General features: G+C 71.8%; 47 protein-coding genes and 2 pseudogenes (2 of these 49 running past the window's edge). 31 read left to right on the top strand and 18 right to left on the bottom strand.

Annotated features, from left to right (window positions below; genetic code table 11):
- Both B0I31_RS32245 and B0I31_RS32240 read left to right on the top strand, forming a co-directional pair.
- A protein-coding gene (locus tag B0I31_RS32245) for a hypothetical protein (protein ID WP_219910897.1) crosses the window boundary here: on the top strand, nucleotides 1-1,637 show its 3' portion. The gene continues 268 nt to the left of window position 1, outside the view; the window shows 1,637 of its 1,905 coding nt (coding positions 269-1,905); its start codon lies off the left edge, out of view; its stop codon occupies nucleotides 1,635-1,637.
- On the top strand, nucleotides 1,628-3,106 hold the full coding sequence (locus B0I31_RS32240; RefSeq protein WP_106619170.1) for a type 1 periplasmic-binding domain-containing protein: 1,479 nt from the start codon (nucleotides 1,628-1,630) through the stop codon (nucleotides 3,104-3,106). The genes B0I31_RS32245 and B0I31_RS32240 overlap by 10 nt, the downstream gene beginning before the upstream one ends.
- 99 nt (nucleotides 3,107-3,205) lie before the next feature.
- Here the strand turns inward: B0I31_RS32240 and B0I31_RS32235 are convergent, their stop codons facing one another.
- Nucleotides 3,206-4,057, bottom strand: a complete 852-nt coding sequence (locus tag B0I31_RS32235) for a trypsin-like serine protease (RefSeq protein WP_106619169.1) — start codon at nucleotides 4,055-4,057, stop codon at nucleotides 3,206-3,208.
- Nucleotides 4,058-4,262: 205 nt separating this feature from the next.
- Between B0I31_RS32235 and B0I31_RS32230 the strand changes: the two genes are divergently transcribed.
- Nucleotides 4,263-5,114: an amidohydrolase family protein gene (locus B0I31_RS32230; protein ID WP_245950598.1), complete on the top strand. Its 852-nt coding sequence runs from the start codon at nucleotides 4,263-4,265 to the stop codon at nucleotides 5,112-5,114.
- Between the two features lie 21 nt (nucleotides 5,115-5,135).
- On the opposite strand, the gene B0I31_RS32225 is transcribed toward B0I31_RS32230, so the two are convergent.
- Nucleotides 5,136-5,735 carry a TetR/AcrR family transcriptional regulator gene (locus B0I31_RS32225; RefSeq protein ID WP_106619222.1) on the bottom strand — a complete coding sequence of 200 codons (600 nt, stop codon included), beginning with the start codon at nucleotides 5,733-5,735 and terminating at the stop codon, nucleotides 5,136-5,138.
- 205 nt (nucleotides 5,736-5,940) lie between these two features.
- Between B0I31_RS32225 and B0I31_RS32220 the strand changes: the two genes are divergently transcribed.
- The gene (locus B0I31_RS32220; protein WP_106619167.1) at nucleotides 5,941-6,501 is read left to right on the top strand and encodes a hypothetical protein; all 561 of its coding nucleotides are present in this window, start codon (nucleotides 5,941-5,943) and stop codon (nucleotides 6,499-6,501) included.
- Between the two features lie 117 nt (nucleotides 6,502-6,618).
- Nucleotides 6,619-7,005, top strand: a complete 387-nt coding sequence (locus B0I31_RS32215; protein WP_219910896.1) for an HNH endonuclease — start codon at nucleotides 6,619-6,621, stop codon at nucleotides 7,003-7,005.
- Between the two features lie 84 nt (nucleotides 7,006-7,089).
- Here B0I31_RS32215 and B0I31_RS32210 read toward each other — a convergent pair whose 3' ends face one another.
- Nucleotides 7,090-7,740, bottom strand: a complete 651-nt coding sequence (locus B0I31_RS32210; RefSeq protein ID WP_106619165.1) for a response regulator — start codon at nucleotides 7,738-7,740, stop codon at nucleotides 7,090-7,092.
- Nucleotides 7,737-8,882 (bottom strand): sensor histidine kinase, encoded by a 1,146-nt coding sequence (locus tag B0I31_RS32205; protein WP_106619164.1) that lies wholly within the window; start codon nucleotides 8,880-8,882, stop codon nucleotides 7,737-7,739. The genes B0I31_RS32210 and B0I31_RS32205 overlap by 4 nt, the downstream gene beginning before the upstream one ends.
- Nucleotides 8,883-9,800: 918 nt before the next feature.
- Here B0I31_RS32205 and B0I31_RS32200 point away from each other — a divergent pair.
- The gene (locus B0I31_RS32200; protein WP_106619163.1) at nucleotides 9,801-11,882 is read left to right on the top strand and encodes a hypothetical protein; all 2,082 of its coding nucleotides are present in this window, start codon (nucleotides 9,801-9,803) and stop codon (nucleotides 11,880-11,882) included.
- Between the two features lie 85 nt (nucleotides 11,883-11,967).
- Here the strand turns inward: B0I31_RS32200 and B0I31_RS32195 are convergent, their stop codons facing one another.
- Entirely contained in the window at nucleotides 11,968-12,915 is a 948-nt protein-coding gene (locus tag B0I31_RS32195; protein ID WP_106619162.1) for a helix-turn-helix transcriptional regulator, read from the bottom strand.
- A 91-nt stretch (nucleotides 12,916-13,006) separates the two neighbouring features.
- Between B0I31_RS32195 and B0I31_RS32190 the strand changes: the two genes are divergently transcribed.
- A complete protein-coding gene (locus B0I31_RS32190) occupies nucleotides 13,007-13,429 on the top strand; it encodes a VOC family protein (protein ID WP_106619161.1) in 423 nt (140 codons plus the stop codon).
- A 188-nt stretch (nucleotides 13,430-13,617) separates the two neighbouring features.
- Here the strand turns inward: B0I31_RS32190 and B0I31_RS32185 are convergent, their stop codons facing one another.
- Entirely contained in the window at nucleotides 13,618-14,175 is a 558-nt protein-coding gene (locus B0I31_RS32185; protein ID WP_106619160.1) for a hypothetical protein, read from the bottom strand.
- Here B0I31_RS32185 and B0I31_RS32180 point away from each other — a divergent pair.
- Together B0I31_RS32180 and B0I31_RS32175 are read left to right on the top strand one after the other, a co-directional pair.
- A complete protein-coding gene (locus tag B0I31_RS32180; protein WP_219910895.1) occupies nucleotides 14,092-14,463 on the top strand; it encodes a DUF5753 domain-containing protein in 372 nt (123 codons plus the stop codon). The two genes, B0I31_RS32185 and B0I31_RS32180, sit on opposite strands and share 84 nt — an antisense overlap.
- A gap of 3 nt (nucleotides 14,464-14,466) precedes the next feature.
- Complete coding sequence (locus B0I31_RS32175; protein WP_106619158.1) at nucleotides 14,467-14,661, top strand: DUF397 domain-containing protein; 195 nt, start codon at nucleotides 14,467-14,469, stop codon at nucleotides 14,659-14,661.
- 114 nt (nucleotides 14,662-14,775) lie between these two features.
- Here the strand turns inward: B0I31_RS32175 and B0I31_RS32170 are convergent, their stop codons facing one another.
- A complete protein-coding gene (locus B0I31_RS32170) occupies nucleotides 14,776-16,323 on the bottom strand; it encodes a helix-turn-helix domain-containing protein (RefSeq protein ID WP_106619157.1) in 1,548 nt (515 codons plus the stop codon).
- 203 nt (nucleotides 16,324-16,526) lie between these two features.
- Here B0I31_RS32170 and B0I31_RS32165 point away from each other — a divergent pair, with 203 nt between their 5' ends.
- Entirely contained in the window at nucleotides 16,527-18,056 is a 1,530-nt protein-coding gene (locus B0I31_RS32165) for an MFS transporter (RefSeq protein WP_106619156.1), read from the top strand.
- A 75-nt stretch (nucleotides 18,057-18,131) separates the two neighbouring features.
- Here the strand turns inward: B0I31_RS32165 and B0I31_RS32160 are convergent, their stop codons facing one another.
- The 4 genes from B0I31_RS32160 to B0I31_RS32145 all read right to left on the bottom strand — a co-directional run bounded on the left by B0I31_RS32160 (nucleotide 18,132) and on the right by B0I31_RS32145 (nucleotide 23,173).
- A complete protein-coding gene (locus tag B0I31_RS32160; RefSeq protein WP_106619155.1) occupies nucleotides 18,132-21,257 on the bottom strand; it encodes an ATP-binding protein in 3,126 nt (1,041 codons plus the stop codon).
- Between the two features lie 121 nt (nucleotides 21,258-21,378).
- Nucleotides 21,379-21,930, bottom strand: coding sequence for a carboxymuconolactone decarboxylase family protein (locus B0I31_RS32155; protein ID WP_106619154.1), 552 nt, complete (start codon nucleotides 21,928-21,930; stop codon nucleotides 21,379-21,381).
- A 1-nt stretch (nucleotide 21,931) separates the two neighbouring features.
- Nucleotides 21,932-22,537, bottom strand: a complete 606-nt coding sequence (locus tag B0I31_RS32150) for a TetR/AcrR family transcriptional regulator (protein WP_106619153.1) — start codon at nucleotides 22,535-22,537, stop codon at nucleotides 21,932-21,934.
- Nucleotides 22,538-22,606: 69 nt separating this feature from the next.
- Nucleotides 22,607-23,173 carry a CGNR zinc finger domain-containing protein gene (locus tag B0I31_RS32145; RefSeq protein WP_106619152.1) on the bottom strand — a complete coding sequence of 189 codons (567 nt, stop codon included), beginning with the start codon at nucleotides 23,171-23,173 and terminating at the stop codon, nucleotides 22,607-22,609.
- An 84-nt stretch (nucleotides 23,174-23,257) separates the two neighbouring features.
- Here B0I31_RS32145 and B0I31_RS32140 point away from each other — a divergent pair, with 84 nt between their 5' ends.
- From B0I31_RS32140 to B0I31_RS32125, 4 genes and pseudogenes are all read left to right on the top strand, one after another.
- Nucleotides 23,258-24,109 carry an alpha/beta fold hydrolase gene (locus B0I31_RS32140; RefSeq protein WP_106619151.1) on the top strand — a complete coding sequence of 284 codons (852 nt, stop codon included), beginning with the start codon at nucleotides 23,258-23,260 and terminating at the stop codon, nucleotides 24,107-24,109.
- A 91-nt stretch (nucleotides 24,110-24,200) separates the two neighbouring features.
- Nucleotides 24,201-24,719 carry a pyridoxamine 5'-phosphate oxidase family protein gene (locus tag B0I31_RS32135; RefSeq protein WP_106619221.1) on the top strand — a complete coding sequence of 173 codons (519 nt, stop codon included), beginning with the start codon at nucleotides 24,201-24,203 and terminating at the stop codon, nucleotides 24,717-24,719.
- A 370-nt stretch (nucleotides 24,720-25,089) separates the two neighbouring features.
- Nucleotides 25,090-25,440, top strand: a pseudogene (locus B0I31_RS32130) (DUF6236 family protein); the annotation flags it as partial.
- Nucleotides 25,437-25,628: a hypothetical protein gene (locus B0I31_RS32125; RefSeq protein ID WP_146174030.1), complete on the top strand. Its 192-nt coding sequence runs from the start codon at nucleotides 25,437-25,439 to the stop codon at nucleotides 25,626-25,628. The pseudogene B0I31_RS32130 and the gene B0I31_RS32125, both read left to right, overlap by 4 nt.
- 195 nt (nucleotides 25,629-25,823) lie before the next feature.
- Here B0I31_RS32125 and B0I31_RS32120 read toward each other — a convergent pair whose 3' ends face one another.
- From B0I31_RS32120 to B0I31_RS32110, 3 genes are all read right to left on the bottom strand, one after another.
- Nucleotides 25,824-26,213: a PPOX class F420-dependent oxidoreductase gene (locus B0I31_RS32120; RefSeq protein WP_073891205.1), complete on the bottom strand. Its 390-nt coding sequence runs from the start codon at nucleotides 26,211-26,213 to the stop codon at nucleotides 25,824-25,826.
- Between the two features lie 41 nt (nucleotides 26,214-26,254).
- A complete protein-coding gene (locus B0I31_RS32115) occupies nucleotides 26,255-28,219 on the bottom strand; it encodes a helix-turn-helix domain-containing protein (RefSeq protein ID WP_106619148.1) in 1,965 nt (654 codons plus the stop codon).
- A gap of 126 nt (nucleotides 28,220-28,345) precedes the next feature.
- Nucleotides 28,346-29,776, bottom strand: coding sequence for an MFS transporter (locus B0I31_RS32110; RefSeq protein WP_106619147.1), 1,431 nt, complete (start codon nucleotides 29,774-29,776; stop codon nucleotides 28,346-28,348).
- Between the two features lie 254 nt (nucleotides 29,777-30,030).
- On the opposite strand from B0I31_RS32110, the pseudogene B0I31_RS32105 reads away from it, so the two are divergent.
- Nucleotides 30,031-30,471: pseudogene (locus B0I31_RS32105) on the top strand (MarR family winged helix-turn-helix transcriptional regulator); the annotation flags it as partial.
- A gap of 298 nt (nucleotides 30,472-30,769) precedes the next feature.
- Nucleotides 30,770-31,945 (top strand): acyl-CoA dehydrogenase family protein, encoded by a 1,176-nt coding sequence (locus tag B0I31_RS32100; protein ID WP_106619145.1) that lies wholly within the window; start codon nucleotides 30,770-30,772, stop codon nucleotides 31,943-31,945.
- A gap of 125 nt (nucleotides 31,946-32,070) precedes the next feature.
- Here the strand turns inward: B0I31_RS32100 and B0I31_RS32095 are convergent, their stop codons facing one another.
- Entirely contained in the window at nucleotides 32,071-33,351 is a 1,281-nt protein-coding gene (locus tag B0I31_RS32095) for an IS701 family transposase (RefSeq protein ID WP_245950590.1), read from the bottom strand.
- A gap of 606 nt (nucleotides 33,352-33,957) precedes the next feature.
- Between B0I31_RS32095 and B0I31_RS32090 the strand changes: the two genes are divergently transcribed.
- From B0I31_RS32090 to B0I31_RS32075, 3 genes are all read left to right on the top strand, one after another.
- Complete coding sequence (locus B0I31_RS32090; RefSeq protein WP_106619144.1) at nucleotides 33,958-35,127, top strand: 3-deoxy-7-phosphoheptulonate synthase; 1,170 nt, start codon at nucleotides 33,958-33,960, stop codon at nucleotides 35,125-35,127.
- Between the two features lie 237 nt (nucleotides 35,128-35,364).
- Nucleotides 35,365-36,024 carry an isochorismatase family protein gene (locus B0I31_RS32080; protein WP_106619142.1) on the top strand — a complete coding sequence of 220 codons (660 nt, stop codon included), beginning with the start codon at nucleotides 35,365-35,367 and terminating at the stop codon, nucleotides 36,022-36,024.
- A complete protein-coding gene (locus B0I31_RS32075; RefSeq protein ID WP_106619141.1) occupies nucleotides 36,021-38,207 on the top strand; it encodes an anthranilate synthase family protein in 2,187 nt (728 codons plus the stop codon). The genes B0I31_RS32080 and B0I31_RS32075 overlap by 4 nt, the downstream gene beginning before the upstream one ends.
- Nucleotides 38,208-38,287: 80 nt before the next feature.
- Here B0I31_RS32075 and B0I31_RS32070 read toward each other — a convergent pair whose 3' ends face one another.
- Nucleotides 38,288-40,252 carry a helix-turn-helix domain-containing protein gene (locus B0I31_RS32070; protein ID WP_146174029.1) on the bottom strand — a complete coding sequence of 655 codons (1,965 nt, stop codon included), beginning with the start codon at nucleotides 40,250-40,252 and terminating at the stop codon, nucleotides 38,288-38,290.
- An 834-nt stretch (nucleotides 40,253-41,086) separates the two neighbouring features.
- Between B0I31_RS32070 and B0I31_RS32065 the strand changes: the two genes are divergently transcribed.
- The 11 genes from B0I31_RS32065 to B0I31_RS32015 all read left to right on the top strand — a co-directional run bounded on the left by B0I31_RS32065 (nucleotide 41,087) and on the right by B0I31_RS32015 (nucleotide 53,720).
- Nucleotides 41,087-41,551, top strand: a complete 465-nt coding sequence (locus B0I31_RS32065; protein WP_106619139.1) for a MarR family winged helix-turn-helix transcriptional regulator — start codon at nucleotides 41,087-41,089, stop codon at nucleotides 41,549-41,551.
- 266 nt (nucleotides 41,552-41,817) lie between these two features.
- Nucleotides 41,818-45,207, top strand: coding sequence for a carboxylic acid reductase (gene car / locus B0I31_RS32060; RefSeq protein WP_219910894.1), 3,390 nt, complete (start codon nucleotides 41,818-41,820; stop codon nucleotides 45,205-45,207).
- 21 nt (nucleotides 45,208-45,228) lie between these two features.
- Nucleotides 45,229-45,933 (top strand): methyltransferase domain-containing protein, encoded by a 705-nt coding sequence (locus B0I31_RS32055; RefSeq protein ID WP_106619137.1) that lies wholly within the window; start codon nucleotides 45,229-45,231, stop codon nucleotides 45,931-45,933.
- Between the two features lie 37 nt (nucleotides 45,934-45,970).
- Nucleotides 45,971-47,152 carry a methionine adenosyltransferase gene (gene metK / locus B0I31_RS32050; protein WP_106619136.1) on the top strand — a complete coding sequence of 394 codons (1,182 nt, stop codon included), beginning with the start codon at nucleotides 45,971-45,973 and terminating at the stop codon, nucleotides 47,150-47,152.
- Nucleotides 47,153-47,275: 123 nt separating this feature from the next.
- Complete coding sequence (locus B0I31_RS32045) at nucleotides 47,276-48,253, top strand: carbohydrate kinase family protein (RefSeq protein WP_106619135.1); 978 nt, start codon at nucleotides 47,276-47,278, stop codon at nucleotides 48,251-48,253.
- A 76-nt stretch (nucleotides 48,254-48,329) separates the two neighbouring features.
- Complete coding sequence (locus B0I31_RS32040; protein WP_146174028.1) at nucleotides 48,330-48,851, top strand: flavin reductase family protein; 522 nt, start codon at nucleotides 48,330-48,332, stop codon at nucleotides 48,849-48,851.
- A 196-nt stretch (nucleotides 48,852-49,047) separates the two neighbouring features.
- Nucleotides 49,048-49,443 carry a bacteriophage spanin2 family protein gene (locus tag B0I31_RS32035; RefSeq protein ID WP_106619134.1) on the top strand — a complete coding sequence of 132 codons (396 nt, stop codon included), beginning with the start codon at nucleotides 49,048-49,050 and terminating at the stop codon, nucleotides 49,441-49,443.
- A 43-nt stretch (nucleotides 49,444-49,486) separates the two neighbouring features.
- A complete protein-coding gene (locus B0I31_RS32030) occupies nucleotides 49,487-50,095 on the top strand; it encodes an SGNH/GDSL hydrolase family protein (protein WP_281262335.1) in 609 nt (202 codons plus the stop codon).
- Nucleotides 50,096-50,401: 306 nt separating this feature from the next.
- Nucleotides 50,402-52,699, top strand: coding sequence for a glycoside hydrolase domain-containing protein (locus tag B0I31_RS32025; protein WP_106619132.1), 2,298 nt, complete (start codon nucleotides 50,402-50,404; stop codon nucleotides 52,697-52,699).
- Between the two features lie 35 nt (nucleotides 52,700-52,734).
- Nucleotides 52,735-53,058, top strand: a complete 324-nt coding sequence (locus B0I31_RS32020; protein ID WP_106619131.1) for a hypothetical protein — start codon at nucleotides 52,735-52,737, stop codon at nucleotides 53,056-53,058.
- Nucleotides 53,055-53,720, top strand: coding sequence for a hypothetical protein (locus tag B0I31_RS32015; protein WP_106619130.1), 666 nt, complete (start codon nucleotides 53,055-53,057; stop codon nucleotides 53,718-53,720). The genes B0I31_RS32020 and B0I31_RS32015 overlap by 4 nt, the downstream gene beginning before the upstream one ends.
- A 49-nt stretch (nucleotides 53,721-53,769) precedes the next feature.
- Here the strand turns inward: B0I31_RS32015 and B0I31_RS32010 are convergent, their stop codons facing one another.
- Nucleotides 53,770-55,152 (bottom strand): glycoside hydrolase family 6 protein, encoded by a 1,383-nt coding sequence (locus B0I31_RS32010; RefSeq protein ID WP_106619129.1) that lies wholly within the window; start codon nucleotides 55,150-55,152, stop codon nucleotides 53,770-53,772.
- A gap of 342 nt (nucleotides 55,153-55,494) precedes the next feature.
- The gene (locus tag B0I31_RS32005) at nucleotides 55,495-56,958 is read right to left on the bottom strand and encodes a phosphatase PAP2 family protein (RefSeq protein ID WP_146174027.1); all 1,464 of its coding nucleotides are present in this window, start codon (nucleotides 56,956-56,958) and stop codon (nucleotides 55,495-55,497) included.
- A gap of 125 nt (nucleotides 56,959-57,083) precedes the next feature.
- Here B0I31_RS32005 and B0I31_RS32000 point away from each other — a divergent pair, with 125 nt between their 5' ends.
- Nucleotides 57,084-57,671, top strand: the 5' end (the start) of a protein-coding gene (locus B0I31_RS32000) for an ATP-binding protein (protein WP_106619127.1). The gene runs 1,539 nt beyond the window's last position; the window shows 588 of its 2,127 coding nt (coding positions 1-588); it begins with the start codon at nucleotides 57,084-57,086; its stop codon lies off the right edge, out of view.

Genomic DNA, 57,671 nt, shown 5'->3' with positions numbered 1-57,671 from the left:
ACTGCCCGCAGTTCGGCAGGTTGCCCTTCCCGTTGGTCGACATCTGCACGGCGGTGAGCGTCGCGGCGGACGGGACGAGCAGCCCGGAGAGCCCGCCGCCCGGTCAGGACGCGCGCGTGGTGAGCGAACTGGTCCGACCCGTCCTGGACCTGGCGCTGGGCTCGAGCCAGTGGCTGTCGGCGGTCGACGCCCTGTTGAAGGTGATCGACATCGCGAACCGGCGGCGGGTGTTGCGGCGGTTGGGGACGGTGTCGCGCGGCCAGGGCGACGCCAGGGACGTCATGGTGGCGCTGCGGGAAGCGGTCGGCGATGGCGCGGTCGGCCGGGAAGTGGTCGACCGCGTGGTCGCCAGGGCGTTCCGGGCCGACCTGCGGGCGGCTTTCAGCGGGTGGTTCGACCGCAACCGGCGCACGGCGAACTGCCTGGTGCTGCTCGACAACATCCACCTGCCCGCGGGTCGGGAGTTCCTGAAGGTGCTCGCCGCCACGGCCGACCGGGGACCGGACCCGATGGCCGTCGTCGCGGCCGGCGGCCAGTGGGACTCGGCGTGGGACGTCCAGTGGCAGCGCCCGGGGATCCCCGCCACCAGGTTCGCCGACCTGCCGCTCCCGTCCGGTGCGGCGGGCGTGACGCAGGTGCTGGAGCGAGGCGTGCCCCCTGAGCCACCGTGGTTCCTGGTGCGGGTGGGCGAGCTGTCCGGGAGGGACGCCCGCGGTGCCCGGCCCGAGGTCCACCAGGAGTCGATCCTGGCCAAGGCGCCTACCTTCGTGCACCGGCTGACCGGAGGGCTCCCGTGGGCGGTGCACCAGGTGGTCGAGGTGGCCCGCGGACTGCCGCGAGAGGCACCTGTGGAGATGCTGCGCACGTTGTTCACCATCACCCACGGGGACGGCGACCGGACCACGACGCTCGTGGACCGCGGCGAGCGGTACCTGTTGCTGGACGGCGGGATCAGCCGGGCGGAGGTGGACGACCTGACCGTGGCGAGCGCCGCGCGGGATCTCGGCCTCCCGGTCGGCACACCCACTTCGGGTGCGGGTCCGCTCCGGTCCGCGGAAGCGCTGGGCGCCAAGCTGGTCAACAACTTCCTCCTGGACCGGGCGGACGGCGAGCCGACGCGACTGGTCCTGCAACCCTGGCTGCGCCACGTCCTGCTGCACCGCCTCGCGGAACGGCCGGACGACCACCGCGACAGCTGGGACAAGGTGCACTCCCGCTACCGCCGGTACCACCTGGAGAACCAGCGCCCGGTCGACGCGCTGTACCACGGCTTGGCGCTGGGTGACGTCGACGCGGTGGTGCGGCACCTCGACGGGATGCTGCGCGCACCGCTGGACCGCGCGGCGGCGTGGGCGTGGATCGACGACTTCGAGGCGATCACGACCGCGCCGAACCGGCTGCCGAAGGACCAGGAGCCGCGCGAGCAGGTCGAGGGCCTCATCGCCGACCTGGACGTGGGCGGCGTGCTGCCCAGGCTGGTCGTGGCGCGCTGGTTGCAGCAGGACCCGACGGGTGACCCGGCGGAGCGCCTCAGGCCCACCATCGCCGCGAGCGTGGAACTCATCGCCGGACAGGCCCGTGGCGAGGGCGCGATCGTCCTGCGGGACCGTGTGGAGGAGTACGCGCAGTGGAGGTAGAACGACAGCCGGACATCCCCCCGGTCCCGCGTCCGCCCTGGCGCAAGCCCAAGTGGTGGCTCGCGGCCGGTGTCGTGCTGGCACTCGTCGCGGCGGCGGTCGTGGTGCCGACCGTGCTCCGGTCTGCCGGCCGGTGCGCGGACGGCGTGACGAGGACGGACACGGGGGAGTGCGTCGGTGTCACGGACGGCAGTTACGTCTTCGCGCCGGAACTGGCGGAGATCCAGGGCCTGGTACGCGCCGAGAACGAGGCTGTCGTCGCCTCGGGGGAGCCGTTCGTCAGCATCGCCCTGATGATTCCGATGACGTTGACGGACAACGACACGACGCCCGTCGAGTGGGTCAGGCACCACCTCCAGGGCGCCTACGTCGCGCAGTACCGCGCCAACCACGACGTCGCCACCGGGGACCGACCCCTGATCCGGCTGCTGCTGGCCAACCCGGGCAGCGGGCTGGCGCGGTGGCAGCCGGTCGTCGCCGAGCTGGAACGCAGGCGGACCACGTCGGACCACCTCGTGGCGGTCACCGGTATCGGGCTGAGCCTGGCCACGTCCCGCGACGCGATGGTGCGGCTGTCCGAGGCGAAGATCCCCCTGTTCGCCTCGACGCTCACCTCCGACGACCTGAGGGACATCGACGGCCTGGTGAACATGGCGCCGACGAACGCGGCTCAGGCCCGTGCCGCCGCGACCCACGTCAAAGCGAACACCCGGACCGCGATGCTGATCCAGGACGACACCGAGGACGAGCTCTACGCGAAGACCCTCGCGGAATCGTTCTCGACCACCTTCGTCGACGTCGACCACAGCTTCGCGGGGCAGACCGAGTTCTTCGACTCCCGGCTGGGCGGGGTCGCGAACACCTTCCTCCAGATGGTTCCGAACATCTGCACCGCCAGACCGGGCGTCCTGTACTTCGCGGGCCGCGGCCAACACCTCCTGATGCTGGTGGCGCAGCTGGTCGAGCGGAAGTGCAAGGATCACCCCATCAGGATCCTGACCGGCGACGACCTCTCCGTGGTCGCGTTCCCCGGAGACCTGGCGCGGCGGGCGGCGGACGCGGGAATCGACGTGCGCTTCACGGCGCTCGCGCACCCCGACGCATGGCGGGCCGCCCCCGCCGAGTTCGACGCCCAGTCGACGTACTACCTGCGCGACCAGATCTGCACGGTCTGCTTCCCGCTGCTGTTCCGGAACGACACGCTCGACGACGCCAGCGCCATCATGGCCTACGACGCCGTGCTGACCGCGGTGCGCACGACCCGGTTCGCCGGCAAACCACCCGGCCGCCTGGTGTCCCCGGAAGACCTGCTCCAGGTGCAGAACCGCCTGCACGGCGAGAACGCCGTGCCGGGCGCGAGCGGTTGGCTCTCCTTCGACGGGCACGGTTCACCGATCGCCAAGGTGGTGCCGATCATGCGGGTCCAACCCGATGGCACGGCCGGGTTCGCCGACATCGCCAGGTCCTGAGCCCGCACCACCCCGCGGCGCGGCCTGCGGGTGCACGAGTGTGCGGGTGATCAGCGCTGGTTCCCGAAGTGGGGAACCAGCGCTGTGTGGTTGTCGGTGTTACGGCAGGGCGACGAAGCGTGCGAGGAACGAGCGGGCCGAGGGGGTGTCCAGGCGGTACACGACGTTGGTCGCGTAGCACGGGGCGTCGCCGGTGATGGTGGTCGCCACGAGGGTGTGCTTGCCGTCGATCGTGGCGAAGTTCGGACCGCCCGAGTCGCCGTAGCACGCGCCGCCGTTGCCCTGCGCCTCGATCATCGACAGCCGCAGCCAGGTGTTGTTGAGCGCGTTGAAGCCCAGCGGGGCCTTCATCCGCACGCCGCCGCCGGGGTGGGTGTGGCCGCCGGGGCCGTTCTGGGCTTCTTCCGTGCCGTAGCCGACGACGGTGAAGTCGGTGGCGTCGAGTGCCCTCGGACCCATCGTGTCGAGCTTGCCGGCGGTCGGGAGGGTGGCGGGCTTGAAGGTCCAGCGCGACGCCATCTGCTTGGCGGGCACCTCGACCACCGCGATGTCGTGGGAATCGGCGGCGTTGCCCGGGTAGGCCGGGTCGCCGTGGGCCACGCCCTGCACGCCGACCGACGCCGCCTTCTGCGCCGGGGTTCCCGTCGCGGTGTCGAGCGCGGACTGGACGTCTTGGAGCAGTGATACGTAGAACTTGACGTTCGACGGCCAACCGTCGACGCAGTGCGCCGCGGTGAGGAACGTGTCGGCGTCGACCATCGTGCCGCTGCACACCCAGTCGACGCGGTCCGGCGTGGCGGGGTTGTCGTCGTTGTCCCAGGTCGCGACCAGGGCGCCGACCTCGGTGCGCTCCGGGGCGGGTACGGCGTTGTAGGTGTTGATCGCGGAAGCGGGCAGGGCGGTCACGGTGGCCAGGGCGACCACTGCCGCGGCCACGGTTGCTGTGCGCATGTGCACTCCTTGCTCCGAGCGGCGTAGATCCGGAATTCAACCGCTTCGAGCGCCCGGATGACACCGGACCGCGGTGGTTCACAGATGCCAGGGAACGCGGGGTCCGATGACCGCCCGGTTCCCGGGTCGGCGGTGTCCCGCCAGGCCGCGGTCGCACTACGCTTCCCGCTGCGGCACCCGAGGCAGTGGAGGAGCGAGCGCGGTGATCAGGATCGATGCCCACCACCACCTCTGGTACCTCTCCGCCCGGCCGCAGGAATGGCTCGACGACCCGGCCCTGGAGCCGATCCGACGTGACTTCGGGCCGGCGGACCTGCGCGCGGTGACCGAACGGGCCGGGGTGGACGCCACCGTCCTGGTCCAGGTGCTCCCCGATGTCGACGAGACGGCGGAGTTCCTGGTGCTGGCCGAGGAGTCCGGGCTCGTCGCGGGCGTCGTGGGGTGGGTGGACCTCACCGCTCCGGACGTCGCCGAGCAGCTGGACCGGCTGCGCCGCGGGCCGGGCGGCGACCGGCTCGTGGGCGTGCGGCACCTGGTGCAGTCCGAGACCGACCCGGGGTGGCTGGTGCGTCCCGACGTGCTGGCCGGGTTGCGGGCGGTGCGCGATGCCGGGCTCGTCTACGACCTGCTGACCCGGCCGCACCAGCTGACGGCGGCGCTGGAGGCCGTGCGTGCGGTGCCGGACCTGGTGTTCGTGCTGGACCACCTGTCCAAACCGGACATCGCCGGTCGCGTGCTCCGGCCCTGGGCGGACCGCCTGGCGGTGTTGGCGGCCGAACCGAACGTGGTGGCCAAGGTGTCCGGTCTCGTCACGGAGGCGGACTGGGCGCGGTGGACCGCGGCCGACCTGCGGCCGTACGTCGAGGTCGCGCTGGAGGCGTTCGGTCCCGACCGGCTCATGGTCGGCTCCGACTGGCCGGTCTGCCTGCTGGCCGCCGACTACGAACGGGTGTTCGCCACCGCCGCGGAACTCCTCGACGGGTGTTCCGCGGGGGAACGGGACCGGATCTTCGGCGGCACGGCAGCCCGCGTGTACCGGTTGGGCAACGGCCGATAGCCGTGCCGGCGTCGGCGGGCCTCAGGAAGTGCGGCGGGATGCCTTCGCGCTTCGGGTCGCGCCGGGGGTGTTCCGGTGCGCCAGCAGGTCGTCGACGCCGAGGAGGAACGTCTCGCAGACCGGGTCCGGGTCGGAGAGGCAGCCGGCCGCCATCGCGCCGTCCCGGAGCATCACGAAGTGCCTGGCCGCCGGCTCGGGTTCGGCACACCCGGTCTGCGCCACCAGTTCCGTGACGGTCCGCAGGAACCACTGACGGTGGCCGACGACGGCCTGGTGCGCCGGGTGGTCGGGGTCGGGGTATTCCGCCGCGGCGTTGAGGAACGCGCAGCCGCGGAACCCGGACGACCGGATGCCGTCGGCGATCGAGCGGGCGACCGCGCGGACGGCGTCGTCCGGGGCGAGGTCCGTGGTCCGGGCGGCCTCGACCTGGGTGCGGATCACCCGGTCGGCCTCGCTCAGGTAGGCGACCACGAGTTCGTCCTTGCTCGGGAAGTGCCGGTAGAGCGTGGCGCGGGTCACGGACGCCTCGGAGACGATCCGGTCGATGCCCACGGAGTGCAGCCCTTCCGAGTAGAACAGGCGGCTCGCCGTGGCCAGCAGCCGGGATCGCGCTTCGGACACGCTCGTCACCTCCCGTTTCGTGGGGTCGAGCCTAGCGGGGAGAACGTTCGGTGTCGTCCGGCGGAGGTGTCGGTGATAGATAGAACGTTCGGTCTTGACATGAGGTCGTGCGGCGAGGCAGGCTGCGAGGTGTAACGAACGTTCTACTCACTTGCGGTGTGGTGGCGGAGGAAGCCGCGACCGCCCGCCCTCCGAGAGGATCACCGTGACCACCGTCGCCCCGTCCACCACCGACCGCATCGCGGCCGCGCTGCGCAGGCTGTACTTCGTGCGCTTCGGCTTCGCCGTCGCCTGGGCCGCGCTGCTGTTCGTCACCAAGTCGGACCTCGGGCCGGCGACCATCGCGCTGCTCGTCCTCTACCCGCTGTTCGACGTGGGCGCGGCCGTCGTGGACGCCAGGTCCGCTCGCGCCACCGGACCGGTTCGCGGGTTGTACGTGAACGTCGCGATCAGCCTGCTCGCCGCGGTCGGCATCGCCCTCGCCGGCGCCTCCGGCGTACCCGCCGTCCTGCGCGTGTGGGGTGCCTGGGCGATCGTGTCGGGCCTCGTCCAGCTGATCGTGGGCGTCGGGCGGCGTGAGCTGGGCGGGCAGTGGCCGATGATCCTCAGCGGGGGCATCTCGGTGCTGGCCGGTGCGTCGTTCATCGCGATGGCGTCGGCGGCGAACTCGTCGCTCGCGAGCATCGCGGGCTACGCGACCGTGGGCGGCATCTTCTTCCTCGTCTCGGCCCTGCGCCTCGGCCGTGCCGCCGAGAACCGCGGCTGACCCGGAGACCGGAACGAGCCGCTCGTGGGGCACGGCCGGCGGTTCGAGCGTTACCGCGCCTCGGTCTGAGCGGCGGGTCTGCCCGCTCGGCGGAGGCGACGGGCGTAAGGTCCGCGCATGGCCGTCGGTGGGAGCAGGAGGGTACGTGCGGCGCGCAAGCGGAAGCGCCGGATGGAGCGCGTCGAGCACGACCTCTCCCCGGAGGAGTGGACCGCGCTCAAGGCCGCCTGGGGTGGGTGCGCCTACTGCGGGGCTACCGGCGTGCCCCTCCAGAAGGACTGCGTGCAGGCGCTGTCGCGCGGCGGGCGGTACACGCTGGACAACATCGTGCCGGCGTGCGGATCCTGCAACGCGAGCAAGTGCAACACCGAGGTGACCGGCTGGCTGCGGCGCAAGCGGCTGGACGAGCGGGCGTTCCTGCTCCGGCACGTGGAGGTCAACGCCGAACTGGCGGCGCGGTTCGCGGGCTCGCCGGGCACCACCTCCGACGTGTCCGCGACCTGACCCCGGGAGCCGGTGCGTTCGTGGGATGAGGGCTGATCGACCACAGAGGACTGTCCGATGTGGTCGAGGGGAGCTGGTGGGTGGTCAGCTGACCAGGCCGCGACGGTACGCGTAGACGACGGCTTGGACGCGGTCGCGCAGGCCGAGCTTGGCGAGGATGCGTGACACGAACGTCTTCACGGTCTCCGGGCTGAGCACCAGCCGGGCGGCGATCTCGGCGTTGGACAGGCCGTCCGCGATGAGGTGCAGGACCTCCAGCTCGCGCGGCGTGAGCGGGGTGTCGTGCGGGGTGGGCGTCGCGGGCCGGATGCGGGTGGCGAACCTGCCGACCAGCTCACGCGTCACGTCCGGGTCGAGCAGCGCCGCGCCCGACGCCACCGTCCGGATCCCGTGCAGCAGCCGGTCCGGTGGCGCGTCCTTGAGCAGGAACCCGCTCGCTCCGGCCCGTAGCGCCTCGTACACGTACTCGTCCAGGTTGAACGTGGTCACCACGAGCACCTTCACCGGCCGCGCCACCTCGGCGCCCGCGAGCAGCCGGGTGGCGGCGATGCCGTCGAGCACCGGCATGCGGACGTCCATCACCACGACGTCCGGTTCCAGTCGGCGCCCGAGGTCGACCGCTGCCTGCCCGTCACCGCAGTCCCCGACCACTTCGAGGTCCGGCTGGGCGTCGATGATCGTGACGAGGCCCGTGCGGACGAGCACCTGGTCGTCGCAGACGAGGACCCGGATCACGACCGGTGCTCCGCGGGGATGCGGGCGCGCACGTGGAAGCCGCCGTCGGCGCGCTCGACCGCGCTGAAGTCGCCGCCCAGCACGCCGACCCGTTCGCGCAGACCGGCCAGGCCGCGTCCGCTGCCGCCGGGGGAGTCGGTCGGCACGGTGGCGGGGTCCGTGCTGACCTCCACGGTGGTCTCCCGTTCGCCGTGGTGGACCCGGACGTCGGTGCGGCTGCCGCGGGCGTGCTTGAGGGCGTTGGTCAGGGCCTCCTGCACGACCCGGTACGCCACCGGTCCCGCGCTGCCGCCCGGCTCCGCCGTGCCGTTCTCGGTGAACTCGACCGGTTGGCCGGCGCGGCGGGTCCGCTCCACGAGCGTGCGCAGACCGCCGGCGGACGGCGTGCCGTGGTCGGGGTTGAGCACGTCGAGCAGGTGCCGGAGGTCGGTGAGCGCCTGCCGCCCGGTGTCGGTGACGGCGGTGAGCGACTCGTCGAGCCGCTCCGGTTTCGCGGTCAGGTACCGGGCGGCCTCGGCCTGCACGACCATCGCCGTCACGTGGTGCGTCACGACGTCGTGCAGCTCGCGGGCGATGCGGGTGCGCTCGGCGGTGCGGGTGTCCTCGGCGACCCGGCGCCGCCGCTCGGCCTCCGCGGCCCTGGTGGCGCGCAGCCACGCCCCGAGGGCCCACAGCAGCACCAGCGCCAGGTAGAACGTCACGAACCCGGTCAACGGCTCTCCGCCGCCCAGCAACGGGAACAGCGACGCGAGCACCACGTAAACCATGGAGAACGCGACCGCGACAAGCCGCCGCCCCCGCTCCAACCGTGCCGCCGTGGTGAACAACACGATCGCGAGCGCCGCCCCCGCGAACGTGTGGTAGCCGCGCAGCTGGTCGACCGCGAAACCCAGCGATACCAGGGTGAAGGACGCGACCGGCCACCGGCGGCACGTGGCGAGCGGAACGGATTGCAGGGCGATGGCGACGATGGCCAGTGCGTCGAACGGACGGTCCGGCACACCACCGAACCGCGTGCCCTGCGCGTGGAGCGCGGGCAGGAGCGACCCCGCGAAGAGCGCCAATCCGGTCAGGGGATAGGTCAGGGGGTACCAGAGCGTGTGCCGGCGCCAGAGCTCCGGGACCCGCCGAACTCCGATCACCGGGCCGAGCTTAGCGCCAGCCGTCCGGGGTCCGGTGTGCGATCGACGGCGTAGCTTGAAAAGCTTGAAAAGCTTGAAAGCGTCCTCGCCGGACGGGCAGATCAGCAGGATGACCCCAACTGCCTCCGTCATGCCCTGTTGCGTTGTGGGTCCGGGTTTCGTGTCATCCCACCGACCTCCCTCCGGGCTACCACACGCGTCAAGGGCGGCGCGCGGTCCCAGTGAAGTTGTAGGCAGAGGTGGACGCGCCGCCCTTGACACGTGCGGTAGGGCAAAGCCAGGTCGGCGGGATGACACGAAGCCCTCCTTTGGGAAGAAGGACGTGCCAGTGGCACGGCGCGGGGGTCGCCGGCGGGCGCGGGGTCGAGCGGGTCTGGGGCGTGTGCGGCTGCGATGCACTTCGACTTTCTCAAGGTAGGGGTTCGTGTCATCCCGCCGACCTGGCGTAGCCCTACCGCACGTGTCAAGAGGGCTGGTTCACCTTTGCCTGCGGCGTCAACTGTGGGCGCCCTCTTGACGCGTGTGGTAGCCCGGAGGGAGGTCGGTGGGATGACACGAAGCCCGGGACCACGCTGGGTCGGGAGATCCAGGGGTAGTTGGGGTCATCCTGCTGATCTGCCCGTCCGGCGAGGACGCTTTTAATCTTTTGATCTTTTAAAGCCCCAACCCGAACCCCAACCATGAGGGCGGAGGGCGAGGGTGGGCGTGGGGGGCGGCGGCGCGGTTGGGGTTGGGTGGGTTCGTCGTGAAGTTCGTTGCCCCGCGCCGGCCTGATTCCCTATCCTGCGCGGGACATGGGGTTTTCCTCCTGTCATCACACTTCGACTGGGGGACCCTTTGCGTACTTCCCGTGGCGTTGGAGCCTGCGTCGCCGCGCTGCTCGTGGCGTCGACACTGGTAGCCACTGCGCCTGCCGCAGTGGCCGCGGAGCCGCCCGCGGCGCCGTACACGGCCTTGTCGGTGCACTTCGCGGGCTTCGGGTACATCGACGGGAACTTCTCGTACGAGAGATCCCGGAGCACGGTGAACGTCTACCAGCAGAACGCCAACGGGTACGCGTTGTCGATGATGGCGTCCACCACCGGCCATCACCACAACCTCAACGTGTCCCCGCCCAACGGGACGCGGTTCGAGGCGGGCCGGGCGTACCCGGCGAAGACCGGCTTCTACACGTCGGACTCGGTGACCATCTTCAACATCGGTGGTGACGGCCAGGGATGTGAGGGCGCGGCGGCGACGTCGGGCACGCTCAACGTCCACGAGGCGGTCTACGACGAGAGCAACGGTCAGTTCACCGCGTTCGCGGCCGACTACTCGATGCAGTGCGACGGCACCCGCCAGGTCGCCAAGGGCGAGATCCGGTTCCAGTCCAGCATCGGCTACCAGGCCACCGACAGCCGGGACTACCGCCTGCAGTTCGGGCGGCAGCCGGCGGAGCAGCAGGGCACTCCGATGGAGGTCCCGGTCGAGGTGAACGGCACCCTGCCGACGACCTTCGGCGCGGCGTCGCTGTCGGGCGCGAACCCCGACGCGTTCCGGATCACCGGGAACACCTGTACGGGCAACACCCTGTCCTACGGGCAGAAGTGCGCCCTGACCGTCACGCCCACGGCCACCGCGTTCGGCGAGCAGACGGCGGTGCTGACGCTGCTGGAGGACTCCGTCGCGGGCAGCGTCAGGCGCCTGCTGTCGCTGGAGGGCTACGACGCGCGCACCGACGAGGGCACCTACTACCCGCTCGCGCCCACCCGCGTGCTGGACACCCGCTCCGGTCTCGGCGCGCCCGCGATCCGGGTCGGCCCGGGTCAGGCGCTGCGCCTGCAGCTGAGCGGCCGGGGCGGTGTGCCGGCCGAGGCGTCGACCGTCGTGCTCAACGTGACCGTCACCGAACCGGTCGGCTCGGGCCACATCTCCGTCTACCCCACCGGCGTGCCGCGACCGACCGTCTCCTCGCTGAACTACACGCCCGGCTGGACCGGTGCCAACTCGGTCACGGTGAAGGTGGGCGCGGACGGCGCGGTCAACCTCTACAACCACGGTGCGCCCGTCCACCTCGTCGCCGACGTCAACGGCTACTACTCCAAGGGTCGCCAGGGGTACACGGGCGGGCAGTACCAGGCGCTGGCCAGGCCGGTGCGCCTGGCCGACACCCGTGAGCGGGGCATCGGCCGGATGCCGGCGGGCTACTACATCAACGTGACCGCGAACTGGGACGCCACGATCAACCCGAAGATCCGGGCGTTCGCGGTCAACATCACCGCCACCGAGCCGAAGGCCGCGGGCTTCCTCACCGCGTGGAACGGCTCCGAGTACAGCCGGCCCGACACGTCCGCGCTGAACTACGCGGCCAACACCACCGTGACGAACTTCGCGGTGGTGCCCAGCATGGGCTGCTGGGACTGCGGCAGCGGGTCGGGCCTGCCGTCCATCGGCGTCTACACCAGTCAGGACACCCACGTCATCGTGGACATCGTCGGGTTCTACGACGACGCCTCGCTGCCGGGTGGGCTGCGCTTCGAACCCGTCGTGCCCAACCGGATCGCCGACACCCGCGCGGGTCAGGGCTGGCCGTCCGCGCTCGGCCCGGCCACCACCGCGACGATCATCGCGCCCGACTCCCTCGTCCACGACCAGACCTGGGCGCTGGCGACCAACGTCACCGCCGTCGAGCCGACCGCGTCCACCTACCTGACCGTGTGGCCCGCGGGCTACACCGGGGTGACCCGCCCCAACACGTCCAACCTCAACCCGGCCGCCGGGACGGTCGTGCCCAACGCCGTGCAGACCATGATCGGCCCCGATTACGGTTTCCACGTCTACAACAACGCGGGCCGCAGCCACGTCCTGGTGGACGTGGTAGGCACCTTCTACGACGCCTCGCCGTCGTCGGGCTCGGCCGAGCCCTCTTCCCGCTCCTCGGTGGACACGTCCGACCGGGCCCGGGTGGCACCTCTGCCGACCCCGGAGGCGCAACCGCTGAGCCGTCCCCGCCCCGCGTAGTTCTCCGGCTGACGGGGCCGGTCACCCCCGGCCCCGTCAGCCGTCCGCGATCTGGCGCACCGGCCGAGGGGGCATCGGCCGGGGGTCACCGGCGATCGGCCGCCGCGTCGGCGTAGCGGCGGGCCAGGTGTGCGAAGGCGTCCTTGAGCTCGGTCGGCCCGACCACCTCGATGTCGGCGTCGAACCGGCCGATGGCGGCGGCCAGTCCCGGCCAGGACCACGAGCCCAGGACGAGCCGGCAGCGGTCCGGGCCGAGTTCCTCGACCACCCCCTCGTGGAGGAACGGTGACACCTCGGCGGCCGGGAGGTCGAGGATCACCTCGCCGCGGCAGGGCAGGCCGCCGGAGAACCTCGTGGCGATGAAGGTGGCCACGTCCCCACCGGGCAGGTCACGCGGCGTGAAGCGGGGACCGGTGGGCGTGCGCGGCGTGATCCGGTCGGCGCGGAACGTGCGCCAGTCGTCGCGGTCGAGGTCCCAGGCGACGAGGTACCAGCGACCGCCCCGGGTGACGAGGTGGTGGGGCTCCGCCCGGCGCGGTGCGGCCGTGCCGTCGTCGGTCGCGGTGGCGTAGTCGAAGCGCAGCACCTCGCGGGCGTGGACGGCGCCGCTGATCGCCACCAGCACGGCACCGTCGAGCGGCGCGGCGCGTTCGACGGCGGTGACCTGGACCGTGTCGATGCGGTGGCGCAGCCGTGCGGGCATGACCTGCCGGACGGTGTGCAGCGCTCGCGCCGCGGCCTCCTCGATGCCCGCGCCGCTGGTGGTCGCGATCCGGAGCGCCACGGCCAGGGCGACGGCCTGCTCGTCGTCGAACAGCAGCGGCGGCAGCTCCGTGCCCGCGCCGAGCCGGTAGCCGCCGTCCGGCCCCTTCGTGGTCACGATGGGGTAGCCCAGCTCGCGCAGGCGGTCGACGTCGCGGCGGACCGTGCGCGGGCTGACCTCCAGTCGGTCGGCGAGCAGCGTCCCCGGCCAGTCCCGGCGTGCCTGCAGCAGCGACAGCAGTGCGAGCAGTCGGGCTGAGGTCTTCGGCATGGCAGGCAGTCTGCCCGAAGAAGAGGACACAACCTGGCCGCTTCCCCTGCGACGGTGGGTCTCACATCAGAACCACGTCCGAGGAGCGACCTTGTCCGTCACGACCACAACCCACCTGAACTTCCGCGGCGACGCACGTGCGGCGCTGGAGTTCTACCAGTCCGTGTTCGGCGGCGACCTCGCCGTCGTCACGTACTCCGACGCCGGCAGCGTCGGGGAGGAGTCCGAGGCCGACCTGGTGATGTGGGGCCAGGTGCGCGCCGGGAACGGCTTCCACGTCATGGCCTACGACGTGCCGTCGCGCCTGGGCTACGACCAGGGCGAGAACTCGTTCTTCGTCTCCGTGCGCGGCGACACCGTCGAGGAGGTCACCGGCTACTGGGCGAAGCTCTCCGCCGACTCGACCGTCGTGGTCCCCCTGGGCCCGGCAGGCTGGGCTCCCGCCTACGGCATGCTGCGGGACCGCTTCGGCGTCGTCTGGGTCGTCGACGTCGTCGGCGACTACAACGGCTGATCGCCTCCCGGGACGAACACCGGGGCGAACCGCCCGTCCGGCCGAGTCCCGGACAGCACAGCGCCCCGCTCGGCCCGCCACGGCGGAGCGGGGCTCTGGATCTCCGGGCGAGAAGATCGTCGTGCCGGCTGTCGGCCACTCCTCGACCACGTCCTCACACCAGGTGCAGTCGATGTCCGGCGATGTTGTCAGGAGGGTGGCCGGCCTACCCACTCGGCGAGGTGGACCGCTGTCGCCCTGGCCGTTTCCGCCGCTTCGTCGGCCGCGTCCATCGCCTCGGACGCCGCCGTCACGGCGGCCTGTGCCCGCTCGGCGGCGTCGCCGGCGCGCTGCGCCGCGGCGTAGGCGACCTCAGCCGGGTCATCGGCCCCGGCTTGCTGTGCCGCGTCGGCTGTCTCCCGCGCGAGCGCTGCGGCGGTCCGTGCTTGGGCTCCCGCGTGGAAGGCGTTCTCCAGCACGGCTTCCGCGGCCTCGACGTGCGCCATGTCGTCCAGTGCCGCCGTTGCCTGTTCTCGGAGCGTCCGCACGTGCGATTCACGCACCACGATCTCGATGCCGTCACCGATCCTCAGGAACGCCACCTTGTCCAGGCTGCCGCGAAGGTCGATCGACACGTTGTCGTCCAGTTCCAAGCCCAGGCTCCGCACGACTGCCGAAGGGATGTGCTGACGAATCCGCAGGTCCACCTCCACGCCATCTGCGGCGAAGAGGCCGTCCGATACCGGCCAGGCGGCGGGGACGTTCATGTCGCACAACTACGGCACTTGCTGGAGATGAGCGCCGCCGACAACATCACCTTCCAGATCGTGCCGTTCACCGCCGGGCTGCACCTGGGACACTCATCGCCGTACTCCCTGCTGGAGTTCGGAGTCGAGGACCCGCCGATGTTCCACCAGGAGCACGCGGCGGACGCGACGCTGAGCGACAACCCTGCCAACGTGCGCAGGTGGAAGTACATCTTCGGTGAGCTGGTGAAGATGGCGCTGCCCGTCGACGGCAGTCGGCGGCTCGTCGAGACGATCTTGAAGGAGTAGGGGATGGAAGCTGTGCTGGCGACGTCGACCTGGCGGAAGTCGTCGCGATCGACGCCGGACAACAACTGCGTCGAAGTGGCCCGACCCGCCGCCGCACGTAACATCGTCGGGCTGCGGGACTCCAAGAACCCGGAGGCGGGACACATCACCGTGTCGGCCACCGCGTTCGCCGCGTTCCTGGGTGACGTCGTGCGCTGACCCGCGCCGCCGACGCACGACACCCCGGTGTTCGGGTATCGACTTCGAGAACTCTGTCGGTGAATCCGCTCCGTCGCCGTTGGACGGCGGGGCGGAGCGCTGTGAGCCGGCGGCTCAGATGTCGCGGAACGTGCCGATCTCCGCGCCGAGCTGGTTGAGCCGGTCGGCGAGCTGTTCGTAGCCGCGGTTGATGACGTAGACGTTGCGCAGCACCGAGGTTCCCTTCGCGGCGAGCATCGCCAGCAGCACGACGACCGCCGGGCGCAGTGCGGGCGGGCAGATCACCTCCGCGCCGGACCAGTGGGTAGGACCCTCGACGTAGACGCGGTGCGGGTCGAGGAGGGTGACCTTGGCGCCCAGCTTGGTCAGCTCGGTCAGGTACAGCGCCCGGTTCTCGTACACCCAGTCGTGGATCAGCGTCGAACCCTGCGCGGTGGCCGCGATGAGGGCGAAGAACGGCAGGTTGTCGATGTTCAGGCCGGGGAACGGCATCGGGTGGATCTTGTCGATCGGCGCGCGCAGCGTCGACGGCCGCACGGTGAGGTCGACCAGCCTGGTCCGCTCGTTGGCGGCGGCGTACTCGGCGGTGCGGTCGTAGTCCAGGCCCATCTCCTCCAGCAGCGCGAGCTCGATCTCCAGGAACTCGATGGGCACCCGCCGGACGGTGATCTCCGAGGACGTGACGATCGCGGCCGAGATCAGGCTCATGGCCTCGATCGGGTCCTCGGAGGGGGAGTAGTCGATGTCCCGGTCGATCCGGTCGACGCCGTGCACGGTGAGGGTCGTGGTGCCGACACCCTCGATGCGCACGCCCAGCTCGCCGAGGAAGAAGCACAGGTCCTGCACCATGTAGTTGGGGCTGGCGTTGCGGATGACGGTGACGCCGTCCCGGCGGGCCGCGGCCATCAGCGCGTTCTCCGTGACGGTGTCGCCGCGTTCGGTCAGCACGATCGGGCGCTGTGGCCGCACCGCGCGATCCACCTCGGCCCGGTACCTGCCGGCCGCGGCCTTGACCTCCAGGCCGAACGGCCGCAGCGCCGCCATGTGCGGCTCCACCGTGCGCGTGCCCAACGCGCACCCGCCCGCGTAGGGCAGCTCGAAGCTGTCCTGGTGGTGGATCAGCGGCCCCAGCATCATGATGATGCTCCGCGTGCGCCGGGCGGCCTCGACGTCGATGGCGGCCAGGTCCAGCTTCTTCGGCGGCACCACCTCCAGGTCGTTGTCGTCGTTGAGCCACCGCGTGCGCACGCCGATGCTGTCGAGCACTTCGAGGATGCGGTTGACCTCTTCGATGCGGGCGACCTTGCGCAGGGTGGTGCGCCCCGCGTTGAGCAGCGAGGCGCACAGCAGCGCCACCCCGGCGTTCTTGCTCGTCTTGACGCTGATGGAGCCGGACAGCGTCCGGCCGCCCGTGACGCGCAGGTGCGTCGGCGCCGCCTGCCCGAGCGAGACGATGCCGGAGTCCAGGGCTTCGCTGATCCGCGACAGCATCTCCATGCTGAGGTTCTGGTTGCCGTGCTCGATCCGGTTGATCGCGCTCTGGCTGGTCGACACGGCGGTCGCCAGCTGCGCCTGGGTCCAGCCCCGGTGCCTGCGCGAGTCGCGGATGAGGTTGCCGATCTGGGTCAGGTAGGGCTTGGCGCCGTCGCGATCGTGGGTCACGGCGGACAGGTTATCTCATATGTGAGATATGGCTGCCTCTGGCGGATCGGGCAGGCGGCGCTTGGGCGGTAGCTGAACTCACCAGGCGGGAGAAGTGGTGGCGCCGGAGATTTCTTCGAAGTTCTTCGGCCCGCGATGTCGATCCGGGCCCGCGCCGTTCGACTGAAAGGTGAGACGACACGATCGAGACCCTGGAGACGACGATGAGGGCAGGACGACGCGAGTGGTTGGGGCTGGCGGTGCTGGCGCTGCCGACACTGCTGTTGGCGCTGGACATGAGCGTGCTGCACCTGGCAGTCCCGCACCTGGCCGCCGACCTGCGGCCGAGCAGCACCCAACTGCTGTGGATCATCGACATCTACGGGTTCATGATCGCCGGTTTCCTGGTCACGATGGGCACGCTGGGTGACCGGATCGGTCGGCGGAAGCTGTTGATGGTCGGCGGTGCGGCGTTCGGCGTGGCGTCGATCGTGGCGGCGTTCAGCAGCAGCCCGGAGATGCTGATCGCGGCACGGGCGCTGCTCGGGGTGGCCGGTGCGACGCTGATGCCGTCCACGCTGGCGCTGATCAGCAACATGTTCACCGACGCCAGGCAGCGCGGTACCGCGATCGCGGTGTGGATGAGCTGCTTCATGGGCGGCATGGTGATCGGGCCGGTGGTGGGTGGCGTGCTGCTGGAGCACTTCCGGTGGGGCTCGGTGTTCCTGATGGCCGTGCCGGTCATGGTCCTGCTGCTGGTCACCGCGCCGAAGCTGCTCCCGGAGTACCGCGACACCGCCGCCGGCCGGCTCGACCTGGCCAGCGTGGCGCTGTCGCTCGGCGCGATCCTGCCGATCGTCTACGCCCTGAAGGAGACCGCCAAGGACGGCGTGTCGACGGTCAACGTGGTGACGCTCGCCGCGGGCCTGGCGGTCGGCGTGGTGTTCGTCCGCCGTCAGCGCGGCCTGGCCGACCCGATGCTGGACCTGAAGCTGTTCCGGGTGCGGGCGTTCAGCGCGGCGGTGGCCATCATGCTCGTCGGCGCGCTCACCATGGGCGGGGTGTTCCTGCTGGTCAGCCAGTACCTGCAGCTGGTCGCCGGGCTGACCGCCGTGCAGGCCGGGCTCTGGCTGGTGCCGCAGGCCGGTGCCGTGGTGGTCGGGTCGCTGATCGCGCCGAGGCTGGCGCGGCGCTACCGGCCGGAGTTCGTGCTCGGTTTCGGGATGCTGGTCGCGGCGGCCGGGATCCTGCTGTTCACGCAGGCCACGGGCGCCGGCGGGGTGGCGTTCGTGGTGGCGGGCATGTCGATCGCCGGTTTCGGGATGGGGCCGCAGGGCGTGCTGTGCACCGAGATGGTGGTGAGCTCCGTGCCGCCGCAGAAGGCCGGTGCCGCGTCGGCCATGTCGGAGACCAGCGCCGAGTTCGGCATCGCCATGGGGATCGCGGTGTTCGGCAGCGTCGGCACGGCCGTCTACCGCGACGAGGTCGTCGTTCCCGCGGGGGTTCCCGCCGAGGCTGCCGCTCAGGCGACGGACAGCATGGTGGGTGCCCTGCAGGCGGCGGGCACCCTGCCCGCTCCGCTGGCGGACGGTCTGGTGGCCACCGCGCGGGACGCCTTCACGTCCGGGCTGCACACCGTCGCCGGTGTCGGTGCCGCGATCGTCGTGGTGTTCGCGGTGGTCGGCATGTTCGCGCTGCGCCGATCCCAGCCGGTGGCCGCCGACGAATCGGCTCCCGTGCTGCAGGACAGCTGAACGCGGGTGGACGGCCACGTCGAGGTCCGAGCTGTGTCGTCCGCATCGCCCTGGTCGGGGACCCGCGGTCGACGGTCACGGAGCGAGCGTGACCGCGACCAGCTCCGCCCAGTCCGCGGTCGCGCCCTCCCGCGCCGCCTGGGCGAACCGCGCGTCGCCGAGGTGGCGGCGCACTGCCTGCTCGATCCGGGCACTGTCCGGTTGCGAGCAGTCCGGCAGACCACGCGCGGAGGTGCTCGCCGCGAGCAGCCGTGCGGCCTGTTCGTACTGGTCACGGCGCAGCGCCAGGTCCGCGATGCCGACGAGCACCTGCGCCGTCATGGAGGGGACGCCTCCCTCGGTCGCCGCCTGGAAAGCCGCGACGCGGTGTTCACGGGCTTCGTCGAGGTCCTCGGCGAGGTAACCGCGCAGGTCTTCGATCACCCCGCGCATGTTCGCCCGCTCGGCTTCGTCGCGCAGCATCGCCGTCGCGACGTCGAGCTGTCGACGTGCCTGCTCCGCGTCACCGCTCCAGCGGGCGAGCTCCGCCTTCGCCAGGGCCAGCTCGGCGAGCGCGTTCGGCCAGGCGACCTGTTCGGCGTACCGCTGTGCCTCGGCCATCGCCGCCGCGCTCGACTCCTCGTCGCCCGCCAGCCAGTGCAGCTGGGCCTGCCGCGACCGCATCGGCACCACGTCGTCGATGGCGCCGACCTCGGTGACCACCGAGATCGCCTGCTCGTAGTACTCGCAGGCGGCGGCGAACCCGCCGCGCGTGGCAAACCGGTTGGCCAGCTCGGTCAGGGCGAACGACGTGCCCCACCGCTCACCGATCGCGCGGAACTCGGCGAGCGCCTGTTCGAGCTGCGCGTCCGCCTCCCGGACGTCGTCGCCGAGCAGGATCGCCATCTTGCCGAGCTGCAGCCTGGCCAGCGCGCGGACCCACGGATCGCCGTCCGCGAGCAGCGGCCCGAACGCGAGCACGTACGCGTCCGGCTCCTGCAACATGCGCTCCAGCGCGACGACGAGCCCGACCGTCGGGTGCAGGCCCGGGACGCGCGAGTGGATCTCGGACACCTTGCGGATCCACTCCGCCGCCCGGTGCTGGTCGCTGCCCCGCCCGGCGGTCACGAACCCGGTGACGAACGCGTACACGGTCGCCCGGACCGCGTCGCTCACCTCGCCGGTCAGGGCGGTGGCGGCCAGGATCAGCTCGCTGCCCTCGGCCTTGTGCCCGGCGAGCCACCAGTACCAGCCCGCCGCCGCCGCGAGCCGCATCGCGCCCTGCGCCTCGCCCGCCGCGAGCGCACCGCGCATGGCGGCGGCGATGTTGTCGTGCTCGGCTTCGAGCCCGGCGAGCCAGTCCAGCTGCTCGGCGCGGCGCAGGTGCGGGTCCGCGGTCTCGGCGAGTCCGGTGAAGTGCGCGAGGTGCGCGTGGCGTGCCGCGTCCGACTCACCGGCCTCCGCCAGCCGTTGGGCGGCGTACTCCTTGATGGTGCCGAGCATCCGGTAGCGCGCGTCGCCCTGGGTGACCACCAGCGACTTCTCGGTCAACGAGGTCAGCAGCTCCAGCACCTCCCGGGCCTCGACCCCGGCACCCGAGCAGACCCGTTCCGCCGCTTCCAGGCTCGCGCCGCCGGAGAACACCGAGAGCCTGCGCAGGACCACCCGTTCCGCGTCGGTGAGCAGTTCCCAACTCCAGTCGATCACCGCGCGCAGCGTCCGGTGCCGGGGGAGCGCGGTGCGGCTGCCGCCGGTCAGCAGGCGGAACCGGTCGTCGAGTCGGGTGGCGAGCTGGTCGAGGGACATGGTGCGCAACCGGGCCGCGGCGAGCTCGATCGCCAGCGGCATCCCGTCCAGCGCCCGGCAGATGCGCGCCATGGTCGACAACGCGTCGGCGTCGACCGCGAAGTCCTCGCGCACCGCACCCGCCCGGTCCAGCAGCAGCCGCACGGCAGGCGAGGACTCGATCCCGGCCGGGTCGGCGTCCTCCGCGGGCAGGACCAGCGGCGCGGCCCGCCACAGCGCCTCACCGGTGATGCCGAGCGGTTCCCGGCTCGTCGCGAGGATCCGCAGGTGACGGCACTCGCCGAGGACCCGGTGGGCGAACGCCGCCGCGGACTCGATCACGTGCTCGCAGTTGTCCAGGACCAGCACCATCGACCGCTCGCGGAGCGCGGCGACGACCCGGTCGGTCGGCTCCACGTCCGGCGCGTCGGCCAGCAGCCCGTCCCGCAGGCCGAGCCCGGTGAGCGTCGCCTGCGCCACGTCGCCGTCCGCGCCGATGGCCGCCAGTTCCACCAGCCAGGCACCGTCCGGCAGGTCGCGGAGCAGCGCGTGCGCGGTTTCGGTGGCCAGCCGGGTCTTGCCCGAGCCGCCCGGCCCGATCACGGTGGTGAGCCGGTGTTCGGCGACGAGCGCGCGGACCGCGGCGACGTCGGCGGCCTTGCCGACGAAGCTGGTCAGCTCGGCGCGCAGGTTGGTCGTCCGCTTCTCCTCGCGCCGTCCCAGCTCGCCCCGCAGCAGCGCGACGTGCAGCGCGGACAGTTCGGCCGAGGGGTCGACGCCCAGCTCGTCGGCCAGCGCTTCCCGCGTGCGCTGGTAGACGAGCACCGCCTCGGTGTCGCGACCGGTCGCCACGAGGGCCCGCATCAGCGCGGCGACCAGGCGTTCCCGCAGGGGGTGCGCCGCCACCAGGTCGGTCAGCTCCGTGACCAGCTCCGCACCGCGTCCGCGACCGATCTCCGCGTCGAACCGGTCCTCCATGGCGGTCAGCCGCAGGCCCTGGAGCCGGGTGACCGCCGCGTCGAACGCACCGCTGTCCGGCAGCCCGACGTCCTGCATGGCCGTGCCGCGCCACAACGCGAGGGCCTCGCCCAGCAGCCTCGGGTCCTCGTCGTCACGTGCCCGGGCGACGAGCCGCTCGAACCGCACGGCGTCCACCGCGTCGGGCTCGACCTTCAACCGGTAGCCGTCCGTCTGCCCTTCGACCACCCCGTCCGGCAGTGCCTTGCGCAGCCGGGAAACCAGGCGCTGCAACGCGTTCGTCGCGTCGGAGGGCGGCCGTTCACCCCAGATCCAGTCGACCAGCGTCGCCTTGGGCACGACCCGGCCCGGTTCGAGGGCGAGTGCGATCAGGAGCGCGCGCAACCGGGCACCCGGCACGTCGGCGTGGCCACCGTCGTCCGTGCGAACCTCGAACGGCCCCAGCACCCCGATCTGCACGCGGCCGATTCTGTCACGGGTGATCGGCGAGGTAGCTCCGGGTGAGGGCGCGTCCGCGTGGCCTTCCGGTCACGTTGCGGCGCGAGGGGTGGGGCCGGGTGGCTCCGGCCCCACCCGCGCATCAGGCGCGCTGCCACTCCTGGCCTTGCCAAGCCGGGTCGAGAGGGGTGTGCGCGATGTGGTTGGTGTAGTTGGACAACGTCTTCATCCCCACGCCGAGGATCACGTCCAGCACGTCGCGGCGGGTGTGGCCGGCGGCCAGGAAGGCCTCGACCTCCTGCTCGTCCACCCAACCCCGGTCGGCGACGACCCGCTCGGTGAGCTTGCGGACGGCTTCCAGCGCCTCGTCGGCTACCGGCTTGCCCGCGCGCAGCGCCCGCACGACCTCCTCGTCGACGCCCGCCTTGAGCGCGACCGTGGAGTGCGCGGCCACGCAGTACTCGCAGCCGTTGAGGACGCTCGTGGTGATCAGCACGACCTGCTTCGCCTTGGCGGGCAGCGAAGACTTGGTGAACTGCTCGGCCAGGGCGTTGTAACCGGCCAGCAGCTGCGGCGACTCGGCCATCACGCCGTTGAGGCTGGTGACGAAACCCATCCGGGCACGGCCGGCCTCCAGGTGGGGGCGTGCCTCCTCGGGCGCGGTGTTCTCGTCGTGAACGGTGAACTGCACCATGTCAGCGGATCTCCTCGGGTCGGGTCGCCAGCGATGCGAGCACGGCCGTGACGGTCTCGTCGAGCGCTTCGGGGCTCGCCCCCGCGCGGGAGCGCAGGTTCACCCCGTAGGCGAGCAGGGCGAGCACGTCGGCCGAGGTCGCGGGGACGATGTCGGGCCGCAGCCCGCCGGTGGCACGGGCGCGTTCCAGCGCCGCGCACATCGCCGCCCGCAACCGGTCGTGGTGGTCTTGCAGGACCGAACGGATGTCCGGGTCGTCCTGCTCGGGGCCCGCGTGGGCGTTGGTGACCAGGCAGCCCCACCGGGCGTGCTCCCCGGAACAGCGGGCCCGGATCAGCGCGCGGAAGAAGTCCGCGATCGCGGGCAGGCCGCGGTCGTCCTCGGCGAGCCGGCGGAACACCGGACCCGAGCGGCGGTCGGCGTAACGGCGCAACGCCGCGACGTACAGCTCCCGCTTGCCGCCGAACGTCGCGTACAGGCTGGACCGGTTCACGCCCGTCGCCGACACGATGTCCCGCACGCCGGTCGACGTCACGCCCCGCCGCCAGAACAGCTCCTCCGCCGAGTCGAGCACCGCCTCGGGGTCGAAGTGCTTGACGTCCGGCATGTCCGCCTCGCCATCTTGGAATGGTCGTTCCAAGTTAGCCCGTGATCGGGTCCGGCCGCAACCGGCACGTCAGGCGTCCGGCTTGTGGCGGTGGTAGTAGCGGGCGACCCGGGCGCGGTTGCCGCAGCGCGTCGGCGAGCACCAGCGCCGGCGCGGGTGTGCCGGCAGGAAGACCAGCACGCAGTCGTCGGCCTCGCACTGCCGGAGGGTGCCGATCGACGGGTCGGTGAGCAGGTCGGCGGCGGCTTCGGCCAGGTGGGCGGCCAGGCGGGTGCCGAGGCGGCCGGTGCGCCGGGGTGTCGCGGTGACGGTGCTGCCGTCCCAGTCCAGTACGCGCACGGCCGGTGCCGCGCGTTGCGCCTCGGTCAGGCCGCGCAGGGCGGTGCGGGGCGGTCGGGACCCGTGCAGCACCGCGTGGACGGCCGCGTCGACGTGCTCCCGCACCGCGTGCACGGGGGCGAGGTCGGCCGCCGTGGGGGTGGCGCCCGCGGCTTCCGCCTGGAGGTCGGGCTCCAGGGCCAGCCAGGCGGCCAGTCGACGCGGGGTGGCGAGCAGGTCGGCGCGGCCGTCCCCGGTCGACGGGCGGGTGTTGACCAGGTCGAGGGCGAGGTGCTCGCCGGTGAGCGGGTCGGTCATGCGGCTAATGCTATCTCACCGGGTTGACCCATTAGTCGAATCCGGCTATACCTAATGCGTCATCAAGCGCAGGAGGCATGTGACATGGTCGCTCGGATCGCGCACCGGCACGTCGACGTCGACGGGGTGGAGGTCTTCTACCGGGAGTCGCTGCCGGACCGGCCCGACGCGCCGGTCTTGCTGCTGCTGCACGGTTTCCCGTCCGCCTCGCACCAGTTCCGCCGGCTCATCGACGCCCTCGGCACGCGTTACCGGCTCGTCGCGCCCGACTACCCCGGCTTCGGGCACACCCGTGCACCCGACGGGTTCACCTACTCGTTCGACCGCCTCGCCGACGTCGTCGAGGGCTTCGTGGCACGCCTGGGGCTGGACCGCTACGCGCTGTACCTGTTCGACTTCGGCGCGCCGGTCGGCTTCCGGCTGGCGCTGCGCCACCCCGACCGGGTCACGGGGTTGGTCGTGCAGAACGGCAACGCCTACGCCGAAGGGCTGTCGGACGCGGCACGGGAGTTCATCGCGCTCACGCCCGATACCCCCGGCGGTGAGCGGACGATCCTGGACCTGTTCACGCTCGACGCGACCCGTGGCCAGTACGAGGGTGGCACCGCCGATCCGGCGCTGGTCGCGCCCGAGGGGTGGCTGCTCGACCAGTTCTTCCTCGACCAGCCGGGTCGTCGGCAGGCGCAGCTGGCGTTGGCCTACGACTACCACCGCAACGTCGCGGCCTACCCGCGGTGGCAGGCGTGGTTGCGCGAGCACCGGCCGCCGACGTTGATCGCCTGGGGCGTCAACGACCCGTTCTTCACCGAGGCGGGCGCCCGCGCGTACCTGCGCGACGTGCCGGACGCCGCGCTCCACCTGTTCGACACGGGCCACTTCGCGCTGGAGGACCGGCTGCCCGAGATCGCGCCGCTGATCGCCGACTTCCTCGGCTGACGGCGCCTGTCACCCGACCCGGCGGAAGTTCCCCGGCCCGGTGTGTCGATCCGAGGGCCCTCCCATTCGTCGTACGAGTATGACGAACGCCATGAGCAAGCCGATCTCGACGCAGAACCTCGACCGGTACGGGTCCGCGGCGCTGCCGTGGAGCCGTCCCCGTGACGTCCTCGTCGCCGACACACCAGGGGTCGACCTGACGTTCTTCGTCGCGACCGCGCGGCCGGACGGGCGGCCGCACTCGGCGGGCGTCGGTGCCATCTGGGTGGACGACGTGCTGTACTTCGTCAGTGGGCCGGGCACCCGGAAGTCGCGCAACCTGGCCGTCAACCCCGCGTGCAGCATCTCGGTGCGGCTGCGCGGCATCGATCTGGTGCTGGAGGGCGAGGCCCGCCGCACCACCGAACCCGCCGTGCTGGAGCGGGTGGCGTCGATCTACCGGCAGGGCGGCTGGCCCGCCACCGTGCAGAACGACGCGCTGACGGCGCCCTACAGCGCACCCAGTGCCGGCCCGGCACCCTGGCACGTGTACCGCCTCACCCTGCACAGCGCCGTCGGTGTGGCCACCGCCGAACCGCACGGCGCCACTCGGTGGACGTTCGCGCGCTGAAGGTTCCGGTGGGTAGTCCGTTCGGGTGTACACCTGCGGGACGCGCGCCGAGCAGGGGGAGGGAGAGTCCACACTGCCGGTGTGAGCGGCAACGAGCTGTCCGGGAACGTGCACGGACCGGTCGTCCAGGCGCGTGACGTGCAGGGCGGCGTGCACGTCCACGGGAACGCCGCCCCGCGACTCGAGCCGATTGCGCTGTACTACCCGTACATCAACGTCCGCAGCGACACCTGGCTCAAGTACGCGGCGCTGTACTGGTGGAAGATGGCCAGGCTGAGGCCGACCGGGTACCCGACGCGCCGCCCGCGGGAGGCGGCGCCACTGCTCGACGAGTGGCTGATCGACGCGTCGCCGGTCGGTCGACCGGCTCGCCGAGGTGTTGCTGCGGGAGCACCGCGCCGCTCCCGCGCCGCCCGGCGACCCGGTCGGCCGGTTCGTGGTCGCGGCGTTCGAGACCGTGGTGCCGGCGAACCTGGACGCGGTGTCGTTCGAGAAGATCATCGAGGTGCGCGAGCGGTACCGGCGAGAGCTCGGCGCGTTCCGCGACTACGTCACCGGCCAGGTCCAGGAACTCGCGCGGCTGAACGACGTCCGTGACGTCAACGTCTTCCAGGCCCACCTTCGATCACGACGTGGAGCGGACGGTGGAGGACAAGTTGGACGACCTGCGGGACCGGCTGCGGGAGCTGGGGTTGGAGGCCGACCGGGCTGGCGGTGGTGAAGGCGCAGGCCGGTGTCGAGGGCCCCGTGGCCGGTTCGGATCCGACCGGCGCGCTCGCCGCTCGGGTGGTCGACGTGGGCGAGCGGCGCAGGGTGATCCGTGAGTCGCCGGTCGGCTACCTGTTCCACGTCGGTGAGCAGTTGTCCGCCGCGGCGCTGGCCGACCGGGTGTCCCAGGCGATGACCTGAGCGTTCACCGCCGCACGGTGGCGGTGGCGTGGCCGTCCGGGTGCCAAGACCAGAAGTCCTTGTACCGCAAGGTGAAGGACTCAAGTCCCGCGTGGTTGTCCCTCCCCTTGTCCATCCCGGACGGTCGAGGCGGAGCACGGCGAGAGCCCCCGACGACCTCGCCGCGCACGACGAGGCCGCCGGGGGCGGCACGCGCTACTGCTTGCTCACCGACGTCGGCTTCACCACGTAGACGACGCGGTACCGGGCGTCCCACGGCGGGCTGTCCATCCGCACCCCGTAGCGCGCCGCCATCTCGATGAAGAACCGGCCCTGCGAGTCGTCCTCGACCCGCTCGACCACGCCGCGCACCTCGAGGTACCTGGTCGGCCGCTCCGGGTCGTTGATGGACAGCGCGACCTCCGGGTGCACGGCCACGTTCTTGTGCTTCTGGCGGAACGTCGTGCTGGTGAACAGCACGTGCTCGCCGTCCCAGGCGAACCACATCGGGTTGACCTGGGGTTTGCCGTCCGGCCGGATGGTGGCCAGGTGGGTGTACAGCGGCCGTTCCAGGAGGTCGCGGTGGCTGTCCGGGATGACGCTCATGTCTTCACCTTTTGGTCGGGCGGTTCTTCGGTGGTGGGTGATCACGGTCCGGTGGGGACCCTGGTGGTCCTCGTCGTGACCGGTCGGGTTTCGAGGAGGTCGCGGACCCGCAGCAGGCGCAGCGCGAGCTGGATCTCCAGTGCCTGGTCCGGTTTCTGCCAGCCCGGGCCGAGGAGCTCCTTGACCCGGTCGAGCCTGCGCGTGACGGTGTTGGTGTGCACGTGCAGGCGTGCCGCCGCGTAGGTCGGGCTGCCGCCCTCCTCGAAGTACGCCTGCAGGGTCGGCAGCAGGTCGGCCGAGCGCTCCCGGTCGTAGTCGATCACCGGGCCGATGACCTGCTCGATGAACCCCGCCGCGTCGCGGTTGCGGGACATCAGCGCGCCCACGAAGCCCAGGTCGCGCGCCGACGCGGCACCGCCCGCGACGCCGAGCGCGATCACGGTGTCGACGCACCGGACCGCGTCGCGGTAACCGTCGTGGACCGACGCGGCGCCGGTGAGCGGCCCGGCGGCGCCGACCGGCACGGGCGCGCCCACCGCGGACTCCAACGCCGCCGACACCTCGCGCGCGGCGGCGGTCGCGTCACCGCCGGGGAGCAGCAGGACGAGGTGGCCGTCGCGGGAACCGCGCAACCCGCCTACCCGCTGCACGTACGTCCCGGCCCACGCCGTCGCGCGGCACAGCAGCTCGCCCTTCGGCTTCGCGACCAGGATCAGGTAGGGCTTGTCCAGGTTCAAGCCGATGCGGCGCGCGCGCTCGGCGAGCCGGTCCGGTGCGCGCCGCTCGTCGCCGAGGGCCTCGTCGAGCCACCGGTCGCGCGCGTCGCCCGCCGACCCGGCCACCAGCGCGTCCCGCCGCGTGATCAGCACGACCGTGCGGGCCAGCAGGCGGAGCCGACCGCGTTCCCGGTCGGTCAGCTCGGCCGGCCCGCGCAGCACCAACGTGCCGAGGTGCTCGTGCCCCCGGCACAGGGGGACGACCCACGTGCCGCGGTCCACCATGACCGGTTCGGCGGTCCTCAGGCCCGGCACGGCGGCGAGCGCGGTCGTGTCGTCCACGTCGGCGGGTTCACCGGCGGCGCTGCGCAGGTCGCCGTCCGCGTTGTAGACGGCGACGTTCCCGCCCAGCCACCGCGCGCCGGTCGCGGTCGCGGCGTGCAGGTCGTCCTCGGCGAACAGGAGGTCCAGCAGCGCGGTCTGCAGGTCGTGGTGCCGGTGCAGGTCCTCGGTGGTGGCGTCGACCTGGGCCACGCGCGCTTCGAGTTCCGCCGCCCGCGCCTCGGCGGCGAGGCGCAGCCTCGTGGTCTCCATGTAGAGGCCGGCGAGGATGCCCAGCGAGCTGATCAGGGACCGTTCGTCGGCGGTGAAGTGGCGTACCTTGCGGCTGGCCACGTAGAGCTCGCCGCGGTGGTGCCGCGAGCTGTCGCCCAGCGGCACCGCGATCATCGCGCGGAGGTCTTCGGCCCTGGCCATCTCCTCGAACGCCGGGCTCAGCGTGACCCGGTCGTCGGCGAGCAGGTTGTGGGTGGCGAACGGGGCGCCGCTGGCCTCGTCCGCGGCGGCGATGCCGTCCGCGGGCAGCCGGAGGCCGACGCTCAGGCTGGACGTGTGGCCATCGGTGGCGTGCACCCGGCTGTCGCGCCGCTCCTCGTCCAGCAGGGCGATGTAGGCCATGTCCACGCGCAGCAGCTGCCGTGCCCGCCTGGTGATGGCGTGCAGCAGCGCGGCCATCGAGTCGTGCGGCGCCGCCAGTTCCCGGGCCGCGTCGACCAGGGCGGACAGCCCGGCTTCACGGCTGCGCCCGCGTTGGATGTGGACGTGCACGCGCATGGCGCGCCACACCACGGACTTCACGTCGGGCAGCAGGCCCGCGGCCGCGCCGAGCCTGCTGTCGTCGTCCAGCAACGCCTCGAACGCGTCCGTGGGCGCACCGCCGGCCAGCATGTCCAGGAGTTCGGTGACGAGGTCTCCGGCAGCCACTTCCCGGGACGTGAACAAACTTGTCATCAAGACACCGCCCGCATCTGACCGTGAGTCGGGTACCACCTTGCGCACAAGCCGTTCCGGTCGATCAGCCGGCGAGTGGGCGGAGGGCGCGCTCCGCCCACTCGCCGGCCGCTCCGGCACGGCCGATCAGGCCGCCGTCTTCTTGCGCATCGCGTGGGCGAGCAGCGCCAGCACGGAGAAGACGAGCATCGTCGCCACGCCGGGGTAGAGCTCCCCGAGCTGCGTGGCGGGCACGATCACCGCGGTGACGACCGCGAGGCCGAACGCGCCGCCGATCTGCAGCGAGCTGTTGAGCAGGCCCGCCGCCAGGCCCTGGTCCTCGTCACGGATGCCCGCGGTGCCCGCGACCATCAGCGAGGCGAGGGCGAGCGCGAAGCCGAGGCCCCAGATCAGCGCCACCGGCACCAGCACGCCCCACAGGTCCGGCTCCGGGCCGATGCGCAGGAACAGCAGGTAGCACGGGATGAACGAGATCAGGCCGACGAGCGCGACCCGGCTCACCCCGAACTTGTCGATGAGCCAGCCGAGCTTCGGCCCGATGAGCAGGGTGAGCGCGGTGCCGGGCAGGATGACGAACGACATCTGCCACGGCTCCCAGCCGTTCATGTTCTGCAGGTACAGGGCGAGCACGAACTGGAAGCCGAGCGCGCCGCCGTAGAGCAGGAACATGCTGACGTTGGCCAGCACCAGGTTGCGGTTGCGCAGGATGCCCAGCCGGATCAACGGCTCGCGCACCTTGCGCTCGATCACCACGAACGCGGCCAGCAGCAGCGCGGACAGGACGAACCCGCCGATCGTGCGCGCCGAGCCCCACCCGACCTCGGGTGCCTCGACCACGGTGAAGACCAGCAGCAACATGCCCAGCAGCAGGGTCAGCGCGCCGCCGACGTCCAGGCGCACCTTCTCGCTGCGCGCGGGGTCCCGCGGCACGAAGCGCATCGCGCCGAGCATCAGCAGCAGGGCGACCACGGCGGGCAGGACGAACGTGGACCGCCAGTTCAGCGCGGCGAGGAAGCCGCCGATCAACAGGCCCGAGGAGTAGCCGGACGCCTCGAACACGTTGAAGATGCCGAACGCCTTGTTGCGCTGCGGGCCTTCCGGGAACGTCGTGGTCAGCAGCGACATCGCGGCGGGCGCGGTGAAGCCCGCGGCCACGCCCTTGACGAAGCGCGTCAGGATGATCAGCAGCGGGTCGTCGGCGAACGCGCCGATCATCGAGACGACGGCGAACACGGCCATGCCGATCACGAACACCCGCCTGCGGCCGAACAGGTCGGCGCACCGACCGCCCAGCAGCAGGAACGCGCCGAACGCCAGGATGTACGCGCCGGGCACCCACTGCGCGGTCGCCGCGGTCACCCCGAACGCGCGCTGGATCTCCGGGATCGCGACGGCGATCATCGAGTTCTCCAGGCCGTCGAGCGTGATCGCCCCGCTGAAGATGACCAGCAGAATCCATTGTCGCGCGTTCCAGCGCACCCGTTCGTTCCCGGTGTCGGGAGCCGGCGCGGTGTCGTTGCCCCTTTGCTCCTCGTTGGGGGTCAAACTGGTCGACATGTGTTGCCATCCTTCGGCGCAGTGGCCGGAACACGGCAGACATCGCGTCCCGGCGTGATTTTGACCCGATATGACTGATCGAGACGATCTGTTGACCAATGCGGCCGGGTGCGCGGCGGCGGACACGGGCGTGCGTCATGCCGTACTCTCGTCCCACGCACACTACCAGCGTCCGCGATAGTCGTACACGCGGCTTGTTGCACGCGACTTATGATGGCGTATGCAAGTACTCGACCGCAAGGAGGGTCGGTGCCGTGAGGACTGGTGATGACGCCGAGTCGCGCGCCCGGGGTTGGCGCACCCTGGCCGCGCTGCACGCCTGCATCGTGGACGAGCTCGAACGTGCCCTGCAACGGGGGCACAACCTGTCGGTGAGCGAGTACGGCGTGCTCGAAGTGCTCGCACGGCACGACGTCGGCGCAGGTCAGCGGCTTCGGATGAGCGAACTGTCGGAGGCGGTCGTGCTCAGCGGTTCGGCGACCACGCGGCTGGTGAACCGGCTCGAACAGCGCAAGCTGCTGCGCCGGCACCTGAGCGCCGACGACCGGCGCGGCATCTACACCGCCGTCACCGAGGAGGGCAGGCAAGCCCTCGAACGCGCCCGTTCGACGTACGACGAGTCGTTGGCCCGAGCCCTGCGGGACGCCGCCGAGTTGCCGGAACTGGCCCCGCTGGTGGACGCGCTCGCCGCCCTGCAACCCGACCTGAAGCCCGTCTTGGAACCTGCCGCCGAGCGCGCCGCGGAGCTCGTCGAGCCCGCCGGGCGGGGCGTCCCGAGCCCGCCCGAAGCGACATGACAGATCATCGGCCGACTTTTTGAGGACCCCGTTCGACCGTGGGTAACGTCGGTTGCGGCGAGGGGGTCGGCGAACTGCGGCCGGGCTCGGCACAAAAGCCGTCGGTTCCCGAAACCGTGCAATTGGGGCGCGATTCCGGCGTCGTTCATCGGCGAGTAACGCAGCTGTCCACGCCATCCCGAAGGAAGGTAAAGCCATGTCGACCGACGTGTCACCCGAGGCAATGCTGGAAGCCGTGCGGGACATGATCCCCACACTCCGCCAGAACGGTGCCGAGGCCGACCGGAACCGGTGGATCCCGGACGAGAACATCGCCCTGCAGGACAAGGCGGGCGTGTTCCGGATGGGCGTGCCCGCGCGGTTCGGCGGTCTGGCCTACTCCGCGGCCGACATGGTGAAGGTCATCTCCGAGATCAGCCGGGGCTGCGGCGCCACCGGCTGGGTCACGATGGTGTGGGTGCACACCGCGTGGACGGTGCGACTCTTCCCGGACAAGGCCCAGGAGGACGTCTTCGCCGGCGGTTCGGTCCGCGTGTCCGGCACGATCCCGCCCACCGGCAAGATCACCAAGACCGACGGCGGTTACGTGATCAGCGGCAAGTGGAACTTCAACACCGGCGTCCGGGGCGCGGACTGGAACCTGGTCAACGCCCTGCTCGAAGAGCCGGACGGCACCACGAGCACGATGATGACCCTCATCCCGGTCAGCGAGCTGACCATCCTGGACGACTGGGACGTGACCGGCGCGGCGGCGACCGGCAGCACGACCTCCGTCGCGGAGAACGTGTTCGTGCCCGAGCACCGCGTGGTCAAGTACGAAGACGTGCTCGCGGGCACCGTCGAGGGCCGCAGCGACGACGGTTCGGACGGCCGCGCCTACGGCCTGATGAGCCTGGTGATGGCCATCATCTCCGGCATCTTCACCGGCATGGCGCGCGGCGCGTACGAGGAGTTCCTGAACCGCCTGCCCGGGCGCGGCATCACGTACACGCCGTGGTCGGACCAGAGCGAGCACCCGCTGACCCAGATGCAGGTGGCCATCGCCAAGAACAAGATCGACGCGGCGGAGGCGTTCTCGGCGGCCTGGCTCAAGGTGATCCAGGACCGCGCCGACGCCCGCGAGGAGCTCACCACCGACGAGAAGTCGATCGTGCGCGGTCAGACGACGTTCGCCGCGCAGCTGGCCAAGGAGGCGGTGGAGCTGCTGTTCAGCGCCGGTGGCGGCTCGGTGATCCGCAACGACGTGGCGCTCGGCCGCTTCCGCCGCGACATCGAGGCGCTGTCCCTGCACGCGCTGATCCAGTTCAACGCGAACATGGAGCTGCAGGGCCGGGTGCTGCTGGGCAAGGAGCCCGGCACCGCCTACATCTGATCGCGAGCGCGACCACGGAACCGGCGCCCCTGGTGGGGTGCCGGTTTCCGGCGCGTCGCCGGTGCGGTCGGTGCGGACGCAGGAGCACGGGCCGACGCGTCACGTCGGCCCGTGCTGGTCCGCGGCTACTGGGCGGGCGGGAGTTCGCCCGCGGTGAGGGGGAAGCGGAAGTCGCGTGCGGGGTCCACGGCGGCCAGGTCGTCCGTCCAGCCGGACCAGCCGCCGCGGTACGCGGTCTCGGCGAGGGCGAGCACGGCGTGCGCCGCCGACGCCAGGGTGGTGTGCCGGTGCCAGCCGGCGAACGAGCGGCCGGTGAAGTCGCGCAGGCCGACCCGGTCGCCGAACCTGGTGAAGTCGTGGTCGACCCGGTCGATGAACCGGCTGGTGTGCAACAAGGTGGCGATGTCGGCGTTGGGCTGGTTGGACAGCCACAGCTCGGCGGGCCACGACTGGCCGGCCGATCCGACGCCGAGCAGCACGAGGTCTCCCGCGCGCCCCGGCTGGCCGGGCACGCCGACGCGCGTGAGGTCGCCCGCACGGGCGCCGCCCTGGCCTGGTACGCCGACCCGCACGGTGGCCGCCAGCAGGGGCCAGCGGCCGGTCACCGGTTTGCGGGTCTCCCGCGCCATGCCGATGATCTGGCGCGCGGGCAACGGGTCCGTGCCGCGCCGGGACGCGGCCGGGTCGAGCACGGTGAACACCTGGGTGCCGCTGATCCGCAGCAGGAATGGGTTTCCGGGGTGTAATCGCGCGACGACGGCGTGCACGTCCATCCCGCGCGCGTCCATGACCAGCGGCCGGTCCGGGAAGTCCAGCCGCGCGTCCGCGCCCAGGAACGCCTCGACCGCGCACTCGCCCTCGGTCTCCGCGCGCGCCCAGTCCGGGATCGCCGCGCGCCGGCGCCTGCCCGGGTCCTGCACCCACGCCTGCGACAGGTGCAGCCGCCAGTCGACCGGGACGGTGATCTCGTCGGACGCCGCCCACACACCCATCGCCTGCTGCGCGTTGACCGTCTGGCCGAGGTCGGAGCAGAACCGCCGCGCCACGCCGACGGAGTGCTTGCCCGCCTTGGGGATCAGCATCGGCCGCACCACCCAGGCGTCCGGCTCGGCGACCCCGCGGACGTGCTCGGCCAACGCCCTGCGCACCGGCCTCCAGCACCACGTCGAGTCGCTGATGAAGTGGTGCAGGTACTGCTCGGTCGCCTGGCCGCCGACCGCCTGCGCGATGTTGCGGATCGACTTGCGGCCGCTGGCCCGGAGCAAGCCGTCCAGGTACTCGACGCCCTTGCGCCGCTGGTCCTCGCGCACGAACGAGGCGAACAGCGCGGAACCGAGTTCGGCGACGACCAGATCGCGCGAGAAGTCCGGGGTGGTGCGCGCTGCTGAGTTCCTTCCGCCGGGCATGGAGCCTCTCTTCACGTTGGGTCGACTGGGCCTCACCCAACGTGCTCGCCGGACGCGGACCTGCCTAGATCCGGGGACCACCGTCCTGCGCGGCCCGGGGGTGGGCCGACTCCACTCGACCGCGCATAGCCGACGATCCCGCCGGACGGGCCGAAATCGGGCGGTGTTCGGGCCACACGACCGTCCGGCCCGGGCGGTTGCTCCAGCTGGCCGCCATTGGTGCGGAAACCGCAGGTCAGGTGCCCCGAACGGGCAAGCGGGCGGGTCGGTCGGAGTCGGGCGGTTGAGCGGGTCGGGTTCGTCGGCGCCGGGGCGGATGATGAGGGCCGGTTCGTCGGTGCCCAGGCGGGGGAGTGGGCCGGAACGCCGGGTGGCGGGAGGGTGAGCGGCTCGGGTCCGCCGGTGCCGGGCGGGCCTTCTGGTGGTGGACATGACGGAGAATCCGGGGACTTGACGAACTGCCTCCCGCGTCGTTGCCCGTTGTCCGGCTCCGCCTCCACGATCGGCGTATCGACGAAGTGGTGTTCATCCGCGAACTGAGCCGCACGACCGCGCTCACCGCACACCCTCCCGGTCGTGCCCGGTCCCTTCGTGATTGGAGTGTCAGTGGACAACGCCGTGCGCGAGAGCCCACCGAGGATCGCGCTGCAGCAACCGGATTGGGACGATCACGAACTCGTGCGCCGGGTGCGGGCCACCTTGACCTCCCGGCCCGGCCTGGTCACCTCCGACGAGGTCGGACAGCTGCGCACCACGCTCGCGATGGTGGCCGCGGGCGGTGCGCACGTCGTGCAGGCAGGTGACTGCGCCGAGGACTTCGCCGAGTGCGAGGCGGGTTACGTCGCCCGCAAGGCCGGTCTGCTCGACCTGTTGGCGGGTGTCATGAAGATGGCCACCCACCTGCCGGTGGTGCGGATCGGCCGGATCGCGGGCCAGTTCGCCAAACCCAGGTCCAGCCCCACCGAGGTGGTCGGCAACGTGGAGCTGCGCTCGTTCCTGGGGCACATGGTGAACAGCCCCGAACCCGACGCCGAGGGCCGCAGGCCCGACCCGAACCGGATGCTCGCCGGGTACGACGCGGCCCGCACCGTCACCTCGCTGCTCGGCTGGGGCGGCGGCGGCTTCCGGCTCATCGACCCTCCCATGTGGACCAGCCACGAAGCGCTGCTGCTGGACTACGAGATCCCGATGCTGCGCCGCGACCGCACCGGACGGATGTTCCTGTCCTCGACCCACCTGCCGTGGATCGGCGACCGCACCCGTCAACTGGACGGCGCGCACGTCGACCTGCTGGCCGGGGTGGCGAACCCGATCGCCTGCAAGGTCGGCCCGACGATGACCGCGGCCGAGCTGCTGGCGCTGGCCGAACGGCTCGACCCGCACCGCGAGCCCGGCAGGCTGACCCTGATCTCCCGGATGGGGTCGGACCTCGTCGCCGAACGCCTGCCCTCCCTGGTCGCCGCGGTGCGCGCAGCCGGGCACCCGGTGATCTGGCTGTGCGACCCGATGCACGGCAACACCGTGCGCACCCCGGACGGCCTCAAGACCCGGTACGTGGAGACCGTCGTCGCCGAGATCGAGCGCTTCCAGCACGCGCTGCGGGCCGAGGGCGGCGTCGCGGGCGGGCTGCACCTGGAGACCACACCGGACGACGTCACGGAGTGCGCGTACGACGAGTCCGGCGCCGCCCGCGTCGGCGACAAGTACACGACCTACTGCGATCCCCGGCTCAACCCCGACCAGGCGGTCGCCGCCGTGGCGGCCTGGGCGGGCTGACCGGGCACGCACCAAGCCCGGCACCGCGCACCGCGGTCAGCTGACCGCGGCCGCATTCACCACGGCCGGCTGACCGGCACCGCGCGCCGGCCGCGGCTGACCGACCCCGGCCGCGGCCGGCTGATCCGAGCGCGGCGCACCGGCTGCGACCGGTTGACCGGGCGCCGCCCGCCCGCCGTCCACGACCCGACGCGGGCGACGCCGCGCTCGTCATCCCATTCCCGACGGAGGACCACGATGACAGGCATCCCCCCGATCGACCCCTACCCGCTGCCGACGTCGGACGACCTGCCCGCGAACACCGCGACGTGGACCGCGGACCCGCGCCGGGCGGTCGTGCTGATCCACGACATGCAGCGGTACTTCGTCCGGCCGTTCCCCGACTCCCTGCGGGACCGCATCATCGGCAACATCGCGGCGTTGCGGGAGGCGTGCGCGGCGCGGGGTGCGCGGATCGCCTACACCGCGCAGCCGGGCGGCATGACCGAGCAGGACCGCGGTCTGCTGCGCGACTTCTGGGGCCCGGGGATGCGGGTCGACCCGGGCGACCGCGAGGTGGTCGACGAGCTCGCGCCCGCCGAGGGCGACTGGGTGTTCACCAAGTGGCGCTACAGCGCGTTCTTCCGCTCCGACCTGTTGGCGCGGATGCGTGCCGACGACCGCGACCAGCTGATCGTGTGCGGCGTGTACGCGCACGTCGGCGTGCTGGTGACGGCGTTGGAGGCCTACACCAACGACATCCGCACGTTCGTGGTCGCCGACGCGATCGGCGACTTCACCGCCGACTACCACCGGCTGGCCGTGGAGTACGCGGCCCAGCGGTGCGCCGTGGTCGCCACGACGGACACCATCCTGGCCCAGGTGGGCGCGGGCGACCGGCAGCGGGTGGCGCTGTGACCGGGGACCTGCTGGACCGGGTGCTGGCCGGGCCGGACCGGCCGTTCGCGCTGCTGCACCGGACCGAATCCGGTCGGGCCGTGGTGGACGTGCTGGTCGGCGACGTGACGACGCCGGACGTGCTGGCGGACATCGCGCTGCCGACCGGGCCGGTGGCCGAGGCGAGGCACGACGTGCTGGCGGTGGTGCCGTTCCGGCAGATCCGCGAGCGCGGCTACGTGCACCGCGACGACGGCGAGCCGCTGCTCGCGCTCACCGTCGCCGACCAGGCCGTGCTGCCGCTGGACGACGTGCTGAGCCGGCTGCCGGACGTGCCGCTGGAACTGGCCCGCGGCCGGTTCGACACCGACGACGACAGCTACGCCGAGATCGTGCGCCGGGTGCTGGCGGACGAGATCGGCGAGGGCGAGGGTGCGAACTTCGTCATCCGCCGCGCGTACGTCGCCGACATCGTGGACTACTCGCCGCGGTCGGCGCTGTCGTTGTTCCGCAGGCTGCTCCTGGACGAGACCGGTGCCTACTGGACGTTCGTGGTGCACACCGGCGACCGGACGTTCGTCGGCGCGACCCCGGAACGGCACATCAGCGTCACGGGCGGCACGGCGGTGATGAACCCGATCAGCGGCACGTACCGCTACCCGCCGACCGGGCCCGCGCTGCGGGGCGTGCTGGACTTCCTGGCCGACAACAAGGAGTCCGACGAGCTCTACATGGTGCTGGACGAGGAACTGAAGATGATGGGCCGCATCTGCCCGGACGGCGGCCGCGTCCACGGGCCGTACCTGCGGGAGATGGCCAGGCTCGCGCACACCGAGTACTTCATCGCGGGCCGCACCGACCGGGACCCGCGCGACATCCTGCGCGAGACGATGTTCGCGCCGACCGTCACCGGCAGCCCGTTGGAGAGCGCCTGCAAGGTGATCAGCCGGCACGAGCCGGACGGCCGGGCGTACTACAGCGGTGTGGTCGCGCTGATCGGCCGCGAGCCGGACGGCAGCCACTCCCTGGACTCGTCCATCCTGATCCGCACGGCCGCGATCGACGGTGGCGGCACGGTCCGCGTCGACGTGGGCGCGACGCTGGTCCGGCACTCCGACCCGCTGGCGGAGGTCGCCGAGACCAGGGCCAAGGCGGCGGGCCTGCTGGCCGCGCTGGGGTCGGACCCGAGCCCGCGTTCGGACGGACGGGTCGGGTTCGCCGAGCACCCGGAGGTCCGGGATGCGTTGCGTGCGCGCAACGTCGACATCGCGGGGTTCTGGTTGTCGGAGAACGGGTCGCGTGCTGCGGCGGACCCGGCGTTGGCGGGTCTGCGGGTGCTGATCGTGGACGCCGAGGACACGTTCACCTCGATGCTGGCGCACCAGCTGCGGTCGTTGGGGCTGGAGGTGGTGATCCGCCGGTTCGACGAGCCGTACGACGTGGGTGATGCCGACCTCGTGCTGATGGGTCCGGGGCCGGGTGACCCGCGCGAGAGCGGTCACCCGAAGATCGCGCACCTGCAGTCCACCGTGGACCGGCTGTTGGCGGAACGCGTGCCGTTCCTGGCGGTGTGCCTGAGCCACCAGGTGCTCAGCTCGCGGCTGGGGCTGCCGCTGGTCCGCCGGGACGTGCCGAACCAGGGTGTGCAGCTCGGGATCGACCTGTTCGGCACGCCGCGGCGGGTGGGTTTCTACAACACGTTCGCGGCGAGCAGCGAGTCGGACGTCCTGCACCACCCGCGGGTCGGTGCGGTGGAGATCAGCCGTGACCCGGCGACCGGCCAGGTGCACGCCTTGCGGGGCTCGCACTTCGCGTCCATCCAGTTCCACGCGGAGTCGGTGCTGACGCAGGACGGCCCGGCCATCATCGGCTCGCTGCTGACCGGGCTGACCGGGGTGCTGCCCCGGCCGCGGGGCTGGGTCGGCCAGGTCGGGGTGGAGGCGCTGACGGCCGGTGGCACACGCCTCGGAACGCGACCCACCGGCCCGCTGGCCACGGGTCCTCGGCCGACCGGCCCGTTGGCGGGCGGCACCCAGGTACCCAGGGCCCAGGCGGGACCGCAGGCAGCAGGGCCTACGCCCAGGGCGCAGACGCCCGGGCCTCAACCGTCCGGGACGTGGGCGATGGGTGGGTCGGGGCTGTCCTCGAATGTCGAGGCGAGTCCGTGGCAGGGGCTTCGGCGTTGGCCGCAGCCGCCGGTGTGACCGTCGGTGGTCCGCGGGTGCGGCGGGTGGCGGTGTGCACCGGCCACCCGCTCCACCGCGGCGCCGCGCGTCGAGCCCGGTCAGCTGTTGACGGCCCGCGACTCCGGTTGGGTGCTCAGCGCCGCGCGGACGCGCAGCAGGCGCAGCGCGAGCTGGATCTCCAGCGCCTGCGCGGGTTTCTGCCAGTCCGGGCCGAGCAGGTCCTTGATCCGGTCGAGCCGGCGGGTGACGGTGTTGGTGTGCACGTGCAGCCGTTCGGCGGCGTAGGTGGGGCTGCCGCCCGCGTCGAAGTACGCCTGGAGCGTGGGCACCAGGTCGGTGAACCGCTCCCGGTCGTACTCGAGCACCGGCCCGATGGCCGACTCGATGAAACCAGCCACGTCGTGGTCGGCCGACACCAGCGCGCCGACGAACCCGAGTTCCCGCGCGGACCCCGCGCCGCCCTCCACGCCGAGCGCCGTCACCGCGTCGAGGCAGCGCATCGCCTCGCGGTAGCCCAGTTGCACGGACTCCGCGCCGGTCAGCGGACCCGCCGCACCGGTCGAGACCGGTTTGCCCAGGTCGGACGCCATGGCGGCGGCCACGTCCCTGGCCACGGCACCCGCGTCGCCACCGGGCAGGAGCATGATCAGGTGGCCGTTGCGGCAACTGCGCAGCCCGCCCATCCGCCGCGCGTACGCCGACCCCCACGCGTTGGTCCGGCTCTGGATGCTGCTCTCCGGCCGGGCGACCACCATCAGGTACGGCCGCGACAGGTCGAGCCCGATCCGGCGGGCGCGTTCGGCGAGCAGGCGCGGCACCCGGCGCTCGTCGCTGAGCGCGTCGTCGAGCAGCCGGTCGCGCACCTCGCCGTCGTGGCCGGAGGTGAGCTTGTCCCGCCGGACGAGCAAAGCGGCCGTCTGCGCATACAGCCGCAGATGCTTGCGCGCGCTCGCGGACAGGTCGCCGGGCGCGCACAGGACCAGCGCGCCGATGTAGTCCTTCGCGGCGCACAGCGGCGCCACCCACCGCCCACCTCCCGCCGACGCGGGGTCCGCGGTGAGCATCTCCACGGCGATGGCCAGCGCGGCGGTGTCGTCACCGTCGTCCTGGCCGTCCCCCGCGGTGACCAGCACGTCGCCGCCCGCGGTGTAGACGCTCACCCGGCCGCCGAACGACGCCGCGGCGCGGTCGGCCAGGGTGCGCAGGTCGCCGCCGGAGACCAGCAGGTCGACCAGCGAGGTCTGCAGGTCGCACTGCTCGCGGAACCGGTCGGCGGTCCGCGACACCTGGGCCAGGCGCGCTTCCAGCTCGGCGGCACGCGCCTCGGCGGCGAGGCGGAGGTGGGTGGTCTCCAGGTAGATGGCGGCGAGGATGCCGAGCGAGCCGACCAGGGACCGCTCGTCGGCGGTGAAGTGGTGCACCTTGCGGCTCGCCACGTACAGCCTGCCGCGGGGCGCGCGACCGTTCGAGTGGTCGCCGTGGCCCAGCGGCACGGCGATCATCGCGTGCAGCCCTTCGACCCGGACCATCTCCTCGAACGCCGGGTGCAGCCCGACCTGGTCGTCGGCCAGCAGGTCGTGCGTGGCGAACGGGGCGGTGGTGGCCGGGCCCGCGGTGGTGATGCCGTCGTCGGCGGGCAGCCGCAGGCCGATGCTCAGCCCGGACGTGTGGCCGTCCGCCGCACGCACCTGGACGTGGTCGTGCTCCTCGTCGGCGATGGTGATGTAGGCCATGTCCATGCTCAGCAGGTGCCGCGCGCGCCGGGCGATGGCGTGCAGCAGGCCGCCCACCGAGTCGTAGGGCAGCGCCAGGTCGCGCGCGGCGTCGATGAGCGCGGTGAGCCCCGCCTCCCGGACGCGGCCGCGTTGGATCTGCGTGTGCACGCGCATGGCCCGCCACACGGCGGCCTTCACGTCGGTGGTCGCCACCCCGGTGACGCCGAACCTCCGGGCGTCGTCCAGGAAGTCCTCGAACGCGTCCGCCGGCGCCCCGCTGGCCAGCAATTCGAGTAACTCGTCCAGGCCGCCGCTCACGGTCAGCTGCGGAGGCACAAAAGTCTCCACGGTCAGGACACCCCCAAGTCAAGTACACTGCCGTCACCCGATCGAACCACTACATTCGTCGGTTAATCACGTTGGGTAGACGGTCGAGCCGGTCACTGTTCAGCGTATCGACATCGACCGCCGAAGGGGCTTCGGACGTTGGGCGGGCGAAGTGCGGGAATGAGGAACTCCGACTACTCGCCATTAAATTTTCGGGGTGGACACCGAATAGACCGATCGGGTGGTCGGCGCTCGTTCCCGAGGGGTGCGGCCGTGGCGTGAGCAGCATCAGGACCGCCGGATCGGACGTATCGGCGGCCCGGCTCACGAGCACCGCCGCGGCTCCGGCAGCGCAGGTCCAGGCTGCCACCGACGCGGCGGAGTCCGTGCGTGAAACCGAAGTTGCCCCGATCGGGCAAGCCGAGGTGGTCGACGGCATAACCGTCGCGGAACCGCCGATCGTGTGCAATGAGCCGGCCACGAGTTGTCGCCCGGTGATTTGCCGACCGCGACCACGGGTCGCTTTCCACGCCGTCGGGAATGACTCCGGTGAAGGAGGGTGGCGGCATGGATTGTCGTGCTTTCCGGCACCACCCGCGGCGGCGGGCGGAAATGCGGTTCCGTGCGCGTCGGATTCACGAGTGGCGGGTGGGAGCACGCCCGGGGAGGCGGCAGCCGGGAGGCGTCACGCGGGCCGGTCGCCGGGTGGGCGTCGCACCGGCCACGGCTCGCCGTTTCCCGCTACTATGGCCACAAGCACTCTACCAGCACGTGCAATAGTTGCACACGGCGTATAAAGGGTACGGTGCCGAGGTTGCCGTGCGGAAGCAGCGGGCCGCAGGGAGGGATGTCACCGTGACGAACGCCGACGACGCCGTCGAGACCCGGGCGCAGGGCTGGCGGACCCTGGCCGCGCTGCACGCGCGCATCGAGGACGTGCTGGAGCGCGCGCTCCAGCAGGGTCATGACCTGTCCGTGAGCGAGTACAGCCTGCTGGACGTGCTGTCCCGGCAGCCGTCACCGCGCCAGCTGCTGCGGATGAACCAGGTGGCCAAGGCCGTGGTGCTGAGCCAGTCGGCGACCACCCGGCTGGTGACCCGGCTGGAGCGGCGCGGCCTGCTCCAGCGGTCCCTGTGCGAGGACGACCGCCGCGGCATCTACACCGAGGTCACGGAGGCCGGCCGCGCGGCGCTGGAACGCGCCCGCTCGACCCACGACGAGACGCTCGCCCAGGCGTTGCGGGAAGCGGCGGAGCTGCCCGAGTTGGCGCCGCTGGTCGACGCGCTCGCCGCCCTGCCCTACGCCGGGGCGTCCCGCTAGCGATCCCTCTCCCGAAGCCGCCGACGCGCACCTGACGCGAGTCGGCGGCTTCGTGCCGCCTTCGGTCTTCCTGCTGGCACAACGAAGTTCACGCCACCGCCGACATGACAGATTGTCCCGCGGCGTGTGGGAAGTCCACTCCGCGCACGGCTAGCGTCGGTGACGAACTGGAGAACAGCGCGACCCGCCGACGAACGCTCCGATGAGCACCAGGCCCTCGGTTTTCGAGCCTCGCAGTCGGCCAGTGATGCGATGTGGAGACCAGCATGCGGCTTACGCAAACGGTGGCAGAAGTGATGCGGCGCTACGCGGACCGGCCCGCCCTGGGTGAACGCGCGAAGGAGATCACTCAGGACCCCGACACCGGCCGCGCCTCGCTTCGGCTGCTGCCGTCGTACGAGACGACCACCTTCGACCAGTTGTGGCGGCGCGTCCGCGCGGTGGCGAACGAGTGGCACCGCAACACCGCCCACGCCACCGCACCGGGTGACCGCGTCGCCCTGCTCGGGTTCGCCGGCCGCGACTACACGACGGTCGACCTGGCGTGCGTCTGCCTCGGCGCGATCACCATCCCGCTGCAGACCAGCGCACCGATCACGCAGCTCAAGGAGATCCTGGCGGAGACCGAGCCCACCGTCGTGGCCGCCTCCGTCGAACGGGCGGACGCCGCGGCCGAGCTCGTCCTGGCCACCCCGTCCGTCCGCCGCCTGGTGGTCTTCGACTACCACGCCGAAGTGGACGACCAGCGGGACAGGTTCACCGCCGTGCACAAGCGCCTGGCCGACCGCGGTGTCTCCGTCGAGTCCTTGTCGGACGTCCTCGACCGGGGCGCGGGGTTGCCGGAGGCGCCGCTGTTCACGCCCGAGGACGGCGACGACCCGATGACCATGCTCGTCTACACGTCGGGCAGCACCGGCACCCCGAAGGGCGCGATCTACACCGAACGCCTGGTGGGCGCGATGTTCGGCGGCGGTGGCTGGGCGGACCTGTTCTCCGAGCAGCAGGCGATCACGTTCCACTACATGCCGATGAGCCACGTGGCCGGGCACTCCTCGGTGAAGAACACGTTGGCGCGCGGCGGGATCAGCTACTTCACCGCGAGCAGCGACCTGTCCACGTTCTTCGAGGACATCGCGCTCGCCCGGCCCACCGAGCTGTCGCTGGTGCCCAGGGTGTGCGAGATGTTGTTCCAGTACCACCGCAGCGAGGTCGACCGGCGTGCCGTCGGCGACGTCGACCGCGCGGCGCTGGAGGAAGAGGTCAAGAAGCACATCCGCGAGAACGTCCTCGGTGGCCGCATCGGCTGGGCCAGCTGCGGTTCCGCGCCGCTCTCGGCCGAGCTGCGCGCGTTCGTGGAGTCGTTGCTGGACCTGGAACTGCACATCCTCTACGGCACCACGGAGGTCGCGGGCGTCTCGGTGGACGGCTCCATGCTGCGCCCGCCGGTGATCGACTACAAGATCGTGGACGTGCCCGAGCTGGGCTACTACCGGACCGACGTGCCGCACCCCAGGGGCGAGCTGCTGCTCAAGACCGACTCCGCGATCCCGGGCTACTACAAGCAGCCCGAGCTGTCGGCGACGATCTTCGACGAGGACGGCTACTACAAGACCGGTGACATCGTCGCCGAGGTCGCGCCGGACCGGCTGGAGATCCTGGACCGCCGCAACAGCGTGCTGAAGCTGTCCCAGGGCGAGTTCGTGGCCACGCCGAGCCTGGAGGCCACGTTCGGCACCAGCCCGTTGGTGCGGCAGATCTTCCTGTACGGCAACAGCGAGCGGTCGTACCTGCTGGCCGTGGTCGTGCCCACGCCCGCCGTGCTGGACAAGTTCGCCGGGCAGCCGGGCGAGATCAAGCAGCGGCTGACCGAGTCGTTCCAGGAGATCGCCCGGGAAGCGGGGCTGAACTCCTACGAGATCCCGCGCGACTTCCTGATCGAGGGCGAGCCGTTCAGCCAGGCGAACGGCCTGCTGTCCGACCACCGCAAGCTGCTGCGGCCGCAACTGCTGGCCCGGTACCGCGACGAGTTGGAGGCGCTGTACGCCGACATCGCGCAGCGGGAGTCCGAAGAGCTGCTCGAAGTCCGCCGCACGGGCGCGGACCGGCCCGTGCTGGAGACCGTGCAGCGGGCCGTGCGGGCGCTGCTGGCGGGCTCCATGGCCGACGTCAGCCCGGGCGCGCGGTTCCGCGACCTGGGCGGCGACTCGCTGTCCGCGGTGTCGTACTCGAACCTGCTGCACGACATCTTCGGCGTGCGCGTGCCGGTGGACGTGCTCATCAGCCCGGCGAACGACCTGCGGCAGGTCGCGGCTTACATCGAGGGCAAGCGGGCCGCCGGGTCGGACCGGCCGACGTTCGAGTCGGTGCACGGCGACGCGCGCACCGAGGTCCGTGCCGCCGACCTCACCCTGGACAAGTTCCTCGACGCACGCACCATCGCCGATGCCAAGGCGCTCCCGCGCGCGACCGGGGCGCCGCGGACCGTCCTGCTCACCGGCGCGAGCGGCTACCTGGGCCGATTCGTGGCCCTGGAGTGGCTGGAACGGCTGGCGCCGTCCGGCGGGAAGCTGATCTGCGTGGTCCGCGGCAAGGACGACGAAGCCGCCGCGAAACGGCTCGACGAGGCGTTCGCGGGCGGTGACTCGGACCTGGTCGCCCGGGTGGCGGAGCTGACCGGGAGCCTGGAGGTGCTGGCGGGCGACATCGCCGAACCCCGGCTCGGCCTGTCCGAGCCGACGTGGGCGCGACTGTCCACAGAGGTCGACCAGATCGTGCACGTCGGCGCGCTGGTCAACCACGTGCTGCCGTACAACCACCTGTTCGAGGCCAACGTGGTGGGCACCGCCGAGCTGATCCGCCTCGGGCTCACCGGCCGGGTCAAGCCGTTCACCTACCTGTCCAGCGTCGCCGTCTCGACCTCGCGCCACCCCGCGCTGGACGAGGACTCCGACGTGCGCCAGGCCTTGGCCGCGCAACCGATCCACGAGGGCTACGCGGGCGGGTACGCCACCAGCAAGTGGGCGGGCGAGGTGCTGCTGCGGGAGGCGCACGACCTGTGCGGCCTGCCGGTCACCGTGTTCCGCTCGAACATGATCCTCGCGCACAGCCGGTACGGCGGGCAGCTGAACATCCCGGACGTGTTCACCCGCCTGCTGTTCAGCGTCATCGCGACCGGCATCGCGCCGCGCTCGTTCTACACCGGCGACGCGTCGGCGGCGCACTACGACGGCCTGCCGGTCGACTTCACCGCCGCCGCCGTGGCGGAACTGGGCGGGGGTGCCGCCGGGTTCCGCACGTTCAGCCTGGTGAACCCGCACGACGACGGCGTCTCGCTGGACACGTTCGTCGACTGGCTCAGCGCGGCCGGCCACCGGATCGAGCGGGTGGACGACTACGCGGACTGGCTGGCCCGGTTCGAAACGGCGATGCGCGCGCTGCCCGAGGCGCAGCGGCAGTACTCGGCGCTGCCGCTGCTGCACCGGTTCGAACACCCCGAGCCGGTCGTGCGCGGCTCGGAGATCCCGTCCGAGCGGTTCCGCGAAGCGATCCGCGCCGCCGGTGCCACCGGTTCCGCCATGACCGGCGACATACCGCAGCTGTCCGAGTCCTTCATCCGCAAGTACGCCGCCGACCTCAAGCCCCTGTTGTCCGTCTAGGGCCAGCACCCGAGGAGAGTCATGAGCCAGCAGTCTTCGAAGTTCGACGAGCGCTACCGGATCGGGCGCAAGCTCGTGGCCGAGCTCGGCCCCGCCGACCAGGCCAACACCACGTTCGAACTCCTCGGCAAGGAATGGGACCTGGTGCCCGGTGCCTACGCGCCCGCGCCGGGCACCGGCACCGAGTACTACACCACCGCCATCCCGTACCCGGTCGGCGGGCGCTTCCTGGAGATCGGCTGCGGCGCGGGCGTCACCGCGGTGTGGGCGGCGCTGCAGGGTTGCGCGCACGTGACCGCGACCGACATCACCGAGACCGCCGTGGCGAGCACCGCGCTCAACGTCAAGCGGCACGGCGTGGAGGAGCAGGTGCGCGTGCAGCGCAGCGACGTGTTCGCCGACCTCGACCCCGGTGAGAAGTTCGACACGATCTTCTGGAACTGCAGCGTGATCGAGGCGCCGCGGGACTTCGAGTTCACCCAGGACTTCGAGTGGGCGATCTTCGACCGCGGCTACACCGCGCTGAGCCGCTACCTGGCCGAGGTGCACGGGTGGCTGCGGCCCGGCGGGCGTGCCCTGGTCACGTTCAACAGCCTCGGCGACCTCGACCGGATCAACCAGCTCGCCGCCGCCGCGGGCACGGTGCTGACCAGGCTCGACAGCACCACCAGGCGACTGGCCGGCGAGGACGTCACCTACAACGTGTTCGAGATCGCCCGCGCCTGATCCCGCAGTTGCCACGGAGGAGATCGTGACTACACGCTTGTTCAGTTCCGAGTCGGTGACCGAGGGCCACCCGGACAAGATCTGCGACGCGATCAGCGACGCGGTCCTGGACGCCTACCTCGGGGCCGACCCGCGGGCGCGGGTGGCGGTGGAGACGCTGGTGACCACCGGCCAGGTGCACGTGGCCGGCGAGGTGACGGCGGACGCTTACGTCGACATCGCCGGCATCGCGCGGCAGGTGGTCCTGGACGTCGGCTACGACTCGTCCGCCAAGGGGTTCGACGGCCGGTCGTGCGGGGTGAACGTGGCCCTCGGGTCGCAGTCGCCGGACATCGCGCAGGGCGTGGACACCGCCTACGAGTCGCGGCTGGAGGAGGCGCTCGACGACCTGGACCGGCAGGGCGCGGGTGACCAGGGCCTGATGTTCGGCTACGCCTGCACCGACACCCCGGAGCTGATGCCGCTGCCGATCGCGCTGGCGCACCGGCTGTCGAAGCGGCTGACCGCCGTGCGCAAGAGCGGCGCGGTGCCCTACCTGCGGCCGGACGGCAAGACCCAGGTGACCATCGAGTACGCGGGCGACGAGCCGGTGCGGCTGGACACGGTGGTGGTGTCCAGCCAGCACGCGGACGGCGTCGACCCGCAGGCGCTGCTGGGCGTGGACGTCCGGGAGCAGGTGATCGGGCCCGAGCTGGCCGGGCTGGAGCTGGACACGTCCGGGGTGCGCGTGCTGGTGAACCCGACCGGGCGGTTCGTGATCGGCGGGCCGATGGGTGACGCCGGGCTGACCGGGCGGAAGATCATCGTGGACACCTACGGCGGGATGGCGCGGCACGGCGGCGGCGCGTTCTCCGGCAAGGACCCGTCCAAAGTGGACCGATCGGCCGCGTACGCGATGCGGTGGGTGGCCAAGAACGCGGTCGCCGCCGGGCTCGCGTCCCGGGTCGAGGTGCAGGTGGCGTACGCGATCGGCCGGGCGGCGCCGGTCGGGTTGTTCGTGGAGACGTTCGGCACCGAGACCGTCGACCCGGCGCGGATCAGGCAGGCCATCGCGGACGTGTTCGACCTGCGCCCGGCGGCCATCATCCGCGACCTGGACCTGCTGCGACCGATCTACGCGCAGACCGCGGCGTACGGGCACTTCGGCCGCCCGGAGCTGGACCTGCCGTGGGAGCGCACCGACCGCGCCGACGCCCTCAAGCAGGCTGCGACCAGCTGACCACGACCGGTTGACCGTCGACTGGTTGACTGCGACCGGCATCACCCCCACCCGGTCGGTCGACCCGGTCACCCGGACCCGGTCGACCCGACCGCCGACCCACCGCCCCGGAGGCACCACCCCATGCGCATCGCCGTGACCGGCTCCATCGCCACCGACCACCTGATGGTCTACCCCGGCAGGTTCACCGAGCACTTCATCTCCGACCACCTCGACACCGTGTCGCTGTCGTTCCTCGTGGACGACCTCGAAGTGCGCCGCGGCGGCGTCGCGGCGAACATCTCGTTCGGCCTGGCCCAGCTCGGCGTGTCGCCCGTCCTGGTCGGCGCGGTGGGCAAGGACTTCGACGACTACCGCGCCTGGCTGGTCGGGCACGGGGTGGACACCAGGTTCGTGCGGGTCTCGCCGACCAGGCACACCTCGCGGTTCCTGTGCACGACCGACCTGGACCAGAACCAGATCGCGTCGTTCTACGCGGGCGCGATGCAGGAGGCCCGGGAGATCGCGCTGGCGCCGGTCGCGGACGGCCTGGGCGGGCTCGACCTGGTGGTGGTCGCGCCGAACGACCCGGAGGCGATGGTGCGGCACACCGCCGAGGCCCGCGCGCTGGGCCTGCCGTTCGCCGCCGACCCGTCGCAGCAGCTGGCCAGGATGGACGGCGAGTCGGTCCGGTCGCTCGTGGACGGTGCGAAGTACCTGTTCACCAACGAGTACGAGAACGTGCTGTTACGCCAGTCGACGGGGTGGTCGGCGGACGAGGTGGTCGGCCGGGTCGGCGCGTGGATCACCACGTTGGGTGCGGAGGGCGTGCGGGTGGAGCGCAGCGGCCACCCGCCGGTGACGGTGGCCGCCGTGCCGGTCGAGGAGGAGGTCGACCCGACCGGCGTCGGCGACGCGTTCCGCGCCGGTTTCCTGTGGGCCACGTGGGCGCGGCTCGGCCTCGAACGGGCGTGCCAGGTGGGCTGCACGATCGCCGCCGCCGCGCTGGAGAGCATCGGCACGCAGGAGTACAAGCTCAGCCGGGCGGGCGTGGCCGACCGCGTCGCCCGCACGTACGGCGGTGAGGCCGCCGCCGAGATCGAGAGCAAGCTGCGGATCTGATCACGCCGCGCGGGCGCCGGCCATCCGGCGTCCGCGCCCGCTCAGCGGTGCCCGCACCGCGGAAGGACGTGAACGCGTGTCCGATCAGCCGAGTCCGGAGAACCACCGCACGGTGCCCGAGGTCTCGCCGACCCGCTTCAGGTCGGCCATGCGGCACCTGCCGACCGGTGTCGTCATCGCCGCAGGCATGGCGGGCGACCAGCCGATCGGCATGCTCATCGGCTCGTTCACCAGCGTGTCGCTGTCACCGCTGCTGGTCGGGTTCCTGGGCGACCACGGCTCGAAGACCCTGGCCCGCCTGCTGGAACTGGACCTGTGGACGTTCAGCGTCCTGGCCGACGACGACACGATCACCCCGGGCGCGTTCTGCGGCCCGCTGCACGAACGCTTCGACCAGGTGAAGTGGTCCACCTCGCCGCTGGGCACGCCGGTGATCGACAACGCCGTGCTGTCCCTGCACTGCCGCAAGCACTCCACCGTCGAGGCGGGCGACCACGACCTCGTGCTCGCCGAAGTCCTCGACATCACCGACCCGGACCCCCTCCGCCGCCCGCTGGTGTTCGCGGAGGGCCGGATGACCGGACTCGCACCGCGCTGACAGGTTGCCTGCCGGGTGCCGTCAGGTACGTCACTTTGACCGGCACCCGGTCCGCCCGGCATCCTGGTGGCAGAGGGGAGTACCCACTCCGCCCGTGATCGTCACTACGGCCGCTCCGCAGCGGTCCGGTCACGGCGCCACCGCGTCCGGTGGTCGGGGAGACCTCTGGTTCGGATCTGAGCCGGAGGAGCACGCCATGCGCGCCACTGCCCGCCTTGCCGCCGCGGTCACCACGATCGCCGCCGTCACCGCGTTGACCGCCTGCGGCACGCTCCAGGAAGCGTCCGACGCGGCCAACGCCGTCGCCGACACCGCGTCCGCGGTGCAGGTGTGCACCGAGGCGTTGGCGCAGGCCACCACCGTGTTCGACACCACCAGCCCGGAGCGGACCGTCGAGCAGGCGCACTCCGCCGCCGACAACCTCACCGCGCTGGCCGCGAACGCCGCCGACACGACGGTCAACGAGGCCATCACCTCGCTGGCCACGACGCTGCGGGCGGTGACCCTGGACGACCTCGTCCTCCAGCCCGCCGCGTGGCTCGAGGACAAGGCCACCCGGGTCGCGAACCTCACCACCGCCTGCACGCCGTGACCGCCCGGGAGCACCGGGGCGCCTTCCGACGTTGGCACTGGTGATGACTGGACAACTTCGGTTTCGCGTCCTGGGTGACTCGCTGGCCGCCGGTGTGGGGTGCGGTCGGCCCGAGGAGACGTTGGGTGAGCGATTGACGGCGGTGCTCCGCTCGGCGGGGCACCGCGTCGACCTCGGTGTGCACGCGGTGTCCGGCGCGCGGTCCGCCGGGCTGGACGCGCAGGTGCGCGCGGCGGTGCGGACGGGGGTCGACGTCGCGCTGGTGGTGATCGGGGCGAACGACCTGACGTCGTTCACGCCGCCCGCGGTGGGCGCGGGGCTGCTGCACGACGCCGTGCTCGGCCTGCGCCGCGCGGGTGGGCAGGTCGTGGTGGCGACGGCGCCGGACCTCGGTGTCGTCTCGCACGTGCCGCCCGCGTACCGGGCGTTCGTGTCGCAGGCCAGCGGTCTCTACGCACGCCTTCAGGCCGACGCGGTGGTCCGCGCGGGCGGTGTGGTGGCGGCGGTCGGGTCCGACCTGTTCGACCGGTTCGCCACCGACCCCGGCCTGTTCGCCGCGGACCGGTTCCACCCCTCACCCGCCGGTTACGCGCTCATCGCCGACGCGCTCGCGCCGTCCGTGCTGGCGGCGGCGGGTCGGTGGGCGGCCTGACGCACCGGTGAGCGGCGGTTGTGAAGGATTCGTGGTGTTCCCGTGGAGGACCTCCGCCGCCGGCTCACCGGTTCGTTGACACGAATTTCCGGGGTGGGTTAGCGTCATTTCGCTGCCAGGGGGGCGGTGCGAGGTGACCGACACCGCGATTCGGGTCCGCTGATTCTCATCATTCCTGTCTTGTCCGGTGAGCTTCCGCGCGCCCAGGTCGCGTTCTCGCCCGTGATTTTTCGCGAGCACCTCCCGCCGGCGGGAGTGGCGACAAGGCCGGACGACAGGTGCCGGCCCTGCGAACCCGGGGGGACCATGGTCGACCAGAAGGTGCTCGAAGCGCAGCGTTGGGTGAACTCGACCTACGGTGCGGTGCCGGGTTACCAGAGGTGCGCGGAGAACGGGGTGACCGGCTGGGCCGTCATGTTCTCCCTGACCCGCGCGCTCCAGCACGAACTGGGCATCACGACCCTGTCCGACACGTTCGGCCCGACCACGTTGAGCAGGCTCGCCGAGCGGGGCACCATCGGGCCCGGTTATCCCTACGCGAACATCGTGCGGATCGCGAAGTACGGCCTGTTCTGCAAGGGTTATTCGGCGGGCGACACGTCGAACGGCACCTTCGACAACGACCTCTACAACGCGGTGCGCGATCTCAAGAGCAACATCGGGTTCGCCTCAGACGGCCACCTGCCGCCGAAGATCTTCAAGGCGATCCTGAACATGGACGCCTACGTGCTGCTGTCCGGCGGGCGGACCGAGGTGCGCGACATCCAGCGCTGGCTCAACGCCACCTACATCAACCGGTCGACGTTCTTCGTGATCCCGTGCGACGGGCACTACTCGCGTGACGTGCAGGTCGCCCTGATGCGGGCCATCCAGTACCAGCTCGGCATCCCGGACGACCAGGCCACCGGCAACTTCGGGCCGGGCACCCAGAACGGTTTGCGCAACAACACCGTGCGGCCCGGCTCCCCGGCGGCCTGGGTGCAGCTGTTCAGCGCCGCCTGCGTGTTCAACGGTAGCGTCGGCGGCCTGTTCGCCGAGTTCACCTCCGGCTGGGACGCGGCGCTCGGCGCGTTCGTCAGCGCGTTCCAGGACTTCTCCGTCCTCACCCGCACCGGCATCGGCGACTACGCCACCTGGGCGCAGCTGCTGGTGTCGACCGGCGACCCGGACCGGCCGGCGAGCGCGAGCGACACCCGGTTCCACATCAGCGTCCCGCGCGCCCAGGCGCTGAAGGCGGCGGGCTACCACGTGGTCGGCCGCTACCTGGACGAAGACCCGTGGGGCACCCTCGACAAGGAGATCCAGCCCGGCGAGCTGGAGGCCATCTTCGCCGGTGGGATGCGGGTGTTCCCCATCTCGCAGTACGCCGCCGACACCGTCGACGACTTCACCTGGTCCACCGGCTACGACCACGCCCTGCGCGCACACGACCGGGCGGTCGGCTACGGGTTCAACCGGGGCACGGTGATCTACTTCGCGGTCGACTACGACGCCACCGGCGAGCAGATCACCAGCAACATCATCCCGTACTTCCAGGGCATCCAGGCCGGTCTCGGCACCCGCGGCAAGCGGTACGTCGCCGGTGTCTACGGCTCGCGCAACGTGTGCGCGCGGGTCAGCGACGAGGCGTTCGCGCGGTACTCGTTCGTGTCCGGCATGTCGTGGGGCTTCTCCGGCAACCTCGGCTTCCCGCTGCCCGCGAACTGGTCGTTCAACCAGATCAAGGAGTTCGCCTTCGACGCGGGCGGCGACGTGTTCGCGCTCGACCGCGACGTCAGCCGGGGCAACGACCGGGGCGTCGGCCGGGAGAACGTCGGCGGCGCCGACTCACCCGTGGACGCCTACCTCCGGTACGTCGACGGCCTGTACGCGACCGCGGTGGCCTACGGCGGTGACGCGAACCGGCGGGTCCTGGAGTACCTGCGCTACCCGACCTACAACGGCACCTGGTCCGGCTGGGAGACGTTGATCGGCAACGTCGACCAGGCGTGGATCGAGCACGCGCAGGCACACGCGCCGGCGCGGGTCGAGTCCTATGTGGACCCTTCGCTCGGCATCACGGTCGACGTCGACCACTTCGGCGCCACCGCCAACGCGGTGTACCTCCGGGGTGACGACGGGCGCGGCGACTTCGGCGGCTGGGCGGGCGACCTGGCCACGTTCTACGGCGAGTGGCGGTCGCACGGGGAGGAGTACGCCTCCGGGTACGCGTTCTGCGCCGACCGCCTGGCCAAGATCAACGTGCTGTCGTCGTTCCCGCTCAACGACCTCGTGGAGGACGTCGACGGCTACCTGGTCGGCAGCGCGGTGCGCGACGGCGCCCGGATCGACCACGCGATCCGGGACCACCTGACCACCGGGCACCGGACCAGGTTCCGGCAGTTCTACGCCAACCGGTACGGCGGTACGGTGGCGGGCGTCCGGGACGCCGCCTGGAACGCGCTGGGCGGCAGCACCGCGGACGCGCAGCTCTCCGGGCTCACCGAGGCCGCGATCCGCCGGACGGGAGGGGTCTGCCTGCTGCCCACCCAGCTGCCCGAGGCCAAGCTGGAACCGTTCCTGCAAGGCTACGCGGAGACGATCGAGAGGTTGTCGCGCGGCTGACGGCACGCCCCTCGCGGTGTGCGAGGAGGAGAGACGTGCGAGTCCCGGGAACGGCCCGGCGGTGGGCGGTCGCCGCGCTGTGCGCACCGCCGGCGGCGTTCCTGGTGTACGCCTGGGGTGCGATCCACCTGTACGCGCCGGACGTCCGGGAGACGTGCGTCCTGGAGCACGGCGGGTGGGACCGGGCCTACGGGCAGGTGACCTACTTCCCGCTCTCCCGCAAGTGCAACGCCTACCAAGACCTGGTGCCCCCCTACGTGAACCCGGCGGTCGTCGTGCTGCTCGTCGCGACCGCGCTGTTCGCGGGCCTGGCCGTCGCCGCCCGCCGCAACCCCCGATCCCGCAAGGAGCGACCGTGAACGAAACCACCGAGGACGTGGGCCGGCTCGGCCGTCGCCGGTTCCTCGCCATCACCGGCGGTCTCGCGGCCGCCGTGTCGGTCGGCCTGTCCGCACCGCCGGCGTCCGCCGCACCCTCCGCAGGGCCGCCCGCGAACCCGCCCGCGCGCCCGGACGCCCTGGCCACGTACCCGGTCGAGGGCTCCAACGCGTCCGTGACGCTGCTGTCCGGGCCGTCCGCCGTCGTGCTGCTGCACGTCGCCCGGCGCTTCCACTACGAGGTCGCCACCCTGGGCGCGGACGACATCACCGGCTACGCCGAGCTGCCGGCCGGGACGCCGTTCGCGGCGGACCACCGCTCCGGGACCGCCCTCGCCATCCTGCCCTCCCAGTACCCGGCCGGGGCGACCGGTGGGCTGTTCCCGCACGAGCTGGCGGTCGTCCGGGACATCCTCGCCGAGTGCGAGGGCGTGGTCCGCTGGGGCGGTGACTTCCGCAAGACCCCGAAGGAAGGCCATTTCCGGGTCGACGTGAAACCGGGCGACCCGGCGCTGGCCAGGGTCGCGGACAAGATCCGCGGCTGGGTGGACGGACCGGGCCGGGGCGCGCCCGCCGACCCGTTCGCGCCGGGACGCCGCCAGGCGGCGGAGCGGTTGGCGCAACGGCAGATCGCCACCGGCTGACGGGTCGGTCGCCCACGAGACCCGCCTCGTGGGCGACCGACCCGGTGCACTACAGCCGCGGGTGGGCGTTGGCCAGCAGCTGGCGGAACTGGGCGGAGAACCAGTGGCCCGACAGCGGTGCGTTGGCCAGCGCGCCGGACATGTTGTTGCCGTTGCGCGCGTTGCCCGTGTACGTGGGGTCGCACATCCGGTCGAAGCCCTTGCCCTCGTTGTTCGGGATCTCGCGGCTCGCGCCGTCCGACTCGCCCGGCGGCTTGGCCCACACGTAGGCGTCGATGCCCGCCGCGGGGTTCGCCCTCGGCCGCTCGCCGATGCCCGCGCCGGACTGGTTGCACCAGTTGCCGAGGTGGATGCGGCGGTCGTAGCGGCCGCCGTTCACGTACGCGTCGACACTCGTCGTCGGGCCCTTGGCCGTCGGGCGCTGGGAACCGCCCCAGCCGTTGCGGGAAGTGTCGATCAGCATGCCGATGTTCGACGGGAAACCGGCGCTGATCAATTGCGTCCGGAACGCCTGGGCGAAGGACAGCTCGTCCACGTAGCGGTTCCAGTCGACCCACTTGGACTGGCGCACGGAAGTGCCGTTGACGGTGTCGTTGATGGTGTAGTGGTCTTCTTTCAGCACGCCGTAGTTCGCGGTGTTCGCGATGAATCCCGTGACGTTGTTCACCGTGCTGCCCGATGCGCGAGCGGCCTGGGCGAAGAGGGTCGCGGAGGTGCCGAAGTTGTCGTCCCACCCGATCCAGCCGTGGTGGGCGGCGTCGATGTAGTTGTACACGTTGCCGATCGCGCCGAGCTTCGCCAGCGCGTACCCGACACCGTTGACGTAGTTGCCGTTCTGCAGCATCCGGTCGCACATCGGGGTGGCGGTCGGCCGGCTGCCGACGTTGGTCACCAGGTTGGGCAGCGAGTCGATCTCGATGATCGTCACGATGCGCAGGTTCGCGTACTTCGACTCACCCATGATCGCGGCGATCGGGTCGATGTACTCGGACTTGTAGCGGGGCAGGTCGTCCGGGCCGAGTTCGCCGTTGGACGCCAGCGCGGCGCAGTCGCGGCCGGGCAGGTTGTAGATGACGAACTGGACGACCATGGTGCGCCCGGCCGCCTGGCTCAGGGCGTTGTCCAGGTGGGCGCGCAGGCCGCGGGCGCCGTTCACGCCGTTGATCGCCGCGATCCGGTCGAGCCAGACGAACGTCGGCTGGTTCGCGATGGCCGAGCCGCCGTCGGCCCGGGCCTTCGCCGACCAGTCGGGGTTCACGTACACCGCGGCGCCGGCGTACGGGTTGTCCACGCGCGCGGCCGCGGTCACGTCCGCGGTGGCCGGGCCCGTGCCCAGCGCCACGGCCGCCGCGAACACGAACGCCCCGGTCGCCGCGAGTGCGCGACGTGACCGCCTCTTCCTGGTCGGGCCTGGTGATGACTTCAGTGGCATCTTCGGCTCCCTCGTCGGTGATCAGAACCGGCGGCGAAATTCTGGGAACGTTTCCAGGAATCGGACCGTAGCAGGGAAGCGGAGAGCCGTGAAGAGCTTTCACGGTGAATGGATCAATGCGTCCGATATTCCAGATCGCGCGGAAGTCGGCGCGGAATGCCGTTCTTTTCCGCATTCGACCGCATTCGACTTCGAATGGCTTTCGAATGGGCGTGCGGGGGTGGGTGCACCTGTGCGCGACGCGCGATCGGGGTGTGAGGTCGCCTCGACTTCGGGTCGACTTTTCGCCGGGGTCGCGGCATCAGAGGGGTGTGGACGGAGCACAGGGCGGCACGCCACCGGTTACCCCCGGGCCGCCGTGCCGGTCACGGAGTCGGTCGCGGCCCTCGTACCGCTGTTCGCCGCGCCGTGACCGTTGATCGTGGTCATGGCGACGACGGTGATCCACGGCAGGGCCAGCAGGAAGCTGCCCGCCAGGTCGGTGGGGTAGTGGACGCCGGAGTAGAGGCGTTGCGCGGCGACCGCCACGGGGATCACCAGGGCGGTCGCCACCACCGGCCACCGCCACCACCCGCCGGTGCCGCGCCAGACCAGCAGGGCGACCGCCGTGCCGAGCACCAGCGACGCGGCGACGTGCCCCGAAGGGAAGCTCGACGTGGGCGGCAGGTCGCCGGGCAGCTTGGCCGCCGGGCGGGCGCGGTCGATGATCGCGGTGGTGAGCAGGAACAGGGTGACCTCGCCCAGCAGGCCGAGCACGACCAGCAGGACGGGCCGCCAGGAGCGCGTCGTGGCCAACGCCAGCACGCAGACGACCACCGCCGCGCCGATCACCGGGCCCGTCCCGCTGAACGTCCCGACCCGGTCCATCACCGCGTCCCAGGCCGGGACGCGGCGTTCGGCGAACCACTCCACCACGGCGCGGTCCCAGGCCGGTGGCACGTCCGGTCCGGCGGCGGTGAGCCACGAGCCCAGCGCGAACAACGCGCCCAGCAGCAGGCCCCAGGCCACGAGCAGCCGGGCCACCACGAGCGGGAGGTCGGCCGGCACGTCGACCCGGCGCCCGGACACGGGCCGCAGGTCGTCCGCCGCTTCCGGCGCCAGGCCCCGCGACAGCGGCACCTCCGGCATGCCCTCGTCCCGCCGCCACCGCCGGAACACCTCGGTGGTCAGGGCCAGCCACACCAGGCCGAGCAGCCAGCCGCCGAGCACGTCGGTGGCGTAGTGCACGCCGAGCGCGACCCTCGTGAAGCCGACCACCACCACGATCGCGACCACCAGCGCGGTCACCACGCGTCGTGCCGGCCGCACGGAGGCGAACACCAGCAACAGCACGCCGTACGTGACCGTCGCACCGAGCGTGTGGCCGCTGGGGAAGCTCCAGCCCGGCGCACCGGCCACCTCGACGTCCACCAGGGGCCGCAGCCGTTCGACCAGCTCCTTGACCACGACGCCGAGCAACCCGCCACCGAGCGCCGTGACGACCACGTGCGCCGCCACCCACGGCCGCCGCCGCAGGAGCAGCCAGGCCACCGCGAGCGCGGTCACCCCCGTCAACGTCGCCGTGTCGCCGAGCCGCGTGATCCCGCCGAACGCCGCGACGAGCACCTCCGACCCGCCGACCCACCGCGTCACGCCGTCCGAGATCGCCTGGTCGACCTCGCGCACCGGCGCCCACCCGGCCCAGACCACCGCCATGACCACGGCGAACGCGACCCCGGCGGCACAAGCGGCCACCAAGGACACCGCACTGCGCACCGCGAACCGCTCGACCACCACCGCCGGTCGCGCTTCCCGTGTCGTAATCACCAACGTGGTGTGCCCGAATCGATCACCGGGCAATCCTGGAACCGCCTTCGCACGGCAGTGCGCCTTTCGAGTGAACGCCGCGGGACTCGTCGCACCGCGACATCCACGGCGACACACTGATCGCCGTGCCCGAGCGGTCGACCAGTCGTAACGCGCTGCACGGTGTCGTGAACGGCTCGGTGGTGCAGGTCGGCTCGGCAGACCACGTGACCGTTGCCGCCGAGGAGGCGCAGCGCCTTCCCGTGCCGCGGCAACTGCCCGCGGCGGTCGGGGATTTCACCGGCCGCGCCGCGCACCTGGCGGCACTGGACGCGGTCGCCGCACGCGCGGCGGACAAATCGACCGGCGGCGCGGTGATCACGACGGTCGCGGGCACGGCCGGGGTCGGCAAAACGACTTTGGCGCTTCACTGGGCACACCGGGCAGAGGACGGCTTCCCGGACGGCACGTTGTACGCGGACCTGCGCGGCTACGGCCCAGGAGAGCCGGCCACCGCGGGCGAGGTGCTGCACCGCTTCCTGTGCTCGCTCGGAGTGCGTCCCAGAGCGGTGCCGATCGGGGAAGAGGCCCGGGCGGACTTGTACCGGTCGCTGCTGGCCGGCTCGCGAGTGCTGGTCGTGCTCGACAACGCGGGTACGTCGGAACAGGTCCGGCCGTTGGTGCCGGGCGGACGGGGATGCCTGGTGGTCGTGACCAGCCGCGCCGCGCTCCGA

The sequence above is a fragment of the Saccharothrix carnea genome, from assembly GCF_003014735.1.
Classification (GTDB): Bacteria; Actinomycetota; Actinomycetes; order Mycobacteriales; family Pseudonocardiaceae; genus Actinosynnema; species Actinosynnema carneum.
This window is presented reverse-complemented; position numbering and strand designations above follow the sequence as displayed.

What these genes read in the sequence shown, in the direction of transcription:
- B0I31_RS32145 (WP_106619152.1), bottom strand. Translation starts at nt 23,173, where the DNA reads ATGACCGACCCGCTCACCGGCGAGCACCTCGCCCTCGACCTGGTCAAC.
- B0I31_RS32110 (WP_106619147.1), bottom strand. Translation starts at nt 29,776, where the DNA reads ATGTCGACCAGTTTGACCCCCAACGAGGAGCAAAGGGGCAACGACACC.
- B0I31_RS32195 (WP_106619162.1), bottom strand. Translation starts at nt 12,915, where the DNA reads ATGCCGAAGACCTCAGCCCGACTGCTCGCACTGCTGTCGCTGCTGCAG.
- B0I31_RS32025 (WP_106619132.1), top strand. Translation starts at nt 50,402, where the DNA reads ATGGTCGACCAGAAGGTGCTCGAAGCGCAGCGTTGGGTGAACTCGACC.
- B0I31_RS32135 (WP_106619221.1), top strand. Translation starts at nt 24,201, where the DNA reads ATGAGCAAGCCGATCTCGACGCAGAACCTCGACCGGTACGGGTCCGCG.
- B0I31_RS32185 (WP_106619160.1), bottom strand. Translation starts at nt 14,175, where the DNA reads ATGAACGTCCCCGCCGCCTGGCCGGTATCGGACGGCCTCTTCGCCGCA.
- B0I31_RS32100 (WP_106619145.1), top strand. Translation starts at nt 30,770, where the DNA reads ATGTCGACCGACGTGTCACCCGAGGCAATGCTGGAAGCCGTGCGGGAC.
- B0I31_RS32155 (WP_106619154.1), bottom strand. Translation starts at nt 21,930, where the DNA reads ATGGTGCAGTTCACCGTTCACGACGAGAACACCGCGCCCGAGGAGGCA.
- B0I31_RS32175 (WP_106619158.1), top strand. Translation starts at nt 14,467, where the DNA reads ATGGAAGCTGTGCTGGCGACGTCGACCTGGCGGAAGTCGTCGCGATCG.
- B0I31_RS32045 (WP_106619135.1), top strand. Translation starts at nt 47,276, where the DNA reads ATGCGCATCGCCGTGACCGGCTCCATCGCCACCGACCACCTGATGGTC.
- B0I31_RS32080 (WP_106619142.1), top strand. Translation starts at nt 35,365, where the DNA reads ATGACAGGCATCCCCCCGATCGACCCCTACCCGCTGCCGACGTCGGAC.
- B0I31_RS32055 (WP_106619137.1), top strand. Translation starts at nt 45,229, where the DNA reads ATGAGCCAGCAGTCTTCGAAGTTCGACGAGCGCTACCGGATCGGGCGC.
- car (WP_219910894.1), top strand. Translation starts at nt 41,818, where the DNA reads ATGCGGCTTACGCAAACGGTGGCAGAAGTGATGCGGCGCTACGCGGAC.
- B0I31_RS32030 (WP_281262335.1), top strand. Translation starts at nt 49,487, where the DNA reads ATGACTGGACAACTTCGGTTTCGCGTCCTGGGTGACTCGCTGGCCGCC.
- B0I31_RS32150 (WP_106619153.1), bottom strand. Translation starts at nt 22,537, where the DNA reads ATGCCGGACGTCAAGCACTTCGACCCCGAGGCGGTGCTCGACTCGGCG.
- B0I31_RS32010 (WP_106619129.1), bottom strand. Translation starts at nt 55,152, where the DNA reads ATGCCACTGAAGTCATCACCAGGCCCGACCAGGAAGAGGCGGTCACGT.
- B0I31_RS32235 (WP_106619169.1), bottom strand. Translation starts at nt 4,057, where the DNA reads ATGCGCACAGCAACCGTGGCCGCGGCAGTGGTCGCCCTGGCCACCGTG.
- B0I31_RS32115 (WP_106619148.1), bottom strand. Translation starts at nt 28,219, where the DNA reads ATGACAAGTTTGTTCACGTCCCGGGAAGTGGCTGCCGGAGACCTCGTC.
- B0I31_RS32215 (WP_219910896.1), top strand. Translation starts at nt 6,619, where the DNA reads ATGGCCGTCGGTGGGAGCAGGAGGGTACGTGCGGCGCGCAAGCGGAAG.
- B0I31_RS32120 (WP_073891205.1), bottom strand. Translation starts at nt 26,213, where the DNA reads ATGAGCGTCATCCCGGACAGCCACCGCGACCTCCTGGAACGGCCGCTG.
- B0I31_RS32095 (WP_245950590.1), bottom strand. Translation starts at nt 33,351, where the DNA reads ATGCCCGGCGGAAGGAACTCAGCAGCGCGCACCACCCCGGACTTCTCG.
- B0I31_RS32165 (WP_106619156.1), top strand. Translation starts at nt 16,527, where the DNA reads ATGAGGGCAGGACGACGCGAGTGGTTGGGGCTGGCGGTGCTGGCGCTG.
- B0I31_RS32140 (WP_106619151.1), top strand. Translation starts at nt 23,258, where the DNA reads ATGGTCGCTCGGATCGCGCACCGGCACGTCGACGTCGACGGGGTGGAG.
- B0I31_RS32035 (WP_106619134.1), top strand. Translation starts at nt 49,048, where the DNA reads ATGCGCGCCACTGCCCGCCTTGCCGCCGCGGTCACCACGATCGCCGCC.